The organism is Helicobacter fennelliae, from assembly GCF_900451005.1.
Classification (GTDB): Bacteria; Campylobacterota; Campylobacteria; order Campylobacterales; family Helicobacteraceae; genus Helicobacter_B; species Helicobacter_B fennelliae.
On the sequence record NZ_UGIB01000001.1, the window covers coordinates 1,092,754 to 1,150,424 of the forward strand.

A 57,671-nucleotide genomic window follows, 5' to 3' on the forward strand; every position below is an offset into this window, starting at 1 on the left:
GCAAACTTTATGCTAGCCCCTTGAATCGCAAGTTGCGTATAGCCAAGTGAATGCAAAATATCGCCCACACAAGTAGCAGAATCTAAAAAATATGCGTGAGCAAAGCTATTGCCTTCGATGGGAAGCTTAAGCGGGATAGCACAAAGATATGAAGTCAGCCCTGCTATCGTCCAGCCCGTGCCTACGACTTGAGTTATTCTACCAAAGCTTTGCGTGGAGCTGAAGTTTGTATTTGCCACACCAAGTGTGGAAAGATTTGGGAGAAGCTCACCAAATGGCGCATATAATGTTCGCGCACAAAATGCAGAGATTTTGTGATAAAGCTTTGAAGTGCTTGAGATGATAAGTGTTTGAATGTTTGTGTAATGCGTAGAATCTATGTATTGCATAAGGCGCGCAAATTTTGGGCTTTTGCGTGCTAAAAATCTCCAAAGTGGCGCACCAAAGATCACAATACCTAACAACGCGCTTGGTAACACAACGCTTTTTGCAAAACTTTTAAAAATCGTAGAATGTTCTGAGAATCCTAAACTATACAGGAATCTATCAAATGGGTTTTGTGGATAAGTTTTGAGAATCCAAAGTGTATGAAAAAGCGCAACGATGATAAGAAAAACCTTGAGTTTTGATGAAGCCTGAAAGTGCTTTGAGTACCAATTTATAAGCTTGCGTGATAATGGCGGAAAGCAAAAAAGCACACTTATAACCACGCTTGGAATGATGACATGCCCGATAAAACTAAATACAAAAGTGAGATCAACACCCGCAATAAGAAACTGCAAATGAAACAGAATCTGTGTAAAGGTAACTTCGCCATATAAACAACTCGTCCATGCACTTGCAAAGATCAAAAAAATCGCACTAAAAAATAAAATAAAAAGAAGCGCAGTGCTAAAAATTTTTAGCCAAAGTGTTTTTGTTATGAGTTTTGCCCCTTAATATACCTTAATAATATTTTGCTTTCATATTTTGTTTTTGTGCTTTGCTTTTATTTGTTGCTGTTTTATTCGTTATTATTGGATTCTCCATTGTCTTTCTCTTCACTATCTTTTTCTCCATCTTTGTCCTCTTTGGGGCAGATCACTGCAAAGGCTACTTTTTCGCCCGCGACATTGACGATTTTTACGCCACTTGTATTGCGCGCAGATGCGCGTATGGCTTCAGTATCCACGCGGATCATTTTGCCTGAGCTTGTAAGCACCATTAAATCCATATTCTCATCATTGACATTTACGACACTTACGAGATTTCCGGTTTTTGGTGTGAGTTTCATAACGATTACGCCTTTGCCACCGCGACTTTGTAGTCTGTATTCGCCTGCACTTGTTTGCTTGCCTATACCCTGCTCGCTGATTGTGAGGAGTTTATCAGTGTCATTGCCAATGGTTACTGCTGCGATCACATGATCGCCCTTAGCTTTGAAGCGGATTCCGGTTACCCCGCGACTCACACGCCCAATCTCGCGCACTTCATCGATTCCAAATCGTATGCACATACCTTTGAAAGTCGCGATAAAAAGTTCTTTGATGTCTTGAGTGATGATATTTGCTGTTACAAGCTCATCATCTTCATCAAGATTTATCGCGCGCACGCCTACTGATCGGATATTGCTGTATTCGCTTAGGTTTGTGCGCTTGACGATTCCGTTTTTGGTGAAAAATACAAGTGATTTGTCGCTGTGGAAGTCGGTTGTGGTTATTGTCGCCATGATTTTTTCATCACTTTGAAGGTTAATGAGATTCACCACCGCCTTGCCGATTGCAGTTCTGCCTGCTTCTGGGATTTTATAGACTTTGAGCCAATAGAGTTGCCCGCGGTTTGTGATAAACATAATCGTATCATGCGTATTTGCTACAAAGAAAGATTCTATAAAGTCATCATCATGCGTGTTACCACTGATTTTGCCCTTGCCACCGCGGTTTTGCTTCTCATAAGTCTTGAGTTGCACGCGCTTTACATAGCCTCTATGACTCATTGTTACGACTACTGGCTCATTTGGGATCAAATCCTCAATATCAATCGCATCATAATCCTCTTCTATTTGTGTTTTACGCGGTGAGCTAAATTTCTCTTTGACTTCGAGCAATTCAGTGCGGATAATATCTTTGAGTTTTTCTTCGCTTTTTAAAATACTATTGAGATACTCTATTTCAGCAAGAAGTTGTGCGTATTCTTGCTCGATTTTGTCGCGCTCTAGCCCTGTGAGTCGTTGCAAGCGCATTTCAAGGATTGCTTTTGCTTGTAGCTCGCTAAGATTAAATTTCTCTATAAGTCCTATTTTTGCTTCTTCGCTATCTTTGCTTGCTCTAATGAGTGCTATCACTTCATCGATATGATCAAGCGCGATTTTAAGTCCTTCTAAAATATGCGCGCGCGCTTTTGCTTTTTCAAGCTCAAAAATCGTTCGGCGGATAATGATTGTTTTGCGATGAGAGATAAAGATATTGAGCAATTCAAGGAGATTAAAAATTTTTGGCTCTTTGTTATTAATCGCAAGCAAGATAATACCAAAGGTGCTTTCCATAGCTGTGGATTTGTAAAGATGATTTAGCACAATTTCACTCATTGCATCTTTTTTGAGCTCGATGACAATGCGCATACCTTCTCTATCGGATTCATCGCGCACTTCAGAGATGCCTTCGATTATTTTTTCTTTCGCAAGCTCACTGATTTGTTCGACAAGCTTTGCTTTATTGACTTGGTAGGGCACTTCATCGACGATAATAATATCTTTGGTTTTTGTTTTTTCGATGTGTGTTTTGGCTCGCACACGGATTCTGCCTCGACCTGTCGCATACGCATCGATGATTCCTTGTTTGCCATAAATCACGCCACCTGTGGGAAAATCCGGACCTTTGACAAATTGCATTAATTCATCTAATGGCGCGTTTGGATTGTCAATCACACACAAAAGTGCATCAATAATTTCATCAACGCGATGAGGTGGAATATTTGTTGCCATTCCCACAGCGATTCCACTTGAGCCATTGATAAGGAGATTTGGCAATCGTGTAGGCAAGACATCTGGCTCTTTGAGTGTGTCATCATAATTTGGCACAAAATCAACCGTGTCTTTGTCTATATCCCGCAGAATCTCCTCGCTCGCACTTGTCATTCTTGCTTCAGTGTAGCGCATTGCCGCAGCCGCATCGCCATCGATTGAGCCGAAATTCCCTTGCCCATCGACAAGCTCAAGACGCATTGAAAAATCCTGCGCCATACGCACAAGCGCGTCATACACCGCCGTATCGCCGTGTGGGTGGTATTTACCGATCACATCACCTACGATTTTTGCACTTTTGACATATTTTACTTTTGAGGTGAGGTTGAGCGTGTGCATCGCATACAAAATCCTTCTATGCACAGGCTTTAGCCCGTCTTTTGCATCAGGCAATGCGCGTCCGACAATAACGCTCATTGAATAGTCAAGATAGCTATCTTTGATAGAATCATCTATCCGAACATCAACGATTCCAGCTGTATTATCTAAAAGATTATCCATACTTTTTAGCTCCATGTAAATAATAAAAAATGCATTGTATCTTAGGTTTTCTTAAAAACTAAGCAAAAAATTTTTAAATAATTAATAATTATTCCTATTTTTAATAAAACTCTAAGTTTAAATTCCTTACAATGCTTCCAAAGTTTGTAACAATCAACTGCAACTAAGGAGTTTAAGATGAGTTTTTCAAGTGTATTAGAACACATGAATAAGCACCATATAAAAGAAATAGAGGGCTTGGTGAGAAAATTTGGCGGTGTGTCAAATCCACAAAACGCAAAGCTCAAATCTGTGGATTATGAGGGGCTAGATATTGTGTATGATGGTGGCGATCTTCGTGTTGAATTCCCCAAAAAAGCAAATGATAACACCCTAAGAGATAGTATCATCGAGCTGTGTATGAGCGTGGAGCAAACCTATAATGTGCAAAGTGTCGCCAAAGAGGTCAAAGAGTTTGCAAAAAGCTTTGGTTCAGTGGTTTTAGCAAGCCTTAACATAAAAGGCGAAGTGCTTGCGACTTATGCGCCAGTGATTCACTTTGATGATAAATTTTTCATCTATATTAGTGAAGTGAGTGAGCATTATGAAAGTATCAAAACAAATCCAGAAAATATTGAAATGATGTTTTTAGAAGATGAGAGCAAGGCAAAATCTGTGATTTTACGCAAACGTTTGCGATATAGAGTGCAAGCGCGGTTCGTGGAACGCGATTCGCAAGAATTCAATGCTGTATTTGAGCAATTCATCGCGCAAAGTGGCGGAGGCGGTGGCATAAAAACTATTCGCAATATGACAGATTTTCATATGATTGAGCTTATCACAAAAAAAGGTCGCTTTGTCAAAGGATTTGGTCAGGCTTATGAGCTTATCGATGATAAAGTCATCTATCTAGGAGGTGGCGGCAATCCGCACTCAAAAAATCCGCATTCTAAGTAACACTAAGCATAAACTAACTAATGGAGTAATAGGGTCTGGTTGTGTGGTGGGTCTCCTTTAGTTGTTGTGATTTGTTTAGGTAATCCCTAATTTGCATTATCTTCCTTTAATAATAAAATGATCCCCTCTCTCTCCTTTGGGGACATTTTTATTATTGTAACTTTATCTTAATTTACACTTCTTTATAAATGATAAAATTACGAACGCTAAAATTAAAGAAAAACGCAATGCCCGTAGCAATGATTTTGCTTAGCATTTCATCAAGTTTTAGCCATTCTACGCACATATACAGCACACCCATATCCAAGCATAACCCCAAGAAACTCACAATATAAATCAGCGCACTTTCTTTGAGTAGCGAATGTTTGGAATCTTTGAAAATAAATCGCTTCGCTAAGATGAAATTCCACAATGTCGCCAATACAAAAGCCATAAATCCTGCGAGCATATAAGCAATAGCAAACTTTTCTAAGCACACATAAAACACAGCCCAATTCACAAGTGCTGCGCTACCACCGACAAAAACATACAAAATAAGATTTGAGAAATTTTTATACATATAACCTCTTGTTAAAAGTTTGCATTATAGCAGATTTTACAGAATCTAGATTTTGCTTTTTGTCATTGCGAGCGCAAGCAAAACCTAGAATCTTGTTTGCAGAGTAAATCTCTTATCTGCGCACGCAACACCTGCACACCACATATGCACAATGACAAGCTACAAAGTTTAGATTCCAAATCTGAAATTATTATGTAATTTATAGCTATTTTGTTTTATAATTTGCATTCACAACAACTTAATTTATTAGGAGAAACTATGTTTGAATTACGGAAATTACCTTACAATAAAGACAGCTTTGGCGATTTTTTGAGTGCGAGCACATTTGATTATCACCACGGCAAACACCACCAAACTTATATCAATAACCTTAACAACCTCATCAAAGGCACGCAGTTTGAAAATGCTGAACTATACGACATTATCAAACAATCAAATGGCGGGCTTTTTAATAACGCAGCGCAAGTGTATAATCACGATTTTTATTGGGATTGTATCACGCCAAGCCAAAGTCAAATCAGCCAAGAGCTTCAATCTGCCTTACAAGCGGATTTTGGTGGCGTTGATGGCTTCAAAGAAAAATTCATTCAAGCAGCAACGACACTTTTTGGCTCAGGTTGGTGCTGGCTTGTGTTTAATCCTAGCACTTCTAAGCTTGAGATTATCCAAACAAGCAACGCTCAAACCCCTGTGAGCGAAGATAAGATTCCAGTGCTTGTCGTTGATGTGTGGGAGCATGCCTACTACATAGATCACAAAAACGCACGTCCTGCGTATTTGGAGAAATTCTTTAGTCATATTAATTGGGAATTTGCATCGCAAGCGTATGAGTGGGCGAAAAAAGAAGGTGTGGGATCGGTGAGATTCTACATTAATGGCATTCACAAAAAATAATCCAAAACCAAAACGCGCAGAATCTAGCGCGTCCTAGTCCTTTTGGGCTAGTTGGCTTGACATAGGCTCAAAAGTTGGCTATACAACAAATACAAAAATACAACAAGAATAAGGGACATACCAAAATCTAATAACTAATAATTTAAGAGAATCTAAAATGCATCAAAATATTTAATAATTATCAAAAAATTCGCAAAGAATCGATACGAAAGTCATTTCAAGAAATCGCTCCAAGAAATCAATCAAAGGAGAATCTAAACAACAAAAATCTACAAAATCTATAAAAGGAGAACAAATGAACAACACACAATCATGGAGTTTTAAGATCGCATTATTTGGGATCGCTGCGACAACTATTTTGGGACCGACACTTCTAGCACCATCGCTTCCAAATCTACAAGAGCATTTCAAAGATATAGCCTATATACAGACGCTCTCAAAGCTTATCCTCACGCTTCCTGCGCTTTTTATTATGATTTTTTCACCTATCGCTGGATTTGTCTTAGCCAAGGGCAATAAGCTCAAAATCATCTTTAGCGCGCTTATTGTGTGGAGTCTTGTAGGGGCGAGTGGATATTTTTTGGATAATATTTATTTGCTTTTGCTCTCACGCGCGATTTTGGGGGTTGCCACGGCGTTTATTATGACTGGCATTGGCACGCTTTTGGGAGATTATTACAAAGGCGTTGCGCGAGAAAAAATGCTCGGATTGCAAAATTTCTTTATGGCATTTGGCGGGGCGATTTTTCTTATTATCGGCGGATTACTTGCAAATATCAGTTGGAAATATCCATTTCTTGTCTATCTAAGCGGGATTTTTATCCTTATTTATGCGATATTTAAGCTCTTTGAGCCTCCACACATCGCGCATACTTCTACACATAGCAAACATTTAGCATTTCGTATTGGCAAATTTATTCCTATTTATGGTTTGGCGTTTTTTGCTATGGCAGTTTTTTATATGATTCCCACACAGATTCCATTTTTTATCACCCATATCTTGCAAAAGCCAAATTCTTCCATTGGCGTATCAATGGCGACTGCAAGCGTTGCTACGGCTATTTTTGGGCTTTTTTATAATCGCTTAAGATCATATCTTAGTATCGCGCGCATTTCATCATTTGCCCTTATGCTTATGGGCTGTGGATTCTTGTGTATTGGGGTTTTTCATAGCTATATTATGCTTCTTATCGCTCTTATACTTATCGGGGCTTCGCTTGCGTTTTTCCTCGTTAATAATAGCTCATGGCTTTTTGCACTTGCCAAAGATTATGAGCGACCAAAAGCGTATGGATTTTTGGCAAGTTTTTTGTTTATGGGGCAGTTTAGCTCGCCATTTATCACTCAACCTTTTGTGGAATATTTTGGACTCACGCAGATGTTTGTCCTCTTTGGGTGTGTGATTTTGGGCTTTTGCTTTATCTCACTTTTTTATAACCCAAATATCACATTTAGCTCGCAATCAAGCGATAATCCATAGTCTGCAAACTCTTTGCGTTTATCTTGACAACTTAAGCTAAGTTTCGTTATAATCGCTACTTTTTAAAGTTAAAGTATCGGGGCGTAGCGCAGTCTGGTTAGCGCACTTGGTTTGGGACCAAGGGGTCGAAGGTTCGAATCCTTTCGCCCCGACCATTTTAGACATTTCATTTTGAAACTGCATAGTCTTACTTCATTGTCTGGTGGGTGTAGCTCAGTTGGTTAGAGCATCAGTTTGTGGCACTGAGGGTCGTGGGTTCGAGCCCCATCTCCCACCCCATTTTATGCGTTCGTAGCTCAATTGGATAGAGCATCAGACTTCGGATCTGAGGGTTAGGGGTTCGACTCCCTTCGAGCGTGCCATTAATGATAGTTTTGTTTTGCTATTTGCGCTCATAGCTCAGCTGGATAGAGCAACGGCCTTCTAAGCCGTAGGTCAGAGGTTCGAATCCTCTTGGGCGTGCCACTGATATGCGAATCCTCTATAATAATCTCACCTTTTTGATTTTATTTTTAATCTCATTTAAAATTTCGCTTCATATCCTCACTCCTTGCAGAATCCAAGTCTTGTTTGTCAAAATTTTTTGATAAATATTTTTTGCTTGAATGCTTGCAATATAAAAAGCCTTGATAAGACTTGTGATACACAGCAAAAGAAAAATTTTTTAAAAAAACGACATTGCCAAATAAGCTTAAAAGGGCATTGTAGATTCTAGAATCTACTCCCAAGTCAATGTAAAAGGCGCAACAATAAGCACAAAATCGTTACTCTCCCAAAAAGCCTGCGGAAAAAGATAATACCCCGAGAGTGCAGGCAAAATGAGACGCTGGTATGGAAGCTTCAATGGATAATGAGCCTGTATCAACCCTTCTAAAAAACTTGTGCAATACAATCGTCCCTCACTAGAATCCAACACAAAAGCGCGACCAACAAACCCAAGCGAATCCTGCGCTATCTGTGTGCGCAAAGATTTTGGTGCATTAAGACGTTTGAGTGCAAAGATATTTCCCTGTGCCAAAAAATCCTCCAATGTGCTGATAATCACCTGATTTGCATGGTTTTTGTCATCATCAGTGGTTGCATGGATTATTTGCAATGGCTCAAGCTCTACAATCATACCAACATGCGAGAATAGCGAATGACTCAACTCTGCTATAACCTTACTCTCAAAGTTTAATCCTTTGCGAAAAATAATATCACCTTTTTGTGCGTAAGCGCGAATATCTTGGATCGCGCGAGCAGAAGAGATGGAACGTATAGAATGCGCAGAGGAATATATAGGAGAATGCGTAGCAAGAGATGCAAGAGGCACAAAAAAAGTAGAAGATGTAGAAAAGTAAAAGACGCAAAAGTAGGCGCAAAAGCTACATTAAGCGGAGTGTTTGCAGGACATTTGAGATTTTTATGTGGATTCTGCTCTGCGTGCAGGGTGTTTGCGACATAAGCAGCCACCAACAAACCTAGCCAACCAAAAAGCCAACTAGGCACAAAAAGTTGTTTTAGCACGATAAAGCTATGTTGCAAAATTACTTAACTAAAATCTTCCACTCATCTTTAATCTTAATAAGCGTAGCATGATCTTTTTCTACGGTGCCGTTATTAAACACAATATCCAAATCCACATACGCCTTAGAAGGATCTGTCTCATCTAAAGCGGTTTTAGTCGCTTTGATTTCCTTGATTCCGCCATTATCAGCTGCTTTTTTCTTTGAAGAAGCACTAGCCATTTCAAACTTACCATTCACCATTCGCTTTTCTTCATCACTCAATTTCTCATCTTTGCCAAATGTTATGCCTTTAACACTTTTTTTGTCTCACCAGCATAGAGATTTTTTTGTCATCTCGACTGCTACATCTTCAGGCTTTGTATCGCCACAGCCTGCGAAGCCAAAGATTCCACTAATGGCGATTGCGCAAAGTGTAAGTCTTATTGATTGTTTTGTTTTTATTGTATCCTTTGTTTGATTTATATAAGGTAGCGATTGTAGTAGATTTTTATTCGCATGTCGCACGATATATAAGAAAAGTTGCAAATTTTATCCATATCTTTATATTTCCTAAACTTGCTTTGAATAAATCTTTAGCAAGCTTATAAGATAATGTATGTTTTAGATTCTAGAACGTTTAAGAATCAAGTATGCCAAAATCTAAACTAGCTAGAATCTATACTATCTACACTCGCACTTGTCCATCGCCATGGATTATATATTTGCTCGTGCATAGATCTTGCGCGCCCATAGGACCTCTTGCGTGAAGTTTTTGTGTGCTAATGCCAATCTCCGCACCCAAGCCAAACTCTCCCCCATCACTAAAGCGAGTCGAAGCATTGATATACACCACCGCAGAATCCACTTCGCTTACAAATCTCTCGCCCATTGTGTAGTTTTCTGTGATGATTGCCTCGCTATGCCCAGAGCCATAGGTATTGATATGCGCGATCGCCTCATCTGTGGATTGGACGATTTTGATAGCTAGAATCTTATCGTTAAATTCCCTCCCAAAGTCACCAGCCTCCGCACGCATAATATCAATCACCTCAATTGTTTGCGCACAGCCTTTAAGTAGTACTTCTGCTTCTTGCATCGCTTGATGAAGCAATGGCAAAAATTCTGTGGCAATCTCACGATGAACGAGCACTGCCTCAACCGCATTACATGCGCTTGGACGCGATATTTTGGCATTGAGGCAAATCTCAAGTGCCATTTTTAGATTTGCGCTTTTTTCGACATAAATATGACAAACGCCTTTATTATGCATAATCACAGGGATTTTAGTATGCTGCAAGACAAAATCAATCAACCCTTCTCCTCCGCGCGGAATCACCACATCGATGTATTCTTTTGCTTGAAGCATGGTAATCATTTTTTCTCGTGCAGAATCTGCCAAAAAATACACCACTTCTCTTGGCAATCCAGCCATAGATAGCGCATCTTGGATAATTTCAGCCAAAAAGGCATTTGAATGTATCGCTTCTTTGCCTCCGCGCAATACTACTCCATTTCCAGACTTGATACATAATGCTGCTGCATCTATGGTTACATTTGGGCGCGATTCATAAATCATACCCACAACCCCCAAAGGCACTTTCACTTTTCTAAGTCTCATTCCATTTGCAAGCGTGCTTCCGCTTATCACCTCGCCGATGACTTCATCTTGCAAGGCTATTTGCTCGATAGCTTTTATCATAGAATCTATCTGCTTATCTTCTAGCCTCAAGCGATCGATTAGAGATTGGCTTAAGTGAGATTGCATAGCATTTATGAGGTCTTTTTGATTATGGGCTTTGATCTCTTCTCTGCGTGTATTAAGCAAATGCGCGATATATGTGAGTGCTTCATTTCTCTGTAAGGCTGATTTAGCTAAGTGCTTGGCATTTTGTTTGAGCTTTTGCAAATCTTCTAACATCATCTCTGATTCCATTTTTACCTCCATGTTTTGTTTGCAATTTTTTATTTACATCTATCTATAAAAGCGACACATCATCGATATGCACGATTTCATCGCAAAATTTATACCCCAAAATCTTACTTATTTCACTTGAATCAAAGCCCATGATTTTAAGGATTTCATTTGAGCTGTATCGCACTTTTGCGCGTGCTATTTCTTGGTTTTTTGTATCTACAAGTAGCACGACATCACCCGCTGCAAATCTCCCCTCACAACCTCTAATCCCCTTTGCCAAAAGCGATTTATGCGCCAAAATTGCCTTTTTTGCACCATCATCAATGATTACAGATCCTTTTGGTATCGTAGCATTTTGAAGCCAGAATTTGCGTTTTTTGAGTGGTGCGTGATGTGTAATGTGTGAAAAATAAGTCCCGATTTGCTCTCCTGCAAAAAACCTTTGTATATTTTGCGCTTCGCTCCCTTTGATAATCGCCACATCACAGCCTATGCTTAATGCTTTTTTTGTGGCGTTGAGTTTTGATTTCATTCCGCCTGTGCCGACTTTTGAGACACTTTCTCCAGCCAAAGACATAATTTTTTCATCAATATATTTGACTTCATGAATGAGCATTGCGTTTTTGTCCTCGCTTGGATTTGCCGTATAAAGCCCATTGACATCAGAGAGGATAAGTAGCAAATCCGCATCAACAATCCCTGCTACCATTGCTCCTAAATTATCATTATCCCCAAAAGTTTCGATGTATTTGAGCTCATCGATGACAATTGTATCATTTTCATTGATGATAGCAATCACATTAAGCTCCAAAAGTTTCTTGAGTGCCGATCGCGCATACAAAAATCCTTTGCGATTGGCAAGGTCATTTTTTGTAAGCAGAATCTGAGCGACATTGAGATTGTGCTTACTAAAAGCTTGCTCATAAGTCCAGATGAGTCGCGCTTGTCCTACTGCCGCGCTTGCTTGCTTGCTGATTATATCTTTTGGGCGCGATTTAAAGCCCAAAAGCTTAAACCCAGAAGCAACCGCTCCTGATGAGACGATCACAATATTTGGAATCTGTGCTTTAAGTTTGGCTATCTGTGAAGCAAGCGCGTTTATATGATCGCTATATAGCCCATTTTCACCCGCTAGGATTGAGCTGCCTATTTTGATTACAAGTGTGCGGATTGGCTTAGCAAAAGATCGCGTTTGTGTCATTATCTAAACAATCCTTTGAGGTTGTTAAGTTTTTGCTTTGTTTTCTCATCAAGCTGCTTACCAAGCTCTTTTTGCAGAATCTGCCCTGCTTGATTTTTGAGTAATTCACCAAAATCCACCTCGACATTTGGCGAGGTTGCATTGCCGGTTAATTTCACTTGTATGCGATTGTCTTTTATCGCAGTATTGAGATTGGCATTTATAGTGCTTTTTTCTAAATCAAGCACGATATTTTTGCCATTGAGGCTAAAATCCCCGCTTTTCATATCAAGCACAGAAGTTGTTACAAGCCCCTTTATCTCACTATCAAGCACGATATTATTAAATAATGCTCCTGTCATATCAAATTTTGTGGTTTTTGCGATTGTGTCTGTGAGCTGACTTTTGAGAAATTGCCCATTTGATAATGTGCTTTTGAGATTCCCAGAGCTTTTGGTTGTATTGTATGCAAGATTCCCATTAAGCTTTGCGCTAAAGACTTGCGGATATTGTGCCATTTTGAGTAAAGAGATGAGGTCAAGATCTTTGATGTGTGCTTGCAGAGTATCATCATTTAAAGTCGCATTTACATCGCCACCTAAGCTTTGGGTATGAAAGGTTGCTTTGAGCTTGTCTGCTAGCTCTACTTCGCCATTAGCGACAATCTCCCCAGCAAGCTTGATTCCAGTGAGGAATTGTAGCTTTGATAAATCCGGCAAAATCGCTGTATAAAGCGTGTTTAGATGTGTGGTATTGAGATTGATTTTTGCATTTGAGAGTTGCACTTTGGCTAATGCAGAATCTAGCACAAAATCCAAATCCCCAACGCCTTTATTGATTGTCGCTTCACTTTTACTTGTAAAAGCAGTATTTGGCATATCAAGATTAAAGTTTTGCTTGATTGGGGCATTATTGGTGATACCTTTGAGCGTGGAGACTACTTGCAAGCTTATGCCCTTATCAAAATCCCAAATCGTGCCAGAGGCATTCTCATTTGCGCTGATGTATTGAGGCTGATAGAGCATATAAAGGACATTTTGGACTTTGAGATTCTGAATATCAAAAGCGACTTTTTCCAATGCCAAATTTACAAGCGATACATTATAAGAAGTTTGAGAATCCGCGACATCACTCACACCTTGCACTTGCATAGATTTTTGATCGCCACTCATTGTCCCATTTGTCTTAAACGCCCCACGCACTTTTGTCCCAATAAGCGGTGTAAATGCGCTTAAATCGCTAAGATTGACATTATAAGTGCTATTTGTCTGAAGTGTATTGACATTGCTTTCGCCATTTGAAGTGATTTTGCCGATGTTTGAATCAAACACAAATTGATGTTTTAATAGCATATCATCAAATAAGCCTTGAAGCTGCATTACAAAATTTGTCTTTGGCACATCAATCCCAAAATCTTTTTTGATGAAGCTTTGATTAAACGCGCCGTTTTTAAGTGTAAGCAATGCTTTGCCATCAAAGGATTGGATCTGCTCTTTGCCATTTTGCTTGCTCTCACCCGTGATAAGCGCGCTTAATTCTAAAAGCCCAGAGACATAAGGCTTTTTGCCAATAAGTGCGAGAATCTCATCGATATGAAGATGAGTGATATTTGCCTTGATATGCGTAGGTGCGAGATTTGTTAGCTTGATATTCATCAATGTATCAGATTCTGCTATATCGCTTTGCATAGCGACTTCAAGCTCATCAAAAACCTTGCCTTGGATTGTTGATTGGAGTGTAAATGCGCTACTTCCAAGCTCAAGCCCTGCCATATTGCTAAATACTGACATATCATTGACTTTTGCATCAAGGGCTAAATCAAGATTGAGTGTAAAGATATTGTATGAGCCTTGCAAAGTGATAAGGACTTGCTGCTCTTTGGCGATTTTGATATTGATGTATTTTAAGCCAAACGAAAACTCCTCTAATGTCAGTGCAATAGGCGAATATTTAGTGATTTGAGATTGCAAAATGGGCTTAGCAATCGCATTGCCTATCGGGCTAAAAACAAACACATAAATAAGCAATAACAATCCAAGCACAATACCTAAACACCATAATAAAAATTTCTTCATCAATACTCCTTTGTAGATGATATATCTTGAGATAATGCCTCATACACCCTTAGCATATCCAAATGCTCTTGGTAATTATGCACGCGCAAAATACTTGCGCCATTTTGCAATGCTAATAAATGCAAGCTCAATGTCCCGCTTAGTCGATTGGCGGTATTGTCTTGATGTGTGATAGCACCAATGGTTGATTTATTGCTCGCACCGACTAATAATTCTAATCCAAAATGCTTAAAATGACTCAAATGTTGAATGAGTGATAGATTTTGCGTGATAGATTTTGCAAACCCAAACCCAATATCCAAAATAATCTCACCCGCGCCACAATCGCGCAATTTAGCGATTTTTCTCTCAAAAAACATATCAATCTCACCAAATAAATCGCTATATTCTGTAAGTTGTGCCATATTTTTAGGTGTGCCTTTTGAGTGCATAAGCACCACATCAGCACCAAATGCCCCAATCACTTCAAACATTTTTTCATCTGCTAAGCCACTCACATCATTAACGATACGAAATCCAGAATCTAGCGCAAAATCCGCAGTTTGCGGATTATAAGTATCGATTGAAAAAGTTGTGTGCTTATATAATTGATGATGTTTGATATACGCGCACACTTCAGAGAGTCGCTCTATCTCGACTTTGTAGTCGATTAGCTCACTTCCGGGGCGCGAGCTTGCCGCACCAATATCAATCAATGGTGCTTGCATAGCGATTAGATTCTGGATTTTTGCTATCGCTTCTTGCGGAGAATGCCTAGAATCTGCGTGAAAACTATCAGGCGTGAGATTGATGATTGCCATAAGGCGCGGTTTGTATTGCTTGGCATTAAGATGTGAAGCAAGGGTTTTGGCTAGAGCTTTGAGCCCAAAAGGTTGCATAGCGCATTTGTCAATCACACGCAAAAGTTGAGACTTTGTGGCGATAAGAAGTGCGTTGTAGGATTTTGGCTCGCACAAAATCGCCTCTCTTGGAGTGGCTAAATCCCCACCGACACTTACAAGCTCTTGCTTGAGAATCTGAAGCTGTGTGATTGTTAGGGATTGAAGCAAAAAAGTATAAACCTCACCTTTAGCGTGCATAATTTTTTTGCCCATAGGCTCGCAGTTAATTGTCTCAAGCATAGATGAGAGTAAAGCAGGATTTAATCGTTGTGTATTCATTGCTTGACTCGGATTTTGTTATGCACCATAAGTAATAATGGCAAAAGTGTATGCTGGATTTTGCGATAATTATCAACCTCTACAATCGCCTCATCAAACATATCAAGCTCATCTTCTTCAAGTTTGATATTTAGCTTATGGAGCGCAAATAAAAGCGATTGGACAAGCTCTCTTGCTTTGATTCTGCTATCTTTTGTAGAATTTGTTTTTGTAGAGCTTGCTTTTGCGCTACTATTATCCTTCGCGCTATTTGCTTTTGTGGTGCTATCTTTTGTGTCATTTGCGTTTGTAGAGCTTGTATCTGTGTCATCATTATTGCTACCATCATTGTTGCTTGCCTTGCTGGTGTTGGCTTTGAGAAAATGTGTGATTTTTTCCAAATCAATCTTATACAAATCAAGCTCAAAATCAGCAAGTGTTTTTTCTTTGCGATCTAGCTCGATCATCATACGCGATCTTATTGTCGGCAGGAGGGCGTTTTTGTTTTTGGTGATGATGACAAATTCAATATTATTTGGAGGCTCTTCTAAGACTTTGAGTAGCGCACTTTGTGCGTCCTCGCCAAAGGCTTGCGCGGCGATAATGATTGTTTTTTTGCTCTCTGAAGTGAGATGAGCTTGCCTGATAATCTCTCGTGCATCTTTGATTTTAAGCGGATCATTCTCATTAAATACACGAAAATCACTCGCAGCCAAACCCTGCTTTGTTTTTGCAATCGCTTCAGATATATCATCTGTCAAAATAATCCGCCCTGTGTAATTCATCTGATTTATTCCAAATATTTATTCCAAAACAACTTGCTCTAAAATCACTGCATAAATCGCTTTTTCAAACAAATCAAGCATTTCGATGATCTTGATGTCTAAAAACGGATCATTGCTTCTAAGATAAAAAGAATTTTTGATCCCCTCATCAAAGCTCCACACCAAAGTAAAATCCTGCCCCAAACACAAATGTGCTATATCATTATTAACCTGCCCGATATACCAAAACATATATTTATTATAGGCGATATGAAGCATATTGTAGATGTTTTGGATATTGCTTTTGTGGATCACAAAATCTGGTGGCAGAATCTTATTTAAGCTAAAAATAGGCAATAATGGGCGATTCTGTCCTGATTGAAAAAATTTTGAGAGTGCATAGCTTTCAAACCACGCCCTTTTCTCATCAGTTGCGATGATAAGCGATCCGCCATTAAGGATATGCCGAATCGCATAAATCGCAGTATCTGCCCATGGATTGCGGTTTTCTTCAAGCCAACTTCGATCAAGCGTCCATTTTTTGTAGTCTTGACGAATGGAATCCAAAAGCCATTCTCTAAAATCTAGCGTATTCATTGATCGAGTTTGTATGCACTATGGAGTGCGCGCACCGCAGTTTCTGCAAATTTAGATTCTATAATCATCGAGACTTTAATCTCACTTGTGCTAATCATCATAATATTGATATTTTCTTTGGCAAGTGTTTGGAATGCGACACTCGCAACGCCTGAATGCGATTTCATACCCACGCCAACGATTGAAACCTTTGCGATTTCACAATCATATTCAATCGATCCGACATCTTTTTCAAATGGCTTGAGGATAAGCTTTGTTTGCTCTATTTCAGTTTGTGGAATCGTAAAATCTATATCTGTTTTGCCATCTCGTCCTATGGTTTGGACGATCATATCGACATTGATATTGCCGTTGGCAAGAGTGCTAAAAATCTCTGCTGCGATTCCGGGGCGATCTGATACATCTGCGATGCTGACTCTTGCTTGGTTTTTGTCAAGCGCGATACCACTTACGATTGGTTTTTCCAAAATATTCTCCTCTGTTGTGATTAATGTCCCTTCTTTTTGGGTAAAAGAACTACGTGTAACCAAAGTTACATTCCATTTTTTTGCGAGTTCTACTGATCGATTGAGTAGCACTTTTGCGCCCATTGAGGCAAGCTCAAGCATTTCATCATAGCTGATTTTGTCGATTTTTTTGGCGTTTTTCTCAATCCTTGGATCTGTGGTATAAACGCCATCAACATCTGTATAAATCTCGCACAAATCAGCCTTGAGCGCGCCTGCAAGTGCCACTGCTGAAAGATCGCTCCCACCTCTGCCAAGAGTTGTTACCTCGCCATTTTTATCCACACCTTGAAATCCCGCGACAACGACGATATAGCCGTCTTTGAGAAGCGATTTGATATAGCGCGTATCAATGTCTTCTATCCGCGCTTTTGTATGGATAGAATCCGTGATAATGCCAGCTTTTGCCCCACTAAGTGAAATCGCTTTGTAGCCTTTAGATTCTAGTGCGATAGCTAGAAGTGCCGCACTCACGCGCTCACCAGAGCTTAAGACCATATCGACTTCGCGCGTGTTTGGCAATGGGCTAAAAAACTTCGTGTAGTTAATCAAAGTATCAGTCTGCCCGCTCATCGCTGAGACGACTACAACCATTTCGTTATCACCCTTTGCGTCAATCACGCGATTAGCGACATTATCAATCCTATCGCAATCCCCGACACTTGTCCCGCCGTATTTTTGAACGATCAACATCAGAAATACCCCTCATCTTTAAAATATTGTAAAACCTTCGTGTAGATGTCTTTTTTGAAATAATTTATCCGCCTTAGCACCTCATCATATCTGACAAAATCATAGCGCACAAACTCTTGATGAGGTGTTTTGAGATTGATTTGGGCTTGAGGCTTGAGCTGCACCAAAAAATACAACTGCGTCTGCCCGCAAAATGGATACATTTTTTCAAGCACATGTGGCGGAAAATCATAGCTCAACCATTGCGGGTATTGCGCTAGAATCTCAATCTCATTTGTGCCGATTTCTTCTTCAAGCTCGCGAAACAACGCCTCTGCTGGCTCCTCGCCCTCATCGATACCGCCTTGAGGAAACTGCCAAACCCCGCTCATATCCTCCCGCTCGCCCAAAAAAAACTCACACACATTTGGATAATGCGATGAAAGGATAATGGCTGCGACATTTGGACGATAGGTTTTTGCTTGGTTTTGTGCGTGATTTTGCACTTGATTTTGTGCGACGCGCGCCTGCTTATTTTCTCTTTGGCAAGCATTTTGTGCGTGATTGTTTTGTATCGTGTGAGCCTTTTTCATCATATATCCAAATCCAACTTAAAATAAAAATGCAGATTATAATACAAAAATACTTAAAATACCCAAACTCTTATGGATTCTTTGGCTTATGCTTACATGGCGATAATAAAGCCTTGTAATGATTTGTCATTCTTAAGCGTAAGCGTGGCAATCTATTTTTTTGTCATTGCGAGGAGGTGAAACCGCCGAAGCAATCCAGAAATAATAATAAAAAAGTATGGATTGCCACGAAAATTCTTATAAATTTTTTCACAATGACGAAGTAGTGCGTGATACCCCCTAGAATCTAAATATTTCTTAAAATTTGCTTTTGGATTTGATGGATTTGGTTAGGGCAATATCGCATTTATCGCGCCCAAACGCGAGCGTAGAGACAATATAGAGATAAATATTTGCTATTTTTTATTACAATAGCCATCGTGTTAGATGATTTTAGATTTTAGTCTTAAATTTGTCTTAAAATTTTTGGATTACAATCAAAATAAACAGAGATGCCAGAATGATACCCTTTAGCGACGAAGAATTACTAGAGCCAGTCAAGCATTCCATAGAAAAAGTCCGACCAATGCTTGTGCGTGATAATGGCGATATTACCCTAATCAAAATCCAAGACGCAAAAGTATATGTGCGACTTGAGGGCGCATGCAAAGGGTGCGCTGCCTCTTCTGCTACACTAAAGCTAGGCGTAGAGAGGCAGATTCGGCATGATATACACCCTGAAATTGAAGTTATAGAAATCACACAAAAAGGATAAGCATGATCGCAGAAAAAATCCCCTCATGCCAATCATATAACCCCAAAAAAAGAAGCTATATCAAAAAAGGCTTTGAAGCACTCAGTAGTAGAAAATACACTCTTGCAATGAAGCTTTTTTGCCAAGCACTTGATTTGGATTCTATGGATTTGGAGGCAAAAATCGGCGTTTTGATCGCTGATATTGCGAGTGATTTTCCCAAAAAAGCAGAGGTTTTTACCGAGCTTTATCATATCCTTATATCGCATTCAACGCGAAAAGAAAAGCTTAATGTCCAAAAGCAAATGCTTGATATTTTGCGCTCTTTTGATGAAAACCTCAATCAAATCTCGCAAATCGTAGAAAAAGAAGAGAATCTAGAATCTGAACGATTCAATGGTATCGCGTATAAAGACTTCCACAAAATGTGCGAGGAAAAAAGCTTCAAAGAAGTGTTTGAAAATCTCATCTTTAGCACCAAAATCATCTTTACCGCGCGCGATGATTTTTATCAATTCCTCAAAGATTTGATTGCCAATGGATTTGAGCATATCGCGCTCTCATACATCGAGGATATGCCCCAAATCAGCTACGATCAGTCGATTTTATCGATTATGCAAGATGCGCACAATAAGCAAAAAACGCCTCTAAAGCCCTCAAAACACAAAAGAAACAAACAATGAAACTCAACAAACATTTTGAGTATGAGGGCAAGAGATATGCGTTTTTGAGCGATGATTCGCGTGAGCTAGATTCTGAAACGCTTTTTGTCAAAACCAAAACTAACGCGCAATTTATGCCACAGCACACAGCTTTCATTGACGCGCAGAATCTAAACCATATTTTTACGCGCATTCCCAAAATAATCGGCATAACCGGCACCAATGGCAAAACAACCACAGCGACATTGATATATTTTGCACTGCTTGAAATGGGCTACACAGCCGCACTTTTAGGCACAAGAGGAATGTTTAAAAACAAAGTCCAAATCAAGCCAAAAGGGCTTACAACACCTTGTGTTTTGGAGCTTTATGCGGATATGGATATGGCGAGTGATTGTGAGTTTATCGTTATGGAAGTAAGCTCTCACGCCTTGCATCAAGAGCGGATCGCTGGGCTTAAATTTGTAGCCAAAGTCCTTACAAACATCACAAGCGATCATCTTGACTATCACAAAACCCTAAGCGAATATATCCGAGTCAAAAATTCATTCTTTGTTGATGGGAATCTAAAAATCATCAATGCCGATGAAAGTAACGCGCACTTCAATCCCAAAAACGCCTACACTTATGGCATCACAAAGCCTGCGAATCTCAAAGTGCTTGATTATACATTTAATCCACGCATGAGCGCTAAGATTTGCTTTGATGAGAAGTGTTTTTGGCTAGAATCTAAACTCTATGGCTTGCATAATCTCTACAATCTTTTAGCCGCACTTACCACGCTCAAAGCCATTTTGCCCGATACACCAATTAATCATCTCGCGCAGATTCTCGCACGATTTGAGGGCGTAGAGGGGCGAATGGAGATTATTAGCCAAAATCCACTTATTATTATTGACTTTGCGCACACCAAAGACGGAATGCAACAGATTTTTGAAAGCTTCAAATCAAAGCCCATTGTCGTTGTATTTGGCGCAGGAGGAGATAGAGACAAAAGCAAGCGCAAAGAAATGGGAGCTTGTGCTTATCAATACGCACGCAAAATCTACATCACAAGCGATAATCCGCGAAGTGAAGATCCACAAAGCATTATTGATGATATTTTGGAGGGCATTCCTAATTCTGCGGATAAATCCATTTTCTGTGATATTGATAGAAAAAAAAGCATTCATAATGCTATTACTAATCTTACAAGTGATGAGATTTTGCTTGTGCTTGGCAAAGGCGATGAATGCACGCAAATTTTTAAAGACACGACCATTCACTTTAGCGATAAAGAAGTCATTTTAGATTCTCTTATGCGAATAAAACATCAATAAAATCACAGCACAAAGCAAAAAGGGGAAATATGTTTAAAAAATTCAAAACAGAACTCTATACTTATTACAAAATGTCAATCCTTGCGTTTTTGTCTATCGCGGGGATTATTTTGATGGGACAGAATCAAGTCGCCCAAAATGTGCTCTCTGGACTTGCGATTTTTTTATTAGGTATGCTTTTTTTAGAAGATGGATTCCGCGGGTTTAGCGGTGGATTTCTTGAGCGCGTGCTAAAAAAGCTCTCAAATACGCGAGTCAAAAGCATTTTCTTTGGACTTATCACAACTGCTATTATGCAAAGCTCATCATTAGTTACCATTCTCACGCTCTCATTTCTCTCTGCCTCGCTTGTGAGCTTGGGGCAGGCTTTGGGGATTGTATTTGGCGCAAATATCGGCTCAACGACAAGCGGCTGGATCATCGCTGGAATTGGCGTCAAAATCAATGTCTCCGCACTAGGATTGCCACTTATCACTTTGGGGGTTTTGCTTCTTTTTGCCAAAAACAAAAATCTCAAATCGCTTGGCTATATTTTGGCGGGCATTGGGTTTTTTTTCTTAGGTATTTCATATATCAAAACCGGCTTTGAAGGATATAGCAATGCCTTTAGCCTCAATGCCATTGGATTTAATAAAGCCATTACTTTTGCTATTTTCTTTTTTACCGGAATCCTCATCACTTCAATCGTGCAATCAAGCTTTGCTACGCTTACAATTATTATCCTAGCACTCAACGCCCAAAGCATAAGCTATAATGACGCGCTCGCACTTGTGATAGGCACAAATGTCGGAGGCGTGGTAACAGCACTCATTGCCTCAATCTCATCAAGTGTAGATGGCAAAAGACTTGCTGTTGGCAATACAATTTTTAATTTCATCATCGCGGTGGTGTGTATTATCTTTCTTCCTGTTTTCAAAGAAATTGTCGAATTACTCGCGTCATTATTTGGCTTTGCAGAAGATGATTATGCGATAAAAATCGCGCTTTTTCACACAAGCTACAATATCATCGCAGTTTTGCTTATCTCGCCTTTTATTCCTGTGTTTGAGAAATTTTTGAACTCATTTATTACAAGCTCACAAAATGACTCTGATAAGCCACAATACCTTGATCTCAATCTTATCCCCTATCAAAATACCGCCAAAGAAGCCTTGCAAGAGGAGCTTACGCATTTATTTGATAATACAATCCTCATTCTTAGCACAATCATTGGCTGTGATAAAAAGCAGATTCTAGATTCTACACTTACAAAAGAGCAACTCTCCAAAAACCAAGTCTCCATTAGCGATGAGGATCTTGAAGAGCTTTATACCAAAAAAATCAAAAATATCTTTAATGCAATTATTGATTTTTCAACGCATTTGCGCGCAAGCTATGATGATGTAATATTTGGCGAAGAGATTGGCGAGCTCCAAAAAGCCTCACGCGATTTGGCTGAAGCGACAAAGAATCTTAAAATCATCAAATCAAATCTCATCAACAATACCCACTCAAATAATCCATTCCTCAAAGAGCAATGCTTAAATATTAAATTTTTGCTCGCCCATACAATCTCCCAGCTCAATGCGATGCGAAATCTGCCTGCTGATGAATTTCAGCACGAAATAAAAAAGCTCAAAAAATCACTCAAAACCAAAGATAAACACTCCATTGATGATGTGCAAGAATTACTCAAAGAGTGCAAAATCACTCCAGCAGAGGCGACTTCTATCCTTAATGATATAGCTTTCAGCATAAAATCCCTAAAAGAAATCGCTTCTGCGGCACTCTCTATCTCAAAAAGCCACACCATAGAATCTAAAACAAAATCCACAGAATCCAAAGCGCAACCTCAAGCACAATCTATGCAATCCTCCATAGATTCTACACAAATAGATTCTGCTAATCCTGCTAATCTCGCGCAAAATCAAGCAAATCACGATAGCAAGCAAGATGACAGGCACGATGATAAGCACGATAATACACACAACACAGAATCTACAATAGAATCTACAACAAAGCCGACACAAAAACCAAACCCCAAAGAATCCTAAATCGCAGAATTTAAAAATTGTAGAATCCTTAAGCCAAATTTTTTTATAATCTCGCAATTTTTTTATGGATTCTCTTTTATGAATTCTATTTTCTAAGGATTCTGTTTAAGATTCTTAACACACACCACCATAAAGGATCATTATGAAAGCATTTATTTCTACGCCTATTTATTATGTCAATGATATTCCGCATATCGGGCATGCTTATACGACAATCATCGCTGATATGCTGAAAAAATATAAATGGCTTCATAATCAAGAAGTGTTTTTGCTTACAGGCACAGATGAGCACGGACAAAAAATCGAGCAATCCGCAAAAGCCAAAGGCAAATCACCGCAAGCCTATACTGATGAAATCAGCCAAGTATTTCGCAATCTTTGGGATTATTTTGGCATTGACTATGATTATTTTATCCGCACGACAGATTCTTATCACAAAGACGCGGTGGCTAAGGTTTTTGAGGTGATGTGTGAGAATGGAGATATTTATCTGGGCGAATATGAGGGCGATTATTGCGTGAGTTGTGAGAGCTTTTTTACAAATGTCAAAGATGGTATATGCCCTGATTGTGCTGGAAATAAGCCACTTAGTAAAATCAAAGAAGAGAGCTACTTTTTCGCACTTAGTCGCTATCAAGATCGCCTATTGCAATGGTATGGAGAAAATGAAAACATTATCCTTCCACAGCACAAAAAAAACGAAGTGATCGCATTTATCCAAAGCGGGCTTACTGATCTCTCCATATCGCGCACAAGCTTTGAATGGGGTGTGCCACTTAGACATATCCTTAGCAATGGCAAAAGCGATAAAAAACATATCGCGTATGTATGGCTTGATGCGTTGTTTAATTATTTGAGTGCGCTTGGATTTAATGGCGAAAAAAACAGCACAAATTGGAAAATGGAGTATTGGCAAAACGCCACACATATTGTAGGAAAGGATATTTTACGCTTTCATGCAGTGTATTGGCCTGCGTTTTTGATGAGTCTTAATCTCCCATTACCAAAGCATATTTACGCGCATGGCTGGTGGATGCGCGATGGACAAAAAATGAGTAAAAGTATCGGCAATGTGATTAATCCAAAAGAATTTGCTGATGCCTATGGCATAGAGGCATTGCGGTATTATCTTTTGCGTGAGGCGTCATTTGGGCAAGATGGCGACTTCAGCCAAAAAGGCTTGGTTGAGCGCATTAATAGCGAGCTTGGCAATGAGCTTGGCAATCTGCTTAATCGCTTGCTTGGTATGAGCGAAAAATACACACAACTCACCATAGAATCAAGCGATTTTGAGAGCATTTATCCGCTAGAATCAAAGCATATTAATGAGATTTTTCAATCTATCCACATCAAAATGGATTCTATGCAAATCAATCTCTATATACAAGATATTTGGAAAGCTCTAAGTTTGGGTAATGCAAGTATCACAAAATATGAGCCTTGGAATCTTTATAAGCTTGGCAAAATCAAAGAAATCAACGCGCTTTTGGCACTCAATGCAAATCTCTTGCTTAAAGCTAGCCTTTGTCTCTATCCTATCATGCCTCAAACCGCCAAAAATATAGCACTTGCATTTGGGCAGACTATCTCGCCAAAGCTCTATAATGCACTCATTCAAAATGCGCAATCTCTTTTTGCTTTGTCTTTGCAAAAAATCCCTCCGCTTTTTCCAAAAATAGAAGCACTCCTAATCCCAGAATCTCACACTTTAGAATCCCAAAATAATGTAGATTCTAGCGCACCAAAATCTAAAATAATGGAATCTAAAATAGCAGAATCTGAAGAATCCAAATCCACAGAATCCAAAGCGCACGCAAGCGCGACTACAAATACGACTGCAAACACTCTTGCAAACACTTTTGATGGTATCGCACTTATTGATATAGCGGATTTTAGCAAGATTGACATTCGTGTAGGTGAGATTCTAAGCGCAGAGCCTGTGCCAAAATCTACCAAACTCTTAAAGCTCCAAATTGATCTAGGCGAGAGAGAATCTCGAACTATTCTCTCTGGAATCGCGCAATTTTACACACCACAAGAGCTTTTGCACACACAAGTTTGTGTGATAGCTAATCTCAAGCCCGCAAAAATCATGGGTCAATACAGCTATGGAATGATACTTGCTAGCAAAGATGAATATGGACTATCTCTCCTAAGGATAGACAAAAAACATCAAAATGGGAGCAAAGTAAGCTAGTGAAAATCAAAGAAGCCGTAGAAATTATATGTGGCACATCGATAAATTCTCCAGCGATAGGGTCATTTAGCGGGTTTGCAACAAAGCTTGAAGATGTCAAACGCGGATTTTTATTTTTTGCCAAAAATCCAAATGAAATCAATGCCGCGATAAAAGCCGGTGCGTTTGGTATTGTGTTTGATAGCTTTGTGCAAATGGAAGATGGCGAAATCGCATGGATCAAAGTCGCTTCGATAGAGGATTCAATCATTCGCCTCACGCGATACAAGCTTTTGAGTGAAAACATTCAAGTTTTTTATGTTAATGCCTATCAATACGCAATCGCCCAAAATATCATCACTTCTGATGATACTGCACTCTTTGATGACAATCCCTCTAAACTTTTGGAATTGCTTGAAAAAAAGCACCCAACAAAAATCATCATCAAAAACCAAACTCTGCTTGATTTTGTGCTTGAATACACCCCTTGCGTGATCCTAGAAAAGCTACCATTTGATATAAGCAATCCTTCTTCGTTATTTGAGCCTAAATTCTACTACAAGCTTAATTTATATCAGACTCCATTGCCTGAAGTGTTTTTGCCAGATCTTGGGGCGGTGATTGAGATGTGCGTCAATGCAAATATTGAATTTAATCTTAATAATTTTGAAGTGATTTCCTCTCTCTTGCCACTCTCGCTCAATCAAGAAGCCAAAATCCTACCATTTGGGCAAAGTCCGCATGTGGCTATCCCTACAAATGACAAAGAGATATTTTTGCGATACGCGCTTATCTTTCATAAGCACGCCAAATGGGGCAAGGTGCTGTTTTTGGTCCCAAAGATTCTCCAAGAGCAAAATCTTGATCTCTATGATCTGTATGAAGCGCGCATAGGTAAAAAGCTAGAATCCATACAATATAATGTCGCCAATGAGCTTCCTCATCTTTTGCGAAGCCATGCGTATAATTTTGGGCTTATTTTTGGTATAGGGCTTGAGGGCTTGCAATTTATCCTAAATCAACAAAAGCCAATCCCAGATCCGACACTTTTTTAGGGGTTATTTTGAAGATTTTGCAATCTAAAAACATTGCTCCATTATGGCAACAAATCACACAAATGGATACTTTTATCAAAAAAGGCGCAGGGCAGTTTATCTATGACAAAGGTATCCACATCTCACTTCCCAAAAACCAAACACCAGAGACACAACACAAAATCTATACCCTAGCCACACAGCTTAAATCATGGCGAAAAGGACCTTTTTATATCGATGAGCTTTATATTGATAGCGAATGGCAGAGCTTTATCAAATGGGATTTTTTAAGTCCATTTCTAAACCTAGAAAACGCCAATATCGCCGATGTGGGGTGCAATAATGGATTTTATATGTTTGCTATACATACACAATCGCCAAAAAGTATCACAGGATTTGATCCAAGTGCCTTATGCTATTGTCAATTCCACTTCATCAATCACTTCTTAGATTTGCCTTTGCGTTATGAGCTTTTGGGCGTGCAAGATCTAGAATCTAAAGCATTCAAAGAAGCATTTGATGTGATTTTTTGCTTAGGGGTGCTCTATCATCGCACTGATGTATTTGCCACACTCAAATCACTTGCAAGCGCGCTTAGACGGAATGGAATCTTGATTTTGGATACACTTATTTTTGAATCAGATCTTGAGATTGCGCTTTGCCCCACGCAAACTTATGCTAAAATGCGTAATGTTTATTTGATCCCATCGATTAAAGCTATTGAGGGCTGGTTTGAGCGATGTGGGTTTTGTGATGTAAAGCTATTAGGCATTATCCCGACTACAACAAACGAGCAAAGAAAAACACCATGGATAGATTCTCTAAGCCTTGAGTCGTTTTTGGATTCTAGTGGCAAAACAATCGAGGGCTATCCACCGCCAAAAAGAGCGTATTTCAAAGTAAGGAGAAAATAATGGACGAAGAAGAAGGTTTCATTAGACATTCTGCTGATGATAGAGTCGTTGGCTTAAAGATCAATTCAAATTATTGTGGCGATATTGCGTCCTTGCAAAAAGATAAAGCCGAGATTATCCTCACAACGCACGAGGATATGGAGGTAGATTCTGGTATCACACATACTGGATTTATCCATTCAGCAGCGAGTTTTGCGGCACTTTGTGCGATCAATAAAAAACACTCAATCATCATCGGCGCAGATGTCAAATACCTAGCTCCCATTGAGACAAACCAAAAAGTCATCTTCAAAGCAAAAACCTTGCAAAACGATATGCGTAAATGCGAGATCAAAGTTGAGGGCTTTATTTTGGATATAAAAATTTTTGATGGCTTGTTTTATATTGTTGTGTTTGACAAAAAGCTTTTCAAACTCAAACTCAAAGAAGGCAAGGAAATATAAATGACAATCGTGCTTGTTGTCGATAGTTTTGCTGACAAAAGCAATGGCACTTCAATGACTGCTGCGAGATTCTATGAAGCACTCAAAGCGCGCGGGCATACTGTGCGCGTGGTCGCGCCTTATGTCAAGGGTAGTGATTTTTTTGCGCTCAAAGAGCGATATATTCCGCTTGTTACAGAGATTTCTCACAAGCAGCATATGATTTTTGGAAAGCCTGATAAAAATGTGCTAAGAGAGGCATTTAGCGGAGCAGACATCGTGCATTTGTATTTGCCATTTCAGCTTGAGCAAGTCGCACTCAAAGTCGCAAAAGAGATGAAAATCCCCTATCTTGCCGCATTTCACCTTCAGCCTGAACATATCACTTATAATATCTCTTTGCAGAATCTAGCCTTTCTTAATCGCTTTATTTTTTGGCTTTTTAAAGTGCGCTTTTATCATCAAGTCTTTCATATCCACTGCCCTTCAGCCCTTATCAAAAACGAGCTAGAAAAGGCGAAATTTAAGGGCGAAAAATTTGTGATTTCTAATGGATTTGATCCGCGATTTAAGCCCGCTTCTACACCGCCAAAAGATGATGGATTTATCCATATTACTATGGTTGGACGTTATTCCAAAGAAAAGCGACAAGACCTCATCATTAAAGCAATCGCCAAAAACCCCTACAAAGACAAAATCAAACTCCACCTAAAAGGCATAGGACCGCTAGAATCTAGCCTCAAAAGACAAGCTAAAATCTTGCCAAATGAAGTGGATTTTGGGTTTGTAACGCCTGATGAGCTACTCAAAGTCTTGCACGCCACGCATATCTATATCCACGCTGCTGATGTCGAGGGCGAGGCGATCGCTTGCCTAGAGGCGATAAGCTGTGGCATTGTACCAATCATTTCGGATTCTAAAATCTCTGCGACAAATCAGTTCGCACTTGATGCTCGCTCGCTTTTTAAAGCCGGCGATAGTGATGATTTGAGTGAGAAAATCAGCTATTGGATAGAGCATGGAGATGAGCGAGCAAAATCCTCAAGCCTCTATGCCAAATCCGCACAAAACTACACCCTAGAATCCACAATCACCAAAACCGAGCAGATGTATAAACAAGTCGTTGAATTTTTCAGAGGGGTTTATGCAGAGGCATAATCAAGAATGATTACTAACCTAAAAGATTCTAGATTTTTATTTTCATCAGAATCTAAATCCTCTCTTTTTGCAGATTGTTTTGTTTGGCTTGTCTTGTGTTATTTGACAACGCACGCAAAGTGCGACTCATTTGGTTTTATCTTGTGCCAAAGCTTTCAAAACTACAAAAATAAGCTAAAAATAGAGAATTTCTTGCGCCCTTTTGTGTTGGCATAGAATTTAGAATCTAAAAGTGGATTTTTATGGATTGCCACGCAAGGATAAACCTTGCTCGCAATTGAGGGGGCAGGTTTGTCATTGCGAGACTTCCGCTAGGAAGTCGTGGCAATCTATAAAAAGAATCCACTTATTTGTGGTAGATTCTTTAGTGATTTTGTGCTTATTATTGCGCCTTTTACATTGACTCGGGAGTAGATTCTAGAATCTGCAATGCCCTTTTAAGCTTATGTGGCGGAAGATAGACATTTTCTTGCTGTGGGTGCATGGAAATATCACGCGTTTGCCCTACGATATAGTGATAATCGCATTGTCTTGCAAGAAGTGTGAATTGTGGATTGCAGTCATGATAATATTGAGAAAATATCTCAAGCACCTTGATGCCTTTTTTGGCAAACAACGCGTTATTAAGCCCAGAGCCATGCATACTTGCGATAATCTTTGCGGAAGCAAAAAACTGCATTTGCTCTTTGAGACTTAGAGCATCAGGCAAAATAATCTCATATCCAAAGCTCTCAAAAATCTCCTCTACTTCATGGAGGTTTTCTATATTGCGATTAGAAGCAGCTGGGCGCGTGAGGAAAAGCTTTTTTTCTGCAGGGATTTGCGCGAGATTTGGGAATAGGCTCTCATACATATCATAGATATACAGAGGCAAGATAAATGAACGGAAGTGCATATATTGGCGGTATTCGATGATCTCATAATCAGATATTGGTGTATGGATAATGAGTTCTTTGGCGTGGAGGAGTTGCTTTGAGCTTGTGGGGATAATGCGCTCTTTTGGGATCTTAAGAAGCTCATACATTTGCGCTTGAAATGGGGTATTAAGCGGAAGGACATAAAAATCAGGTGTGATATTAGCAAGCTTAAGCTGGTAGAATCCACCCATAACATCGCGAATAAAGTGTCCATATCCATCTTCAGTGCATCGATGCAATATTGCGATAGAGCACTCTTTTTGCTTGCAAAATAGCGCATCTTTGTAGAATTTGAGCCATTTTTTGAGACGACTTAAACGAAAGTTTAAAGCGGCTAATTTGCCTCGATATAAATCTTTGCTTTGAGTGGTAGGATCTAGTGGATGACGAAAAGATGAGTAAGAAATCAACGCTTTTTTGCTCTTTGTCCATACGCTTTCATCATTTGTATAAGCATAGGCATGAGGCAAGGTTCTGACTTTGCACTCTAGCGTCTCGTGGGTATATGGACGAAAAAAATAATGAATATTTCCGAAAATATCAGCGAAATTTGGATTTTTGCCTAACATTTTGGTATCTGCATAAGGCTGATTTGTGGTTGCGTTTTCTGTAGTTGTATTGTTTTGAATCTTATGTTCTAGAACTTTGTTTTCTAGAATCTTATTTCCTTGCCCCCCCCCCCTTAATGGCATTATTAGCGACATTATCAAGCTTTTTTATACCAGAGGCTTTGACAAGCACAGATTCTTGTGGATAGACCAAAAACTCTTGTGTGATTTCTCCATCTTGCTTTGCTTGCGCGTATGTGGTTGTTTGAAACATCTGTGTCCTTTGGGCTTTGAATTTGTCTTAAGACAAAGCTACTATCTTAATATACTTAAACTTGAATATCACTTAAGTTGTTTGGATTTTGCTTGAGTTTGGAATATTGAATTTACCAGAATCTAGTTGTAGAGCAAATCTAGATTCTCTTTTGCTTCGTTGCTTTGTGTCTTGCAATGACAAACACGTCCCCTCAATTGCGAGCAAAATTTTCAAATTTTGCGTGGCAATCTATAAAATCCACTTTTAGATTCTATGCAAACACAAAAAGAGCATTAAGAAATTCTAGATTTTAAGATGAGTTTGCAAGGGTTTGCAAGGGTTTGCAAGGGTTTGCAAGGGTTTGCAAGGGTTTGATAGATTGTGAAGTTTTGAGCGAGGAAATAGAACTTATAGTTCATTGACGAAGCGAAAAACAAACTCGCAGCTCAAATCGCTTAAAAGTTAGAGTTTAGATTCTATGTAAATTAGAATCTAAACTCTAGGATTTTTGCGTAAGTGTAAAACCTTTACTACTATATTTTATCAAAATCTCGCCGCCATTATCGAGCTTGCCTTCAATGATAAGATCGCTAAGTTTTGTTTTTATCTCGCTATCGATGAGCTTTTTTATCTCTCTTGCGCCAAGCGCGCTTTCAAAGCAATGTGAGGCGATTTGATTGAGCGCACGAGAATTTAGCGTGAGCTTGATTTTTCGTTTGGCTAGATCAGCATTGAGATCGTTTATAATTTTTTTGGCGATGAGTTTGAATTCGTTTTTGCCTAATGGATTGAATTGAATAATACTATCAAGTCGCCCTCGAAACTCCGGACTAAAGATGTCTTTGAGCGCATTATCTCTACGCAATGACTCATCTTTGGCAAAGCCTATGGTGCTACTTTCTTTGCTTCCGACATTTGAAGTGAGAATGAGGATTACATTATTAAATCGTGCGACATTTCCCATATTGTCAGTTAAAGTCGCATTATCCATAACCTGCAATAAAATATTATAAATATCGCTATGGGCTTTTTCTATCTCATCAAGCACAAGCACGCAATGCGGATTTTTGCGGATTTTATCAACTAAGATTCCGCCATTTTCATAGCCTACATAGCCCGCAGGTGCGCCTATGAGAGTGGCTACGCTGTGAGGTTGGGAGTATTCGCTCATATCAAACCGCACAAAGCTCATACCAAGACTATTTGCAAGCTCTTTGGCAAGCTCTGTTTTGCCCACACCACTAGGACCGCTAAACAAAAAGCTTCCGATTGGGTGGTGCAATTCTTTGAGGTTGGTTTTGGCGATTTTTATGGCTTTGACGACTTTTGAGATCGCTTCATCTTGTGCGAAAATCCGCGATTTAAGTTTGGATTCTAGGCTTTTGAGTAAAGCCCTCTCATCAGAATTGACTTGAGATTTTGGAATATGATAGATTCTAGCAACAATGTGCTCTATATAGTCTTTTGTGATGATGTTTTGCTCTTTTGATGATGTGTTGTTTTGGGGTGATTTGAGTGCGAAATTTGCCCCGACTTCGTCCATAAGATCGATTGCTTTATCTGGCAAAAATTTATCATTAATATAGCGATTTGCCAAATCGAGACAAGTCTCAATCGCCAAATCATCATACACGACATTATGATACTTTTCATACAAGGGTTTGAGGGCTTTTAGGATATGCAAGCAAGTCTCTAGGCTTGGTTCTTTGATGTTAATCGTGCTAAATCTTCTTTGCAGGGCTTTGTCTTTGTCAAAAGTGGCTTTGTATTCGCTAAATGTGCTCGCGCCGATACATCTTATCGATCCATTTGCAAGTGCTGGTTTGAGGAGGTTTGAGGCGTCCATACTGCTTCCTGAAGTCGCGCCCGCTCCGACTAAAGTGTGAATCTCATCGATAAAAATTATAGATTCTTCAATCTCTTCGATTTCTTTGAGGATTGTTTTGAGTCGTTTTTCAAAGTCGCCACGATACTTGCTTCCGGCGATGAGTGCGCCAAGATCAAGCGCATAGATTTTGGCATTTTGAAGCTTTGGCGGGACTTTTTGCTGCGTGATTGCAAGTGCTAATCCTTCGACAATCGCGGTTTTGCCAACGCCAGGCTCTCCTAGCAAGATAGGGTTGTTTTTTTTGCGCCGACACAAAATCTCACATACCCGCTCAATCTCGCTATCTCGCCCGATGAGCGGATCGATTTTTCCTTCTTTTGCAAGTGCGGTGAGATCTTTGGAAAATTGCGCTAATAAGCCACCTTTTGGGGCTGTTTTTTGGGTTTGTTTTGTTTCGCTTGGAATGTTTTGTAAAATATCAAGTTTGGCGATAGTTGAGGCTTTGAGGAGTTTGGCAAGGTAGCTTTCTTTCTCCTCAAGTGCAAACACCAAAAAATCCCAAAATTCGATGTTTTTCGCCCCTGAAGAGTCAGCATGATGAATCATGAGTGAAAATACCCTATCAAGTGCTAGGGTTTGCTTTGGAAGCGAGATTTCACTATTTGTCGGAATATATTTGATGATGTATTGTTTTGTGAGATGTTCGAGCTGCGCGATATTTGCACCACAATTTTCTAAAAACTCCTTTGCCATCGGGTGCTCAAGTAGGCTTAAGAAAATGTGCTCGATTGTTAGATATTCATGTCTGTATTCTCTTGCAATCTCGACAGAGCGGTTGATGATACTTGTGAATGTTTGGCTAATCATTTTATATCGCTTATTTTTGATTTAGTTTTTTAATTTTTCATTTTTAATGAGATTCTCATTCGATAGATTCTGAATACACTTTAAGCGGAAATTGTGCTTTTTGCGCGGCGTTAATGGTTTCTTGGATTTTTATCTCGGCTATGTCATAGGGGTAGATTCCGCAAGTCCCTCGTCCTGTTTTATGCACATCAAGGGTGATTTTCACCGCTTCATTGTGGCTTTTTGCAAAGATAGTCTGCAAAATCTCAATCACAAAATCCATTGTAGTGTAATTATCATTCAAAAGCACGACACGCGCCATTTTTGGAGTTTGAAGGAGGAGATCGGATTGAATATCAAATTCTTGCTGAGTGCTAGAATGAGGCATATTATTCTCCTTAAAACTAAAAGTGAATCCAAATTGTAACCAAAAAATCTAAAAATTTGTCTATTTTGGATTCCACACAAAGAAATCTTTATGTGGATTATATGGATTAGGGTGGTTATTTATTGCATTTTTGTGGTGCGAAATTCAAGAAAAAAAGCACCAACTGCGCTATACAAAGAAGTTTCATCGTCCATTCGCTTGCCTTATGCATCATTGTAAATTTTTGGCTTGCTATGGCTTCTGCACCCATGGCTTGAGCGTCTAAAATATAGGCTGTGAAGTAAAAATGAAAAACAAGAGCAAGTATGAAAATGATACACGAAAGAATGATTTTTGAATACTTCATCTTTGGGGTGCTTTTGGCAAGCACCTCATATATCGCATTTAGCAAAGTGATAGCGACCAAAACCCAGCCAAATTTATAAAAAATTACGCCCATGATAAGTCCGCTTTGAAATATATCAAGACTCACAGCCTCGCTCGGATAAAAAATAGCCTTTGCCACGACAATGCCTAAAAATAACTCAATGCCAATGATCCCGCCAAGTAACAGCAGATGAATCGCTCTAAATGCACGCATAATGCATCCTTTATTTTGAGATTAAGTATTATATTCTTTTTTGGCTTAAATGCGATTGCAATTAAAATAATTTTTGAGAAATAAAGATAGAATCTAGAATCTGTGTTGTCGTCGTGAGCGACTAAGAAGGGTGCGGTAATCCAGAATCTGGAAATAAAAAAGTGGATTCTTAAGATTGCCACACTTAGCTTCTGCCTCGCTCGCAATGACAAGCCTACTCCATCATTGCGAGGACGATAGGACGAAGCAATCTAGTCAAAATAGATTGCCACAGCCCTAAAGGGCTTCGCAATGACAAAAAAAAATGATAGATTCTAGTAGAATCTATGCAAACACAAGTGAGCGTGTAAAAAATCCTCTATTTTTAGCAGATTTTAGGGTTGTGTAGAAATTTTAGACAAGCAAAAACACAAAAAAGCGTAACATTAAGCGTTCATTGTAGGTTTGCAGGCTAAAAATTTCAAACTCCCTGAAATGTGGTAAAAAGAGAGGATTTAGATTCTCTATAAATTAGATTTTAGAATCTAGCTTCTCACTTTTTCTGTCCTCATCGTGTATAAAAACGCGATAAATCCAAGCAAAGCAACAATGCTTAAAGGCAAAACCAAAGACATATAACGCGTCTCATTTACTGGGGTAAATAACGCTATAAAGAGTGCGCTAAAAAAGCTTGCAAAACTCACGCTAAAAGTAAATACAAGCAAGGCATTACGAAAGCGCTTCAAACAGAGCAAAATACTAGAAATAAGCAATAAAATAGTCCCCATGCTTACGCCATAGATATGATTAAATCGCGGAAGATTTGCATAAAGCGCAGAATAGATTCTCTCTTGTAATGGCGAGAGTGTAATATTTTTTTCGTTTTCTGGAAAGTCCTGCACTATTTGTGCATGCCAAGGATGAGAGCCTTTATCTTGGAGACCTTGAGCATTAAATATCCAGCCTGGATTTTGTATCCACATCGCTTTGATAAATCGCAATTCATGGTGGAGGAAGTTTTTGGGATATTTAAGGATTGCTTGAATCCACATTGTGTGGAGTCCTTTGAGGCGCTCATGCTTAAACACACGTTCATTTTCATTCCACCAAGGCACATTGAGCACATCGGCGCTGGTTGGATATTTTTGGTAGGCATTTTTGACATCTTCAAAGGTTTTGTTTGGCATATACCATTCAGGCTTAAAGCAACTCTCATTATTTGCGCTCACGCAAGCCCCAGCTATTTGGTGCAAAAATGTGGGATTTGTAGGATAGGCTACTCCGTGTGAGAGGAGCTTAGGGATAATGATTACAATGCTTAAAGCAAGTATCGCGCTCGCACAAAGAAGGGCGATATACTTTTTGACAAAGGCTTTATGGCTTAAATCTCGTCCTTGCAGATAGATATAGCAAATCACAAAAAACGCCGGAAATACACTAAAAATCGCATTATGTCGCCACAAAAGTGCAAAAAACATAATGATAAAAACACATATCCATAATGCTGTTGTAAGGGCTTTTGAGCGGAGATTGACAAGTAAGAGAAACAAAATCATACTATACATACAAAATAACATCATAGGTAGCGAAAAGCTATGGTATTGCACGAAATTTTGAAAATATATATTGCCAATACCACTTATCAAAATAAGTGCGATCGCAAGTATCGGGGCTTTGAATCGTAGATAAAACCCTGCCATAAGGAAAAATATCCCACAATAAAAAGGAATGAGATTAAACAAAAATAGATAATACAAATGCTTGCCAAAAATAATATAGAGAAATTGCAAAACATAAGAGATAAATACAGGATGCCAATTTGATTTGATAAGAGCGATGGAATAATAAGTGTCTCCGATGATGTGATACCCCGGAAATCCAAGCCAAAAAGTAAATCCACACACAAAAGCGCACAGCAAAAATGCGCCAATAAGAAAGTATATATCCTTTTTCTCTAGCGGGGGGGGGCGCTAGTTACAAGCTTCTGAGGCAGATTCTGCCTAAAGTTTTGACTTAATTTAAATAACTGCAATCCAGCAAACCATAAGAAAATAATCACAACAAAATACAAGCACATTGTCCAAAAAAAGCTTATAAGAAAATGTGTCTTATAGCTAAGTGTGCCTAATATTATAGGGGTTTGGGTTGTGTTATTTTGGATTGTATCATCGGGTGTGTGCTTGGCTTTATTATCTTGGATTCTGTTATCTTGGATTTGTTGCGGTGAGGTGAAATGCAATATCCTTCCATCAAGATAAATATCGCGAAAATGCGCAGAATCTAGATTCTGATTCCACGAAATATTTACAATCTCTATGTTTGAAAAATTATTTTGGAAGCGAAAAAGATTGTCAGAAAAAATCAATTTAGCTTGATAAGAAAAGCTTATATTTGGGCTTTTATTAGATTGTTTTGTGGCTTTAGATTCTGCTTTAGAATCTATTTGCAAAAGCTGAATGTGAGCTTGTGATATGCGAGTTTTGGAGATTTGATTGAGGCTAAGAAACGCGATACAAAAACAGATAAACACAATGCCTAGAATAAATAAGAATTTTTTGGTAGGCGATGATTTTGTAGAAGGTGATTTTTTGGGTGATTTGGTAAGAGATGATTTTGATTGTGTGATAGATTCCATAAGGCTCCTTTTTTGGTTTTTGTCGTTATATTTTGGCTTATTTTGAGCTAAGTGGTAGTATCGCAAAATCGTTTGAGTATGTCAGTATAGCTTTCAATCCTCCTATCTCGCAAAAAGGGCCAGATTCTGCGCACTTCCTCGCTACGAGCCAAATCAATCTCACAAAGCATATTTGTTTCAGTTGTATTGGTATTGGCTAGAAACTCACCCTGTGCGCCACACACAAAGCTATGTCCCCAAAAATCTATACCTTCGCCAACCCCGCTTAAATCCGCCTCAAATCCGACACGATTGAGTGCTATTACAGGAATGCCATTGGCTATGCTGTGTGATCTTTGGATAGTTATCCATGCTTGAAGCTGACGTTGTTTTTCATCATCACTATCGCTAGGAGTCCAGCCGATTGCTGTCGGATAGATGAGAATCTGCGCGCCTTTGAGAGCCATAATCCTTGCGGCTTCAGGAAACCACTGATCCCAGCAGATAAGCACGCCAAGCTTGCCTACACTTGTTTGGATCGGCTCAAATCCCAAATCTCCGGGCGTAAAGTAAAATTTCTCATAAAAGCTCGGATCATCGGGTATATGCATTTTGCGGTAGATTCCAGCGATCTCGCCATTTGTCTCAAACACCACTGCTGTATTATGATATAGCCCAAAAGATCGCTTCTCAAAAAGTGAAGAGACAATCACAACACCATATCGCTTAGCTAGTTGCGAAAAAAATACTATATCATCATGATATGTATCGCCATAATCAAAAAACTTTGTGTTTTCACTCTGGCAGAAGTATTCGCGTGAATGCAATTCTTGCAAAACAATGAGTTGCGCGCTTTTATTGTGTGCTATGGTTTGTATTTGTGTAGCGATATATTCTAGCGTGCGCTCTCTATCGCCTTTGAAGCTGTGTTGCAAGGCAGCGATTTTTAGCATATTTATTCCTCATATTCAGAATCTGGATTTTCGTAGTCATCATCATCATATCCATTGAAATCCACATCATCATCTTCATCATCAAAATCCTCTTCCCAATCTTCCATTTCAGAATCTAGCTCATCATCGCTAAGTCGTATTTCTTTTACCATATCCATTTTTACCATTAGTTATTCTCCTTTCAAAATATCTTGGATTACTTCGCTTGCAATTTGTAATCCAAAGCTTGCTGTTACAGCACTAAAACTTCCTAACCCTTCACATTTTGGAGGTTCTGGGCTAAAAACCACCTTAAAGTTTTGGTTGAATTTTTGTTTTTTGAGATTATCGCGCAGTTTTCTTGCAAACCGATCACCATAACTTTTCCAAATGCTACTGACGCGAATATCAAGCGGGTTTAGCTTTTTGGCACTGCCTGTGGAGCAGATAAATCTCCCAAATGGCATATCTTTGCATTGCATTGCAAGCAGTACTTTAGCTGGAATATCATCAATCGCATCAATCACATAATCAAACGCACGCAAATCTAGATTCTCAAGCAGATTCTCATCAACTTGAGCAAACATACCTTTGATTCCGGGATATAGCTTTTGCAATACTTCTATTTTTTTCTCGCCGACTTGCTGTGAGCCGATTTGGCGATTTTGATTGCTTTCATCAAATATATCTTTATCGACAATCACAATCTCTCCAATCCCTGTCCTATACAAGCAATCTAGCGCAAATCCCCCAACGCCTCCAACGCCAAAAATAATCACTTTTTTCTTTTGGATTTGGCTAAATTTATCTCCAAAAAGAAGTTTTGTCCGCGCAAATCGTTCGCTCATTCTTGCCTCGCCTTTGTTTTTGCGGTATTGTAGCATACTAATTGTAAGGTTTTACTCATTTATGCACCTCATTGAGGAATTGTTTTGTCGCGCTTGAGTGCTGCGGTATGAGGAAATGCTTCATCAAAAATTTCATCTTGACTTGAGTATGTAAAGCTTGAGATAATGCGATGAGATGTATCATACAGGGTGCCACTTATCATTTTGCCGTTTTTGTAATAATGCTCAAATTCTAAGGATTGATTTGGGTAGAATCCTTTTTGGATCGTGATTTCTTGATCTTCAAGCCAAATGATTTCATTTTCAAGCAAATTATTATTGTAGCTTTGGATCATGCTTTTTTGCGCGTTTTCTTGGCTTTTTGTGCGTAGGCTACCATCATCATTGTAAATCCAAACAATGCTTGTATCTTGTGATCTTTGTAGCTTTGAGGAAATGTTTTCTTGTTTGTTGTAATAGATTGCGCTTAATTCATCGCCAAATATAAAACTAGATTCTAGTGTGCCATTTGGACGATAAATATTCATTGTGCGATTGCTGGAGGGGGCGTTTGCAGTGGTATTTTTGGCAGTGGGGTTTTGGGTATGGGCGTTTTGGGGCGTATTTGTGTAAGAAATAGCAATCGTGCCATTTTGATATATCCATACATCATTAGATTGTTTGTGGATTGCATTGTCAAAATCAAGAGGCTTGATGGAATAATACACTCCTTGTTTGCCTTGCTTGTCTGTTTTATCGTAGTTTTCGTATGGTTGTGCGATTAAGCCTTGTTTATAAAATCCTTTATAAGCGATATTTTGGCTTGGGTATTCATAGACGATTTCTACTCCTTCTAAGAATCCATTTCTGTAAAATCGCTCGATTTTTGGTTTTTCATCTTCATTGTAAGTTATGGATTTGCCCTCCAAAGAGCCATTGTGATAAAGCTGATTATAGGCTTGTTTGCTGTTTGTGAAGCCATTAAGGTTGATTCCATAGCCAAAGGATTTGCCATTTTTTACACCATTACTAAAATAACTTTGTGAGACAAGCTTTCCTGCTTTGTCAAACTCGATCATCTCGCCCTCTCTTTTGCCATTTTTGTAATGTTTTATAGATGTGAGGATACTATTTGTGTAGATTTTGGTAGGTCCGTTTTGCTTGCCTTGCGAAAACGACTCTTCAATCGTAATTGCGTTTTTGTATGTTTTCATCACGCCATGAATTTGTCCATTAATATATGGGACTTCTTTTATGATTTGGTTATCTTTATAGGCTTTGCTTATGCCATGAAGCACGCCATTTACAAACGAAAGACTCGCCATTAGCGCGCCCATAGAATCATATATTTCAACGATGACATATTCATTTTGGCTTTTGGTTTGTGTTTTGATGTGTATATCATTATCGATGAGGTATTCATTGTGGATTAATTGATCATAATCAATAGCAAAAGAGACAGGCTGGAGCCGCTCGGAATTTGGCTTTGTATTTGGCTCTATATTTGGCTGGGATTGGGTTTGCAAAGTTTGTAAAGCGGGAAAAGTAGGATTTGCAGAATCTAGGCTAGATTCTATGTTAGATTCTGGTGTAGATTCTAGTTTGGGATTTGGTGTAGGTTTTGCGCTAGATTCTAGCCTAGAATCTAGCGCAGAATGCAATGTAGAATCTAAAGCAGAATCTATATCTATATTGGAATTTAAGTTAGATTCTGCTGTGTGCTTGGTGTTTTGTGGATTTTGTTGCATGTGGGCTGTGGGGCTGTTTTGGGTGTTTGGCTGGGTGGTGAGCGTGCCAAATGCTTCAAGTGATGAGGCTTGCTTTTGGGTTGTTTGGGTGGAGGTGTTGTTAGGAGTGTGGATTTGGGATTGTTTTGTATTGGCTTTATTTTGGGGTTTTGGAGCTTCAGCAGGGGTGGTGATAATGTTTTTATGGGGGTTTGAAGTGGAAGTAGCTTTAGTGGTTGGCTGTTTGGTGGATTGTATGTTTGGCTTTTTGGCGAGTTGTTTGTGTTTAGTGGTTTGCTTATTTGGTTGTTTGGGATTTGGGGCTGATGTTTTTGAGATTTGAGATGAGTTGTCATTTGGTTTTGTGCTTTTTAAGTTTGTCTCAGAGAGTGTTTTTGGCTGAAAGCAACCGCTACTTAGACACAAAATACAGAGAATTGATACATAATACTTCACATAATATTTCTTCATTGTTAAACTCCAAAATTACCACATTGCTTGGCTTGTATAGTATCAATTTATGTATAAAAATAAACAAAATCTAATAACTAAATGTTTGAGTTTTTGGCTTTAGATTCTCTAATAAAAATAGAAAGTAATTAATTTAGATTGATTTTGTTATACTTTAAGCAACCTTTAAGTCATACCTGTGTAACATTCTTGCTCTTAAAAATTGCATTAAAAGAGGTATCTTTCATTTTTGGATTCTGAATTAATCTTTTTTTATGATGTTCTTTTACTTAATTTTATCCATTCCTAATTCCTAATGTAAAGATGAAAGAATGATTGATGAAATTCGGTAATGATCTTTGAAATCTAAGCAAGAAGATTTAAGTGTAAATACTTTTATAGTTTTAACAACTTAAATCTCTTTGAATCATTTATACTATACAACACAACTCGACTATAACTTTGGTCTTAATCTTTAGAGTTTAAGAATAAAGGAAATAGTTTTGTGATTTGACAAAGAGATTAGGACAAATAATCCGAAACAAATAGAATCTCGCTTGTGATTCTTAGGAATTAAAAGTGGATTCTAAAATTTTAGAATCTTAAAGTTTTGTCATTATTAATGAGTAAAACATTTGAGATTCTAAATTCTTAAGGATTTGGAGGAAATTTGCAGAATCTGTAAATTGAAACAAATCTTTTAGATTCAATTTCAAAGGATTTTGAGAAGGATTTTTGGGTTTTCAAGAAAAAGGCGCAGGGAGTTACCTTAGTCGGTAATAACTAAGCCTTTTTCGCAGAATCCCAAAAATCAGCTCAGAAGCCAAAGAAATTTTTACGGAGAGTTTGCAGTCATTATTTTATTTTGGCTCAACCTCCCGTAATTTTTACGGAGAGTTTGATCCTGGCTCAGAGTGAACGCTGGCGGCGTGCCTAATACATGCAAGTCGAACGATGAAGTCTCTAGCTTGCTAGAGATGGATTAGTGGCGCACGGGTGAGTAATGCATAGATAACATGCCCTTTAGTCTAGGATAGCCACTGGAAACGGTGATTAATACTGGATACTTCTTACGAGAGAAAGGGACTCTTAATAGAGAATTCAAGCTTTTGAGTGCTTTTACGGGAGCTTGAAATTTTTAAACTACGATGAACTTTAATGTTCTATCTTGTTTAAAAATTTCTGCGCAACCCACAAAATCATCTCAAAATCTTAGAATTCTAGAATCTCCAAAACACAGAATCTAAATTTCAAGATTCTGTAAAAGATTAGGATTTTAGAATCTAGAGCAAGAATTGGGATTGTGCGTAAGATTTGCAAGTTTTCAAGAAAAAGGTGCAGGGAGTTACCTAAGCGGTAATGACCAAGCCTTTTTCGCAGAATCTTGCAAAGATTGCGTGCAAGTCAAATTCTAAAGCATGAATTTTTTATTAAGAGTCTCCGCTAAAGGATTGGTCTATGTCCTATCAGCTTGTTGGTGAGGTAATGGCTCACCAAGGCTATGACGGGTATCCGGCCTGAGAGGGTGAACGGACACACTGGAACTGAGACACGGTCCAGACTCCTACGGGAGGCAGCAGTAGGGAATATTGCTCAATGGGGGAAACCCTGAAGCAGCAACGCCGCGTGGAGGATGAAGGTTTTAGGATTGTAAACTCCTTTTGTTAGAGAAGATTATGACGGTATCTAACGAATAAGCACCGGCTAACTCCGTGCCAGCAGCCGCGGTAATACGGAGGGTGCAAGCGTTACTCGGAATCACTGGGCGTAAAGAGTGCGCAGGCGGGATAGCAAGTCAGATGTGAAATGCTATGGCTTAACCATAGAACTGCATTTGAAACTGCTATTCTAGAGTGTGGGAGAGGTAGGTGGAATTCTTGGTGTAGGGGTAAAATCCGTAGAGATCAAGAGGAATACTCATTGCGAAGGCGACCTACTGGAACATTACTGACGCTCATGCACGAAAGCGTGGGGAGCAAACAGGATTAGATACCCTGGTAGTCCACGCCCTAAACGATGAATGCTAGTTGTTGCCCTGCTCGTCAGGGCAGTAATGCAGCTAACGCATTAAGCATTCCGCCTGGGGAGTACGGTCGCAAGATTAAAACTCAAAGGAATAGACGGGGACCCGCACAAGCGGTGGAGCATGTGGTTTAATTCGAAGCTACGCGAAGAACCTTACCTAGGCTTGACATTGATAGAATCTGCTAGAGATAGCGGAGTGCTGGCTTGCCAGAGCTTGAAAACAGGTGCTGCACGGCTGTCGTCAGCTCGTGTCGTGAGATGTTGGGTTAAGTCCCGCAACGAGCGCAACCCTCGTCCTTAGTTGTTAGCAGTTCGGCTGAGCACTCTAAGGAGACTGCCTTCGCAAGGAGGAGGAAGGTGAGGACGACGTCAAGTCATCATGGCCCTTACGCCTAGGGCTACACACGTGCTACAATGGGGTGCACAAAGAGAAGCAATATCGCGAGATGGAGCAAATCTCCAAAACGCCTCTCAGTTCGGATTGTAGTCTGCAACTCGACTACATAAAGCTGGAATCGCTAGTAATCGCAAATCAGCAATGTTGCGGTGAATACGTTCCCGGGTCTTGTACTCACCGCCCGTCACACCATGGGAGTTGTATTCGCCCTAAGCCGGAATGCTAAATTGGCTACCGTCCACGGCGGATGCAGCGACTGGGGTGAAGTCGTAACAAGGTAACCGTAGGTGAACCTGCGGTTGGATCACCTCCTTTCTAGAGAAATGGTATGCCCTATTTGTTTAGACATACCTAAACCTTTGGCTATGAAGTATGCAACATTTAAAGATTCTTGCTTAGTTTTCAGAGATTATCATCGCTTAGCATCAATTATAAAAAGGGGCTTATAGCTCAGGTGGTTAGAGCGCACCCCTGATAAGGGTGAGGTCGGAGGTTCAAGTCCTCCTAAGCCCACCATAAGGGGAATTAGCTCAGCTGGGAGAGCGCCTGCTTTGCACGCAGGAGGTCAGCGGTTCGATCCCGCTATTCTCCACCACATTTTTATTTGAGATTTGGATTTGAGTTTTAGAGATATAGAAGGATTGCAGGGTATTGTAGAGTATTTTATGATTGCTTTGAATATTAAAATTTATGAAAAACATAAATAAAAGCCATCAAAGAATTTAAAGAATCAAGCAATTCAAAAAATCACAAAAACATCAAATCAAAAAATAAAAAATAAAAAAAGGAAGCACAAAAGATAAAAAAACAAATTAAAGAAAAACAAATCCAAGGAAAGAGATAAAATATCTAATATAAAATGCATAAAGAATGTATCAAACAAGAAATCAAAAATAAATGCAATACATTGAAATACTAAAGCAAAGAAAAAAGTTTAATAAGAGTCTTTAGAACTAAAAGATTTATAAAGATTCTTATTAGACTTTTGTCTAAGTGTTATTTAACATTATATTGTCAATAGCCTAAATGATTATAGACTACAATACTCACCTTATTGTTTGTAACACATTCAATAAGGCAGTGATCTTTAGAATACATAGTTTTATCAATCTGAAAAGCTTGAAACTAAGAGCAAAAGCTTAGTTTCTTACAATAAGCTTTCAAGGGCAAATGGTGGATGCCTTGGGTGATAGAGGCGATGAAGGACGTACTAGACTGCGATAAGCTATGGGGAGCTGTCAAGAAGCTTTGATCCATAGATTTCCGAATGGGGCAACCCAATGCGTAGCAATACGCATTACCATAATAGGAGCGAACCTAGCGAAGTGAAACATCTCAGTAGCTAGAGGAAAAGAAATCGTAATGAGATTCTCTTAGTAGCGGCGAGCGAACGGGGAAGAGGGCAAACCGAATGCTTGCATTCGGGGTTGAGGACTGCAATATCCACTTAGAAATTCTAGCAGAAGGATTTGGAAAATTCCGCTATAAAGGGTGATAGCCCCGTATGCGAAAGGATTTTTATAGGTAGCAGTATCCAGAGTAGGTCAGGACACGTGAAATCCGGACTGAAGCAGGGGAGACCACTCTCCAACCCTAAATACTCCTATCACACCGATAGCGAACAAGTACCGTGAGGGAAAGGTGAAAAGAACCGCAGTGAGCGGAGTGAAATAGAACCTGAAACCATTTGCCTACAATCATTCAGAGCCCTATGATTTATCAGGGTGATGGACTGCCTTTTGCATAATGATCCTGCGAGTTGTGGTATCTGGCAAGGTTAAGCAAACGCGAAGCCGTAGCGAAAGCGAGTCTGAAAGGGCGCAGGCTCCTCTTTTATAGTTATTTTGGATTCTTTTATCGTAAAGATAGAATCTTAAAGTCTTAAGAAACTTAAGAGAGTGTAGAAGGATTCTAAATTTTTAGAATCTAACACGCACACAAGAAATTCTAGGATTGTGCGTAAGATTTGTGGGTTGCGCAGAAAAAATCGATGCGTAGCATACTCCTTGTATGTAAGCAAGATTTTTTCAAGCTCCCGTAAAGATTGCGTGCAAGCCGAATTTCTAGCCAATAGTAACTATAAATGAGGAGCCTAAAGTCAGATGCTGCAGACCCGAAGCGAAGTGATCTATCCATGGCCAAGTTGAAAGTGGGGTAACACCCACCGGAGGACTGAACTCGTGCCCATTGAAACGGGCTGGGATGAGCTGTGGATAGGGGTGAAAGGCCAAACAAACTTCGTGATAGCTGGTTCTCTTCGAAATATATTTAGGTATAGCCTCAAGTGATAGCAATAGGGGGTAGAGCTCTGATTGGGCTAGGGCTGCTCACCGCGGTACCAACCCCTGTCAAACTGCGAATACCTATTGCCCTATCTTGGGAGTCAGGCGGTGGGTGATAAAATCAATCGTCAAGAGGGAAACAACCCAGACTACCAACTAAGGTCCCAAAGTTCTATTCTAAGTGGAAAATGATGTGAAGTTACTCAGACAACCAGGAGGTTGGCTTAGAAGCAGCCATCCTTTAAAGAAAGCGTAACAGCTCACTGGTCTAGTGATTTTGCGCAGAAAATATAACGGGGCTAAGATAGACACCGAAGTTGTAGATTATGCTGATGCATAGTGGTAGAAGAGCGTTCTATATGCGCTGAAGGTATATCGGCAAGAAGTGCTGGAGCGTATAGAAGTGAGCATGCAGGAATGAGTAGCGATAAAAGTGGTGAGAATCCACTTCGCCGAAAGTCTAAGGTTTCCTACGCGATGCTCGTCATCGTAGGGTTAGTCGGGTCCTAAGCCAAGTCCGAAAGGGGTAGGCGATGGGAAATAGGTTAATATTCCTATACCAACCATTGTGCGCGATGGGGGGACGCATAGGGCTAAGCGATGTTAGCGGATGGAAGTGCTAACTTAAGAGTGTAAATTGAGGGATAGGCAAATCCGCCCTTGTATTTGAAACTCCAATAGCTTCTTGCGGTCTTCGGACCAAGGGGAGTATCGCTGATGCCGTCGTGCCAAGAAAAGCCTCTAAGTTTAACAATGGTTGCCCGTACCGCAAACCGACACAGGTAGATGAGATGAGTATTCTAAGGCGCGTGAAAGAACTCTGGTTAAGGAACTCTGCAAACTAGCACCGTAAGTTCGCGATAAGGTGTGCCTACGCAAGTAGGTCTCAGCAAAGAGTCCCTCCCGACTGTTTACCAAAAACACAGCACTTTGCAAACTCGTAAGAGGAAGTATAAGGTGTGACGCCTGCCCGGTGCTCGAAGGTTAAGAGGATTCGTTAGAGGCAACTCAAAGCGTTGAATTGAAGCCCGAGTAAACGGCGGCCGTAACTATAACGGTCCTAAGGTAGCGAAATTCCTTGTCGGTTAAATACCGACCTGCATGAATGGCGTAACGAGATGGGAGCTGTCTCAACCAGGGATTCAGTGAAATTGTAGTGGAGGTGAAAATTCCTCCTACCCGCGGCAAGACGGAAAGACCCCGTGGACCTTTACTACAGCTTGGCACTGCCGATGGGAATATTATGCGCAGGATAGGTGGGAGGCTTTGAAATCTTCACTCCGGTGGAGATGGAGCCACCCTTGAGATACCACCCTTAATGTTTCTGTCTGCTAACTGGCTAGAGTTATCCTCTAGCAGGACAATGTCTGGTGGGTAGTTTGACTGGGGCGGTCGCCTCCTAAAAAGTAACGGAGGCTTGCAAAGGTTGGCTCATTGCGGTTGGAAATCGCAAGTAGAGTGTAATGGCATAAGCCAGCCTGACTGTAAGACAAACAAGTCGAGCAGAGACGAAAGTCGGTCATAGTGATCCGGTGATTCTGTGTGGAAGGGTCATCGCTCAAAGGATAAAAGGTACCCCGGGGATAACAGGCTGATCTCCCCCAAGAGCTCACATCGACGGGGAGGTTTGGCACCTCGATGTCGGCTCATCGCATCCTGGGGCTGGAGCAGGTCCCAAGGGTATGGCTGTTCGCCATTTAAAGCGGTACGCGAGCTGGGTTCAGAACGTCGTGAGACAGTTCGGTCACTATCTGCCGTGGGCGTAGGAGAGTTGAGGAGAGCTGTCCCTAGTACGAGAGGACCGGGATGGACATGCCACTGGTGTATCAGTTGTCCTGCCAAGGGCATCGCTGGGTAGCTACGCATGGATGTGATAACCGCTGAAAGCATCTAAGCGGGAAGCCAACTCCAAGATGAACTCTCCCTGAAGGTCGCAGCAAGACTAGCTGCTTGATAGGGTAGATGTGTAAGCATAGTAATGTGTTTAGCTGACTACTACTAATAGACCGCTTGGCTTATTGTTTATCATAAGATAAATAAACATGTATCTAAAGATACACTGCCTTATTGAGTGTGTTCTCTATACTTATAGGTTATTGACAAATAAAATTCACCTTTGGAAAATGGAAATAAGGGCAAATAGATTCAAAGTAGATTCTTAGATTTTAGATTCTATGAGTTTTAGATTTATAGAATCTCAAAAGCAAATTGTAGATTCTAGAATCTTAGATTAGAGCTTACAAGAATCTAGTGCTTAGAGCTTTAAGAGATTCTTCTGTAGTCAAAGAGTCGTTTTAACTTTTTAAGGTTTGAGAGTCAAAGATGTAAGAGATTCTAAAATCTTGAAGCTTTAAAGTTTTTGCTTGTAGAGAGTCTTAGATTCTGTGTAGATTCTATGGAAGCCATACAATCTAGCTATAAACTCTAAAAAGCATTGCAAAAGTTTTAACAGACTTTTTAGAGTTAAAGCTTTTATAAAAAGCCTAATCAAAGAGATAAGAGTTTAAAACTTTAGGTATAAAGAGCAATCCTTAGAATCTCATTCTTATGAATCCAATCTTTTAGAGAAGCTTTAGGCTTTTAAATCTAGCTTTCATCTTAGGCTTGAAGCTTTTAGATTCTCAAAGCTATCTTGTAAGCTTTATTTGTCTTTATTTCCCTTTTCCTTGTGTCTATAGAGAGGAGGCAACACCTAGCTCCATTCCGAACCTAGCAGTTAAGCTCCTCTTCGCCGATGATACTGCACTTTGCAAGTGTGGGAATGTAGGTCGATGCAGGGATAGGGAGATTCTTCTTTTTACTTATTTTTTACTTCGTTATATAGAATCTTGCTGTTTGCTTTTGGTTGTTTGATTGAATTTGTTTGGTTTTATGGATTTAAGATAGTGTTGATTGATTTGCTACAAAGATTTGGATTTTTAGTTTCGTATTGATTGTTCTGTTTGTTAGATTCCTTGAGAATACTTGGTTTGAGATTGTGATTAGTTACTTTGGATTTTTCATCTTTATATTTTTTTTGTTAGATAAAATGGGTTAAAATGAGATTGTGATTTGAGATTGATTTTTTTTTTTTTTTGAGAAAGGAAATAAATGTCTCGCCCTACGACAAAGTTGCAATTACAAGAAGCTTCACAGACAAATTTTGAAAAGCTCTTTGCAATTATTGAATCTATCCCGCTTGATGCCCAAAATACTCATTTTGCCTACAATGAACGCGACGAGACACTTAAAGATGTGCTTATCCATTTATATGAATGGCAGAATTTACTACTTACTTTTGTGCGGACAAATCTCAATAAAACTAGTGATTTTATCCCTTTTTTGCCGCCACCCTACAACTTCAAAACTTATCCAAAAATGAATTGGGCAATTAAAGAAAAACACCACGCCACTTCACTAGAACACGCAAAAAGTTTGCTTTATCAAAGCCATACAGAAGTAATGGAGCTTATCGCCACTTTACCGCTTAAAACACTTTTTGTGAAAAAGCATTATAAGTGGTGTGGCAACACAAGTCTTGGTAGCTATTGTGTGAGCAGCACTTCAAGTCATTATGACTGGGCAATAAAGTGTATTAAAAAGTATGTTAGGGCTTTAAAGTAGATTCTATAATTCTGTAAGATGTGCTATGAATTTGTGGAATAAAGGTGTGTTAAACACTCCAGCTCTTCAGCAGAAAAGCCCACTTGTAGCCTTGCTTTGTGATTGAGTATCTTTGGCACGGAGTGGAATTGCTTAAAATTTTGAAGTATTGCTAGAAAGTCCTCTGGGCTTGTTTTGGTATTGGCATATCTCCACCAAAAATCCCCTTTTCTTACATGCTCTATCTCATCGTGCAGGATAACCTCAAGCGTTTGTAGAATCTGCGGAATACTCTCGTGTTCAAAACGCTCAATCTTAGCTACCACAAAAGGATTTGCATCAAGTCCATTTGCTTCTAAGCCACGATGAAGCAATGCCATTCTATCTCTAAAATCCTGCGTAGCACTCTGTGCGTCAAAAAGCTGGGAATGCACAGCAAAATCTCCATATTCATAGCCTAAACTATGAAGTGAATCTAGCAAAAGTCTAAAGTGATTTGCCTCTTGCAATGCCACAATAAGCCAATCACGATAATATTGCAGGGGCAAATGTCTAAAGCGATACATCGCATCAAGGGCTAAATCAATCGCACTATATTCAATATGCACGATAGAATGCAATACTTTAGCAAGGGATTGCACGCTTTTGATATGCTTTGGGCGGCGGATTTTTGTAGGGTGGGTGATAGTGCAAAATCGTTGATATGATGGGTTTTGAAGTGGGCGAATAGGGGAGTGAAAGTCGGTAAAAAAATGCTGTATCTCCTGCGTTTGGAAGCTAGATTCTAAATAATAAGAATCTAGTGTGTTTGAAGGCAGATTCTCACTTTCTAATAGCTCTTGTGCCATTTGCTCTATATTGGCAATAAGCTTTAGCTTATTTTCAAGTTTTTATGCTACAATCAGCGATTCAAAATACTTAAAAAGGTAGAAATGATGAAAAAAGGAATCCACCCAGAATATGTCCCTTGCAAAGTAACTTGCGTTACAAGCGGAAAAGAAATCGAAGTCTTAAGCACAAAAAAAGAGCTACGAATCGACATCTCAAGCTTTTGTCATCCTTTTTATACAGGAAGCGACAAAATCGCTGATACAACAGGGCGCGTTGAGCGATTCCGCCAAAAATACAATATGAAATAATCGTGCTTATCCTTGTTCCGACACCCATTGGCAATCTTTTTGACATTACTTTTAGGGGGTTGGAAGCCTTAGCGTTAGCAGATATTATTATCTGCGAAGACACGCGTATGGCTAAAAAGCTTTTATCGCTTTTGCAAGAGAGATTTTGTATTCAGAGGATTTTTGATACTCCCCAAAAAAGCTCATCGCAAGAGAATCTATCACGAAATCCATCACAGAATCTATCGAGCAAAATTTTATCACTCAATCCCGCAAACAAGCAGTTTTTTTCTTTTCATTCGCACAATCAAGACGAATTTATCGCCAAGCTTGATCCTTGTATATTTGATAAAAATGTCATTTATCTTAGTGATGCTGGTATGCCAAGCATTTGCGATCCCGGCGCACTTTTGGTGCAATACGCACAAGCACATAATATAGCTTATGAGGTTTTGCCGGGGTGCTGTGCTTTTGTGCTTGGCTTTGCTTTTAGCGGGGTAGAATCTCAAGATTTTGTATTTGGCGGGTTTTTGCCACATAAGCAAAACAATCGTCAAAAAAAGCTCCTTGAATTGTTGCGCTATGGGCTTCCTGTGATCGTGTATGAGAGTCCTCATCGGATTTTGGATTCTCTCAAAGATATGGTGCAAGTCTGCAATGATGCCTCTATCTTTGCGATTAAAGAAATAACAAAACTTCATCAAAGCTTTGTGATAGGATCACCCCAAGATGTGCTCTCAAAGCTTCAAAAAAGCAATATCCAAGGAGAATGGGTGATTGTGATTTGTGCCACGCCAAAGCGACAACTTTGTTTGTGCTATGATGAGATTCTAGCCCTGCCTTTGCCACCCAAGCTCAAATCCAAACTTCTTGCGCAAATAAGCGACAAAGAGGCAAAGCAAATTTATAAGGAGCTCATAGCGCAATGATTATTTATGGCAAGCAAGTTGTGTTGTATGCAATCAAACATTGTTCAGAAAAAATCCAGCAAATCTATCTTGCTAAAGAATGGGATAAGCACACTTTTAGGCAATGCGCAAACCTCAATAAACCTATCATTAGGCTTGATCCAAAAAAAGCGCAAGCCCTCGCTAAAGGTGGCAATCATCAAGGGATTTTGGCAGAGATTGCACCGATTTTGCCTTGTAGGTTTGATGAGTTAAAGCAATATAGCAGAATCCTTGTTTTGTGTGGGATTAGCGATGTTGGAAATTTGGGGGCTATTTTTAGAAGTGCGTATTGTTTGGGAGTTGAGGGGATTATTATCACTCAGATTCAGAATCCAAAACTAGAATCTATCGCGCGCACTTCATCAGGAGCGATTTTTTCACTTCCATTTTGTATCATTAATAATCCGCTTGATGTGCTTAATGAGCTCAAACTCGCAGGATTTGAATGCTATGGCGCGGATATGAGAGGCGAGAATATCGCACATTTGAAGCCCGCGCAAAAATGGAGTTTGTTTTTGGGCAATGAAAGTGAGGGATTAATGACTAAAATTTCTAAAAAAGTTGATAAAATACTATCCATCAAAATGCGTAATGGTTTTGATTCCTTAAATGTAAGTGTTGCAGCGGGGATAGTGATGGCATATTTGGATTCTAATACATAAAGGCAAAATATGGAAGAAAATTTAGAAAAACTCAGAGAAATCGGAATAAAGCAAATAGCAAAAGACACAAGAATTTCTATTTCTCGTGTAGAAAATATTTTAAATAAAAAATTTGATAGCATTCAGCGCGTGCATTTGGTGGGCTTTTTGCAGATTCTGGAGCGACAATACAAAATGGATCTCTCAGGACTGCTTGAAGAATTTGACCAATACCAAAAGCAAAATAGCAAAGAGAGCAATAAAGACAAAGTCGAAGTCAAAGATCTATCGCTTGATACGCAAAAATCTCGATACGATGCAATCGATGATCAAAAAAAGCAAGTCGCTTCTAAGCAAAAATTTTATATCACCATTGTGGTTGTGGTGATTGTCGTGCTACTTTATCTTATTTACCAGAATCTTATTGGCAAAAAAGCAGAGCAAGAGGGCGAAGTGCAAACAACTCAAGTGATCGCTGATGAGAATCAAAATGAAGCACAAAATGAGACAAACACAGAAGATGATAGCACGGCATCAAGTGAGCCAGAAATCATCGAATCAGACACTCAATCAAGTAAGGATTCAAGCAGAGAATCAAGCAGGGCAGAATCTAAAGCCTCTCAAACATCACAAGCAAATCAAACAAATAGTGAATCTCAAGGCAATGAGCTAGTCGTAACGACAAATATGCAATTGTGGCTTGATATTGTTGATCTTGATACCAAAAAACGCAAATACCAAGGCGTAACTTCTGATACTTATACGATTAAGTCAGAAAATCATCGGCTTCTTTTGGCATTTGGGCATAGTAATTTTGCTTTGAGTATTGATGGGCAAAATTTTGACTTTGATAAAGGAAATTTTCCGCTTTATTTTATCTATGAGCCAGATAATGGACTCAAAAAAATCGACAACGCGACATATAAGAGATTAGCAGAACAGGCTCGATAATGAAAAAAATTGTGCTTTGGTGCTTTGCTTTGGTGCTTTGCTTTGGGGATTTATTAGATGATAAAATCCATGAGCTTATAGGGGCAGATTCGTATTCTATCAATAAAGCTTTTGTTGATATGATTTTCAAAAATCGCCAGCAGTTTTATCTCAATGGTGAGATTAATATTCCGCTTGTGATTAAAGAGCTTAAAAATAACGGACTTATTGTTCTTAAATTTCCTTCGCCCCTTGATTTAAATATCTCTTTCATCTCTCAAACATCTCCTATTTTGCTTGTTTATACGATTAATAATGTCCTCTCTTCAATGGGATATTCATATTATATCGTTACGCGCTCTAGCTTTGTAGATGGCATATCAAATGTGCAGTTTTCTTTGGTTACTGAGCATAGCATCGATCCTGCGATACTCATTGGCGAGCTTCAAAAAAGAGGCTTTAGGCTTATAGATATTAAGCGCAAAAATATCAATGATTGGGAGTATTTAGTAGAATCTCAGAATCCACAGCTTTTTAATGCAAAGCAAATCACATTAGGCAATGCATTGAGCCTGCGAGAAGTGAGTGGCGAGTATTGGATAAGCATTCCACAATCAGGTAATCTCCAGCTCAATGCAAACCCAAAATGGACGCCCAGAATCGTGTGCTATGATAAAGATTTGCAGATTGTTAATCTCATCATCAAAAATACACCCACAGCAGAAGTGAATCTCACTCTTGATGATAGAGTTCGGTTTGTGATGATTACAGATGCGCTCAATCCAAATATCATAAAAGACAAGCTTGAAGTGATGCTACTTAATTTTTAAATAAAGGCGGAGTGAAAAATGTTTGATGAGATTGAATTTGATAAGATAAAACGACTTCCAAAGTATGTCTTTGCGGCTATTAATGAAATAAAACTTCAAATGCGTCAAAATGGCGAAGATGTGATTGATTTTTCTATGGGGAATCCAGATGGTGCGACCCCGCAGCATATTGTCGATAAACTCTCTCAAGCAGCCCAAAAGCCCAAAAATCACGGCTATTCAGTGAGTCGCGGAATCTATAAATTACGATTGGCGATTTGTGAGTGGTATAAAAACAAATACAATGTCAGCCTCAATCCAGAATCTGAAGTGTGCGTAACAATGGGAAGCAAAGAAGGATATGTGCATCTTATCCAAGCTATCACAAATCCGGGCGATAATGCGGTGGTACCAGATCCAGCATATCCTATTCATTATTATGCTTTTATTTTGAGTGGGGCAAATGTCGCGCGTTTTGCGATCAAATGGAATGACAAAATGGAGCTTGATTATGAGGCATTTTTTAAGAGTTTGCAGCAGGTTTTGACAGAATCCATTCCTAAGCCAAAATTTGTTATTGTTAATTTTCCGCACAATCCAACGACTGTTATCGTCTACAAAGACTTTTATGAGCGATTGGTGCAAATGGCAAAAAAAGAGAGATTTTATATCATTAGTGATATTGCTTATGCTGATTTGACTTTTGGGGATTATAAGACGCCTTCGATCATGGAAGTAGAGGGCGCAAAAGATGTCGCAGTCGAGACTTATACATTGAGTAAATCCTACAATATGGCTGGCTGGAGGATAGGATTTGTCGTTGGCAATCAAAAAATGATTGCTGCATTGCAAAAAATCAAAAGTTGGCTTGATTATGGAATCTACACGCCTATGCAAGTCGCAGCGACAATCGCGCTTAAAGGCGATCAACAATGCGTAAAAGACATCGCAAACACATACGAAGAGCGAATGCAAGTGCTTATTGAGAGCTTTGGTAATGCAGGCTGGGATATAACGCCTTCAAAAGCAAGTATGTTTGTGTGGGCTAGGATTCCTAAATGTGCGTGCCATTTAGGCAGTATGGAGTTTTCAAAAAAGCTTCTTCAAGAAGCCAAAATAGCGGTAAGTCCGGGTGTGGGCTTTGGACAAATGGGCGATGAATATGTGAGGATTGCATTGATTGAAAACAAAAAAAGAATCCGCCAAGCAGCAAAAAACTTAAAAGCTTTTTTGAAGCAATTTTAAACTTTTTTCATAAGTTTTTTATGGTATGATACGATAAACTTTAATCCAAAAAGAGAATACAATGTCGAATTTATCACAAGTTGATCAAGTTACCAATCTGCATAAAAATAATGAGCTTCAGCTATTGTGTTTCCGCCTTGAAAAAGGTAAAGATCTTTATGCTGTGAATGTATTTAAAATCCGAGAAGTAGTCAAATATCGTGGCGTGATTACGATTGTAAGCCATGAAAAAAGCTCTTTGGTGGAGGGATTGATTACGATTCGGGAATTAACGATTCCTTTGATTGATATGCGTAAATGGTTTTTTTATGATGAGGCTGATAAAAGCAAAGATCTTACCCCCTACAAAATCCAACAAGATGGCGATGATGATATTGTAATGATTTGTGAATTTTCTCGCTGGACTATTGGGGTGCGGGTGTATGAAGCAGACAGAATCCTAAGCAAAAAATGGACAGAAATCGAGCAAAGCTCTGGCACAATTGGCAATACCGCAAATGGAAAGCTTGTAAGCAGGACGCGGTATTTTGACGGGAAGCTTGTGCAGGTTGTGGACATTGAAAAAATGCTTGTTGATGTGTTTCCGTGGATTGAGCGAGAAAAAGAAAATGATCTTGAAAAAGTCGGGCAGATTCGGACTTCAAAAATCGTCTTGCTCGCAGATGACAGCCCAAGCGTGCTTAAAACAATGCAGATTATACTCAATCGTATCGGAGTTGAGCATTATGACTTTACAAATGGTAAAAAACTGCTTGATTATATTTTTGCCCCGACAACTGACATCAAGTCAGTGGGAATGATTATCACAGACCTTGAAATGCCGGAAGCAAGCGGATTTGAGGTAATCAAGCAAGTCAAAGGCAATAAAAAAACAGCGCATATTCCTATCGTTGTCAATTCATCAATGAGCGGAAGTAGCAACGAAGAAATGGCAATGTCTCTTCACGCAGATGGTTTTATCTCAAAATCTAACCCACTTGATATTGAGCGCATGCTAAAAGAACTTATGCTTAAATAATATGCGCTACTTTTCTATTCCGACCCCAAGCTATGTTTTGGAGCCACAAAAGCTAGAATCTAATCTTAAGATTCTGCATCATATCCACACACAAACAGGTGCTAAGATTCTGCTCGCATTGAAAGGTTATGCGTTTTGGCGCCGTTTTGATCTAGTGCAACAATACCTCAATGGCACCACCGCAAGCGGAATCAATGAAGCAAGGCTTGGATTTGAAGAGGTTGGCGGAAGAGAGAGCGATAAAGAGATTTGTGTGTTTTCTCCAGCCTACAAAGCAGATGAGATCACAGCACTTCTACCCATTGCCACGCATATTATTTTTAATTCATTCAATCAATGGCAGACATTTAAATCCGCTATTGATACCAAAAATAAACAACTCTTATCGCTTGGGCTTAGCCCTATTTCTGTTGGTTTGCGGGTTAATCCTATGTATAGCGAAGTTACGCCAGAGATTTATAATCCATGCGCGAAGGCAAGTCGGCTTGGAATCATTCCAGAGGAATTCCATAAATATGCTAAGATGTATGGACTTGAGGGTATTGGTGGGCTTCATTTTCATACGCATTGCGAGCAAAACGCTGATGCCTTAAAGCGCACACTCACTCATATCGAAAACCATTTTGGAGTATATATTCCGCAACTAAAATGGCTAAATCTTGGTGGCGGACATCACATTACGCGTCAAGATTATGATGTGGATTTGCTTATCCAAATCATTCAAAACATCAAGCAAAAATATAATGACATAGAGGTGTTTTTGGAGCCGGGCGAGGCTGTGGGGTGGCAGTGTGGATTTTTGATTGGTGAGGTGCTTGATATTGTGTATAATCAAAAACATATCGCTATCCTTGATGTCAGCGCGAGCGCGCATATGCCGGATTGTCTTGAAATGCCTTATCGACCAAATATTTTTAAAGTTTCTCTTGATGAAAATAATAACGAAGTGTGTGAGCAGGATTTGGGCGAGCAGGGCAAATACCATTATCGCTTAGGTGGCGCAACTTGTTTGGCAGGAGATGTGATTGGTGATTTTAGCTTTGATACGCCGCTTTGTGTGGGAGATAGGGTAGTGTTTTTGGATATGTTACATTATACGATAGTCAAAAATACCACTTTTAATGGCGTGCCATTGCCTTCGCTTGGGGTGATTGAAAATGATGAATTTGTATTGCTAAAATCTTTTGATTATTCTGCGTATAAAGAGCGAAATTAGCCAAAATCAAGGCTAGTAAAAAAGTAGAATCTAGCAAATCCAAACAACACAACAAAAAAGCAGAATCTAAATAAAGGGGTAAAAATGAAAACATACACTATTGGTATTGTCGGTGCGACTGGCGCGGTTGGCGAGGAGATAATAAAAATCCTAGAAGAAGAGCGTTTCCCTGCTAAGAAGATTGTCCCTCTTGCGAGCGCAAATAGCGTTGGCAGAAGTATCGAAGCGTTTGGCAAGGAGATTCCGGTATTAGAGACTACGCATAGTGTGTTTAAGGAGCAGGGCATTGATATTGCGTTTTTTTCCGCAGGGGGCAGTGTCAGCAAGGAGTTTGCGCCAAGTGCGGCAGAATCTGGAGCTTTGGTGATTGATAACACAAGCCATTTTAGAATGGAGAAAGATATTCCGCTTGTCGTCCCTGAAGTCAATGCTGATGACATCAAAGCATGGAAAAAAAGGGGCATTATCGCTAATCCAAATTGCTCGACCATACAAATGGTGCAGGTGCTAGCACCATTGCATGAAGCGTTTGAGATTAAGCGCGTTGATGTAAGCACATATCAAGCTGCAAGCGGTGCGGGCAAAAGAGGTATGGAAGAGCTTGTGATGCAAATGCAGAAGTTTTTTGCATTTGAGCTCAATGAGTGCGAGCCGCAAGTGTTTGCGCATCGTTTGGCACTGAATGTGATTCCTCATATTGATGTGTTTCTTGATAATGACTACACAAAAGAAGAGATGAAAATGATTAATGAGACGCATAAGATTATGCATACGGATTTTGCGCTAAGTGCTACTTGCGTGCGCGTACCTGTTTTG

General features: G+C 39.5%; 49 protein-coding genes, 6 tRNA genes and 3 rRNA genes (2 of these 58 only partly in view). 32 read left to right on the plus strand and 26 right to left on the minus strand.

The genetic code is table 11. The features are described 5' to 3' along the window. Positions 1-851, minus strand: the 5' portion of a protein-coding gene (locus DY109_RS05380) for an alkaline phosphatase family protein (RefSeq protein ID WP_023946125.1). Its footprint begins 430 nt before the window's first position; only the first 851 of its 1,281 coding nucleotides appear in the window; its start codon is at positions 849-851; its stop codon lies off the left edge, out of view. A gap of 152 nt (positions 852-1,003) precedes the next feature. Then, entirely contained in the window at positions 1,004-3,502 is a 2,499-nt protein-coding gene (gene gyrA / locus DY109_RS05385; protein ID WP_115737812.1) for a DNA gyrase subunit A, read from the minus strand. 177 nt (positions 3,503-3,679) lie between these two features. On the opposite strand from gyrA, the gene DY109_RS05390 reads away from it, so the two are divergent. Then, entirely contained in the window at positions 3,680-4,438 is a 759-nt protein-coding gene (locus tag DY109_RS05390) for a HugZ family heme oxygenase (RefSeq protein WP_023946121.1), read from the plus strand. A gap of 172 nt (positions 4,439-4,610) precedes the next feature. Here DY109_RS05390 and DY109_RS05395 read toward each other — a convergent pair whose 3' ends face one another. Further along, positions 4,611-4,997, minus strand: coding sequence for a GtrA family protein (locus tag DY109_RS05395; RefSeq protein WP_023946119.1), 387 nt, complete (start codon positions 4,995-4,997; stop codon positions 4,611-4,613). Positions 4,998-5,255: 258 nt separating this feature from the next. Here DY109_RS05395 and DY109_RS05400 point away from each other — a divergent pair, with 258 nt between their 5' ends. The 6 genes from DY109_RS05400 to DY109_RS05425 all read left to right on the plus strand — a co-directional run bounded on the left by DY109_RS05400 (position 5,256) and on the right by DY109_RS05425 (position 7,836). After that, on the plus strand, positions 5,256-5,891 hold the full coding sequence (locus DY109_RS05400; protein ID WP_023946115.1) for a superoxide dismutase: 636 nt from the start codon (positions 5,256-5,258) through the stop codon (positions 5,889-5,891). 295 nt (positions 5,892-6,186) lie between these two features. After that, on the plus strand, positions 6,187-7,371 hold the full coding sequence (locus tag DY109_RS05405; protein ID WP_023946112.1) for an MFS transporter: 1,185 nt from the start codon (positions 6,187-6,189) through the stop codon (positions 7,369-7,371). 77 nt (positions 7,372-7,448) lie between these two features. After that, a tRNA-Pro gene (locus DY109_RS05410) sits at positions 7,449-7,526 on the plus strand. 47 nt (positions 7,527-7,573) lie between these two features. Further along, positions 7,574-7,650: transfer RNA gene (locus DY109_RS05415), tRNA-His, on the plus strand. A 6-nt stretch (positions 7,651-7,656) separates the two neighbouring features. Next, positions 7,657-7,733: transfer RNA gene (locus DY109_RS05420), tRNA-Arg, on the plus strand. Between the two features lie 26 nt (positions 7,734-7,759). Continuing rightward, positions 7,760-7,836, plus strand: a tRNA-Arg gene (locus DY109_RS05425). 253 nt (positions 7,837-8,089) lie between these two features. On the opposite strand, the gene DY109_RS05435 is transcribed toward DY109_RS05425, so the two are convergent. Beyond that, positions 8,090-8,683 carry a YiiX/YebB-like N1pC/P60 family cysteine hydrolase gene (locus tag DY109_RS05435; protein ID WP_081714840.1) on the minus strand — a complete coding sequence of 198 codons (594 nt, stop codon included), beginning with the start codon at positions 8,681-8,683 and terminating at the stop codon, positions 8,090-8,092. Between DY109_RS05435 and DY109_RS11455 the strand changes: the two genes are divergently transcribed. Next, on the plus strand, positions 8,657-8,815 hold the full coding sequence (locus tag DY109_RS11455) for a hypothetical protein (RefSeq protein WP_162471398.1): 159 nt from the start codon (positions 8,657-8,659) through the stop codon (positions 8,813-8,815). The two genes, DY109_RS05435 and DY109_RS11455, sit on opposite strands and share 27 nt — an antisense overlap. Positions 8,816-8,897: 82 nt before the next feature. Here DY109_RS11455 and DY109_RS05440 read toward each other — a convergent pair whose 3' ends face one another. The 10 genes from DY109_RS05440 to DY109_RS05485 all read right to left on the minus strand — a co-directional run bounded on the left by DY109_RS05440 (position 8,898) and on the right by DY109_RS05485 (position 18,299). Further along, a complete protein-coding gene (locus DY109_RS05440) occupies positions 8,898-9,140 on the minus strand; it encodes a DUF4878 domain-containing protein (protein WP_023946105.1) in 243 nt (80 codons plus the stop codon). 45 nt (positions 9,141-9,185) lie between these two features. After that, positions 9,186-9,404 carry a hypothetical protein gene (locus DY109_RS05445; RefSeq protein ID WP_023946103.1) on the minus strand — a complete coding sequence of 73 codons (219 nt, stop codon included), beginning with the start codon at positions 9,402-9,404 and terminating at the stop codon, positions 9,186-9,188. Positions 9,405-9,543: 139 nt separating this feature from the next. Continuing rightward, positions 9,544-10,791, minus strand: coding sequence for a glutamate-5-semialdehyde dehydrogenase (locus DY109_RS05450; protein WP_023946101.1), 1,248 nt, complete (start codon positions 10,789-10,791; stop codon positions 9,544-9,546). Positions 10,792-10,834: 43 nt separating this feature from the next. Next, positions 10,835-11,974: a glutamate 5-kinase gene (proB, locus tag DY109_RS05455; protein WP_023946100.1), complete on the minus strand. Its 1,140-nt coding sequence runs from the start codon at positions 11,972-11,974 to the stop codon at positions 10,835-10,837. Continuing rightward, entirely contained in the window at positions 11,974-14,028 is a 2,055-nt protein-coding gene (locus DY109_RS05460; RefSeq protein WP_023946098.1) for a hypothetical protein, read from the minus strand. The genes proB and DY109_RS05460 overlap by 1 nt, the downstream gene beginning before the upstream one ends. Continuing rightward, positions 14,028-15,188: a dihydropteroate synthase gene (gene folP, locus DY109_RS05465; RefSeq protein ID WP_023946096.1), complete on the minus strand. Its 1,161-nt coding sequence runs from the start codon at positions 15,186-15,188 to the stop codon at positions 14,028-14,030. The genes DY109_RS05460 and folP overlap by 1 nt, the downstream gene beginning before the upstream one ends. Then, positions 15,185-15,952: a DNA polymerase III subunit delta' gene (locus DY109_RS05470; protein ID WP_023946094.1), complete on the minus strand. Its 768-nt coding sequence runs from the start codon at positions 15,950-15,952 to the stop codon at positions 15,185-15,187. The genes folP and DY109_RS05470 overlap by 4 nt, the downstream gene beginning before the upstream one ends. Positions 15,953-15,970: 18 nt before the next feature. Next, positions 15,971-16,528, minus strand: coding sequence for a HobA family DNA replication regulator (locus tag DY109_RS05475; RefSeq protein WP_023946092.1), 558 nt, complete (start codon positions 16,526-16,528; stop codon positions 15,971-15,973). Next, positions 16,525-17,727 carry an aspartate kinase gene (locus DY109_RS05480; RefSeq protein WP_023946090.1) on the minus strand — a complete coding sequence of 401 codons (1,203 nt, stop codon included), beginning with the start codon at positions 17,725-17,727 and terminating at the stop codon, positions 16,525-16,527. Before DY109_RS05480 ends, DY109_RS05475 begins: the two co-directional genes overlap by 4 nt. Continuing rightward, positions 17,727-18,299, minus strand: a complete 573-nt coding sequence (locus DY109_RS05485) for an RNA pyrophosphohydrolase (RefSeq protein WP_023946089.1) — start codon at positions 18,297-18,299, stop codon at positions 17,727-17,729. Before DY109_RS05485 ends, DY109_RS05480 begins: the two co-directional genes overlap by 1 nt. Positions 18,300-18,798: 499 nt before the next feature. Between DY109_RS05485 and DY109_RS05490 the strand changes: the two genes are divergently transcribed. The 9 genes from DY109_RS05490 (at position 18,799) to DY109_RS05530 (ending at position 28,750) form a co-directional block, all read left to right on the plus strand. Then, entirely contained in the window at positions 18,799-19,053 is a 255-nt protein-coding gene (locus tag DY109_RS05490; protein ID WP_023946085.1) for a NifU family protein, read from the plus strand. Positions 19,054-19,055: 2 nt separating this feature from the next. After that, positions 19,056-19,715 carry a hypothetical protein gene (locus tag DY109_RS05495; RefSeq protein ID WP_023946083.1) on the plus strand — a complete coding sequence of 220 codons (660 nt, stop codon included), beginning with the start codon at positions 19,056-19,058 and terminating at the stop codon, positions 19,713-19,715. Next, positions 19,712-21,013 (plus strand): UDP-N-acetylmuramoyl-L-alanyl-D-glutamate--2,6-diaminopimelate ligase, encoded by a 1,302-nt coding sequence (locus tag DY109_RS05500; protein WP_023946081.1) that lies wholly within the window; start codon positions 19,712-19,714, stop codon positions 21,011-21,013. Before DY109_RS05495 ends, DY109_RS05500 begins: the two co-directional genes overlap by 4 nt. Before the next feature lie 29 nt (positions 21,014-21,042). Continuing rightward, positions 21,043-23,046, plus strand: a complete 2,004-nt coding sequence (locus tag DY109_RS05505) for a Na/Pi cotransporter family protein (RefSeq protein WP_023946079.1) — start codon at positions 21,043-21,045, stop codon at positions 23,044-23,046. Positions 23,047-23,188: 142 nt separating this feature from the next. Continuing rightward, entirely contained in the window at positions 23,189-25,243 is a 2,055-nt protein-coding gene (metG, locus tag DY109_RS05510) for a methionine--tRNA ligase (protein ID WP_023946077.1), read from the plus strand. Then, on the plus strand, positions 25,243-26,277 hold the full coding sequence (locus tag DY109_RS05515; protein WP_023946076.1) for a hypothetical protein: 1,035 nt from the start codon (positions 25,243-25,245) through the stop codon (positions 26,275-26,277). Before metG ends, DY109_RS05515 begins: the two co-directional genes overlap by 1 nt. Positions 26,278-26,285: 8 nt before the next feature. Further along, complete coding sequence (gene cmoB, locus DY109_RS05520) at positions 26,286-27,170, plus strand: tRNA 5-methoxyuridine(34)/uridine 5-oxyacetic acid(34) synthase CmoB (protein ID WP_023946074.1); 885 nt, start codon at positions 26,286-26,288, stop codon at positions 27,168-27,170. Next, complete coding sequence (locus DY109_RS05525; RefSeq protein WP_023946072.1) at positions 27,170-27,613, plus strand: hot dog fold protein HP0420; 444 nt, start codon at positions 27,170-27,172, stop codon at positions 27,611-27,613. The genes cmoB and DY109_RS05525 overlap by 1 nt, the downstream gene beginning before the upstream one ends. Continuing rightward, positions 27,614-28,750: a glycosyltransferase gene (locus DY109_RS05530; RefSeq protein WP_023946070.1), complete on the plus strand. Its 1,137-nt coding sequence runs from the start codon at positions 27,614-27,616 to the stop codon at positions 28,748-28,750. It abuts the gene before it with no gap. Between the two features lie 394 nt (positions 28,751-29,144). Here the strand turns inward: DY109_RS05530 and DY109_RS05540 are convergent, their stop codons facing one another. The 11 genes from DY109_RS05540 to DY109_RS05580 form a co-directional block, all read right to left on the minus strand. Continuing rightward, complete coding sequence (locus tag DY109_RS05540) at positions 29,145-30,371, minus strand: glycosyltransferase family 61 protein (protein WP_244916656.1); 1,227 nt, start codon at positions 30,369-30,371, stop codon at positions 29,145-29,147. After that, positions 30,328-30,489: a hypothetical protein gene (locus DY109_RS12015; protein ID WP_244916657.1), complete on the minus strand. Its 162-nt coding sequence runs from the start codon at positions 30,487-30,489 to the stop codon at positions 30,328-30,330. The genes DY109_RS05540 and DY109_RS12015 overlap by 44 nt, the downstream gene beginning before the upstream one ends. 481 nt (positions 30,490-30,970) lie before the next feature. Further along, positions 30,971-33,166, minus strand: coding sequence for an AAA family ATPase (locus DY109_RS05545; RefSeq protein WP_023946057.1), 2,196 nt, complete (start codon positions 33,164-33,166; stop codon positions 30,971-30,973). Between the two features lie 55 nt (positions 33,167-33,221). Continuing rightward, positions 33,222-33,533 (minus strand): ATP-dependent Clp protease adaptor ClpS, encoded by a 312-nt coding sequence (locus DY109_RS05550; protein ID WP_023946055.1) that lies wholly within the window; start codon positions 33,531-33,533, stop codon positions 33,222-33,224. 115 nt (positions 33,534-33,648) lie between these two features. Continuing rightward, positions 33,649-34,113, minus strand: coding sequence for a DUF4149 domain-containing protein (locus tag DY109_RS05555; protein WP_023946053.1), 465 nt, complete (start codon positions 34,111-34,113; stop codon positions 33,649-33,651). A gap of 524 nt (positions 34,114-34,637) precedes the next feature. Beyond that, positions 34,638-36,011, minus strand: coding sequence for a hypothetical protein (locus tag DY109_RS05560; protein ID WP_115737814.1), 1,374 nt, complete (start codon positions 36,009-36,011; stop codon positions 34,638-34,640). Positions 36,012-36,046: 35 nt separating this feature from the next. Beyond that, positions 36,047-36,727, minus strand: coding sequence for a hypothetical protein (locus DY109_RS05565; protein WP_115737815.1), 681 nt, complete (start codon positions 36,725-36,727; stop codon positions 36,047-36,049). A gap of 47 nt (positions 36,728-36,774) precedes the next feature. Then, positions 36,775-37,659, minus strand: a complete 885-nt coding sequence (locus DY109_RS05570; RefSeq protein ID WP_023946049.1) for a carbon-nitrogen hydrolase — start codon at positions 37,657-37,659, stop codon at positions 36,775-36,777. 2 nt (positions 37,660-37,661) lie between these two features. Continuing rightward, complete coding sequence (locus DY109_RS11460) at positions 37,662-37,826, minus strand: hypothetical protein (RefSeq protein ID WP_023946047.1); 165 nt, start codon at positions 37,824-37,826, stop codon at positions 37,662-37,664. 3 nt (positions 37,827-37,829) lie between these two features. Next, entirely contained in the window at positions 37,830-38,486 is a 657-nt protein-coding gene (locus DY109_RS05575) for a ThiF family adenylyltransferase (RefSeq protein ID WP_034549025.1), read from the minus strand. Positions 38,487-38,554: 68 nt separating this feature from the next. Further along, entirely contained in the window at positions 38,555-40,663 is a 2,109-nt protein-coding gene (locus tag DY109_RS05580; RefSeq protein WP_115737817.1) for a hypothetical protein, read from the minus strand. Between the two features lie 865 nt (positions 40,664-41,528). Between DY109_RS05580 and DY109_RS05585 the strand changes: the two genes are divergently transcribed. The 6 genes from DY109_RS05585 (at position 41,529) to DY109_RS05610 (ending at position 48,949) form a co-directional block, all read left to right on the plus strand. Next, positions 41,529-43,379 (plus strand): 16S ribosomal RNA (locus DY109_RS05585). Positions 43,380-43,503: 124 nt separating this feature from the next. Continuing rightward, positions 43,504-43,580, plus strand: a tRNA-Ile gene (locus DY109_RS05590). Positions 43,581-43,583: 3 nt separating this feature from the next. After that, positions 43,584-43,659: transfer RNA gene (locus DY109_RS05595), tRNA-Ala, on the plus strand. Positions 43,660-44,214: 555 nt separating this feature from the next. Continuing rightward, positions 44,215-47,369, plus strand: a 23S ribosomal RNA gene (locus DY109_RS05600). 641 nt (positions 47,370-48,010) lie between these two features. Then, positions 48,011-48,126, plus strand: a 5S ribosomal RNA gene (gene rrf / locus DY109_RS05605). The 16S, 23S and 5S rRNA genes sit together here with 2 tRNA genes alongside, the layout of an rRNA operon. Positions 48,127-48,436: 310 nt before the next feature. After that, a complete protein-coding gene (locus tag DY109_RS05610) occupies positions 48,437-48,949 on the plus strand; it encodes a ClbS/DfsB family four-helix bundle protein (protein ID WP_002956215.1) in 513 nt (170 codons plus the stop codon). 23 nt (positions 48,950-48,972) lie between these two features. Here the strand turns inward: DY109_RS05610 and DY109_RS05615 are convergent, their stop codons facing one another. Next, positions 48,973-49,776, minus strand: coding sequence for a ferritin-like domain-containing protein (locus DY109_RS05615; RefSeq protein WP_023945910.1), 804 nt, complete (start codon positions 49,774-49,776; stop codon positions 48,973-48,975). 87 nt (positions 49,777-49,863) lie between these two features. Here DY109_RS05615 and rpmE point away from each other — a divergent pair, with 87 nt between their 5' ends. The 9 genes from rpmE to DY109_RS05660 all read left to right on the plus strand — a co-directional run. Further along, positions 49,864-50,067, plus strand: a complete 204-nt coding sequence (gene rpmE / locus DY109_RS05620) for a 50S ribosomal protein L31 (protein WP_023945911.1) — start codon at positions 49,864-49,866, stop codon at positions 50,065-50,067. Positions 50,068-50,069: 2 nt separating this feature from the next. Next, positions 50,070-50,975 (plus strand): 16S rRNA (cytidine(1402)-2'-O)-methyltransferase, encoded by a 906-nt coding sequence (gene rsmI / locus DY109_RS05625; RefSeq protein ID WP_115737818.1) that lies wholly within the window; start codon positions 50,070-50,072, stop codon positions 50,973-50,975. After that, on the plus strand, positions 50,972-51,658 hold the full coding sequence (gene rlmB, locus DY109_RS05630; RefSeq protein WP_023945913.1) for a 23S rRNA (guanosine(2251)-2'-O)-methyltransferase RlmB: 687 nt from the start codon (positions 50,972-50,974) through the stop codon (positions 51,656-51,658). The genes rsmI and rlmB overlap by 4 nt, the downstream gene beginning before the upstream one ends. Before the next feature lie 9 nt (positions 51,659-51,667). Beyond that, entirely contained in the window at positions 51,668-52,588 is a 921-nt protein-coding gene (locus tag DY109_RS05635) for a hypothetical protein (RefSeq protein ID WP_023945914.1), read from the plus strand. After that, positions 52,588-53,397 carry a hypothetical protein gene (locus DY109_RS05640; protein WP_023945915.1) on the plus strand — a complete coding sequence of 270 codons (810 nt, stop codon included), beginning with the start codon at positions 52,588-52,590 and terminating at the stop codon, positions 53,395-53,397. Before DY109_RS05635 ends, DY109_RS05640 begins: the two co-directional genes overlap by 1 nt. 18 nt (positions 53,398-53,415) lie before the next feature. After that, positions 53,416-54,621 (plus strand): LL-diaminopimelate aminotransferase, encoded by a 1,206-nt coding sequence (locus tag DY109_RS05645; RefSeq protein WP_023945916.1) that lies wholly within the window; start codon positions 53,416-53,418, stop codon positions 54,619-54,621. Between the two features lie 61 nt (positions 54,622-54,682). After that, positions 54,683-55,639, plus strand: a complete 957-nt coding sequence (locus tag DY109_RS05650; protein ID WP_023945917.1) for a chemotaxis protein — start codon at positions 54,683-54,685, stop codon at positions 55,637-55,639. 1 nt (position 55,640) lies between these two features. After that, positions 55,641-56,855, plus strand: a complete 1,215-nt coding sequence (nspC, locus tag DY109_RS05655; RefSeq protein WP_023945918.1) for a carboxynorspermidine decarboxylase — start codon at positions 55,641-55,643, stop codon at positions 56,853-56,855. Positions 56,856-56,939: 84 nt separating this feature from the next. After that, on the plus strand, positions 56,940-57,671 hold the 5' portion of the coding sequence (locus DY109_RS05660) for an aspartate-semialdehyde dehydrogenase (protein WP_023945919.1). It continues 294 nt past the right edge of the window; 732 of the gene's 1,026 nt are visible here — the first part of the coding sequence; it begins with the start codon at positions 56,940-56,942; its stop codon lies off the right edge, out of view.

What these genes read in the sequence shown, in the direction of transcription:
- gyrA (WP_115737812.1), bottom strand. Translation starts at nt 3,502, where the DNA reads ATGGATAATCTTTTAGATAATACAGCTGGAATCGTTGATGTTCGGATA.
- DY109_RS05390 (WP_023946121.1), top strand. Translation starts at nt 3,680, where the DNA reads ATGAGTTTTTCAAGTGTATTAGAACACATGAATAAGCACCATATAAAA.
- DY109_RS05395 (WP_023946119.1), bottom strand. Translation starts at nt 4,997, where the DNA reads ATGTATAAAAATTTCTCAAATCTTATTTTGTATGTTTTTGTCGGTGGT.
- DY109_RS05400 (WP_023946115.1), top strand. Translation starts at nt 5,256, where the DNA reads ATGTTTGAATTACGGAAATTACCTTACAATAAAGACAGCTTTGGCGAT.
- DY109_RS05405 (WP_023946112.1), top strand. Translation starts at nt 6,187, where the DNA reads ATGAACAACACACAATCATGGAGTTTTAAGATCGCATTATTTGGGATC.
- DY109_RS11455 (WP_162471398.1), top strand. Translation starts at nt 8,657, where the DNA reads ATGCGTAGCAAGAGATGCAAGAGGCACAAAAAAAGTAGAAGATGTAGA.
- DY109_RS05450 (WP_023946101.1), bottom strand. Translation starts at nt 10,791, where the DNA reads ATGGAATCAGAGATGATGTTAGAAGATTTGCAAAAGCTCAAACAAAAT.
- proB (WP_023946100.1), bottom strand. Translation starts at nt 11,974, where the DNA reads ATGACACAAACGCGATCTTTTGCTAAGCCAATCCGCACACTTGTAATC.
- DY109_RS05460 (WP_023946098.1), bottom strand. Translation starts at nt 14,028, where the DNA reads ATGAAGAAATTTTTATTATGGTGTTTAGGTATTGTGCTTGGATTGTTA.
- folP (WP_023946096.1), bottom strand. Translation starts at nt 15,188, where the DNA reads ATGAATACACAACGATTAAATCCTGCTTTACTCTCATCTATGCTTGAG.
- DY109_RS05470 (WP_023946094.1), bottom strand. Translation starts at nt 15,952, where the DNA reads ATGAATTACACAGGGCGGATTATTTTGACAGATGATATATCTGAAGCG.
- DY109_RS05475 (WP_023946092.1), bottom strand. Translation starts at nt 16,528, where the DNA reads ATGAATACGCTAGATTTTAGAGAATGGCTTTTGGATTCCATTCGTCAA.
- DY109_RS05480 (WP_023946090.1), bottom strand. Translation starts at nt 17,727, where the DNA reads ATGTTGATCGTTCAAAAATACGGCGGGACAAGTGTCGGGGATTGCGAT.
- DY109_RS05485 (WP_023946089.1), bottom strand. Translation starts at nt 18,299, where the DNA reads ATGAAAAAGGCTCACACGATACAAAACAATCACGCACAAAATGCTTGC.
- DY109_RS05490 (WP_023946085.1), top strand. Translation starts at nt 18,799, where the DNA reads ATGATACCCTTTAGCGACGAAGAATTACTAGAGCCAGTCAAGCATTCC.
- DY109_RS05495 (WP_023946083.1), top strand. Translation starts at nt 19,056, where the DNA reads ATGATCGCAGAAAAAATCCCCTCATGCCAATCATATAACCCCAAAAAA.
- DY109_RS05500 (WP_023946081.1), top strand. Translation starts at nt 19,712, where the DNA reads ATGAAACTCAACAAACATTTTGAGTATGAGGGCAAGAGATATGCGTTT.
- DY109_RS05505 (WP_023946079.1), top strand. Translation starts at nt 21,043, where the DNA reads ATGTTTAAAAAATTCAAAACAGAACTCTATACTTATTACAAAATGTCA.
- metG (WP_023946077.1), top strand. Translation starts at nt 23,189, where the DNA reads ATGAAAGCATTTATTTCTACGCCTATTTATTATGTCAATGATATTCCG.
- DY109_RS05525 (WP_023946072.1), top strand. Translation starts at nt 27,170, where the DNA reads ATGGACGAAGAAGAAGGTTTCATTAGACATTCTGCTGATGATAGAGTC.
- DY109_RS05530 (WP_023946070.1), top strand. Translation starts at nt 27,614, where the DNA reads ATGACAATCGTGCTTGTTGTCGATAGTTTTGCTGACAAAAGCAATGGC.
- DY109_RS05540 (WP_244916656.1), bottom strand. Translation starts at nt 30,371, where the DNA reads ATGTCGCTAATAATGCCATTAAGGGGGGGGGGGCAAGGAAATAAGATT.
- DY109_RS12015 (WP_244916657.1), bottom strand. Translation starts at nt 30,489, where the DNA reads ATGTTTCAAACAACCACATACGCGCAAGCAAAGCAAGATGGAGAAATC.
- DY109_RS05545 (WP_023946057.1), bottom strand. Translation starts at nt 33,166, where the DNA reads ATGATTAGCCAAACATTCACAAGTATCATCAACCGCTCTGTCGAGATT.
- DY109_RS05550 (WP_023946055.1), bottom strand. Translation starts at nt 33,533, where the DNA reads ATGCCTCATTCTAGCACTCAGCAAGAATTTGATATTCAATCCGATCTC.
- DY109_RS05555 (WP_023946053.1), bottom strand. Translation starts at nt 34,113, where the DNA reads ATGCGTGCATTTAGAGCGATTCATCTGCTGTTACTTGGCGGGATCATT.
- DY109_RS05565 (WP_115737815.1), bottom strand. Translation starts at nt 36,727, where the DNA reads ATGGAATCTATCACACAATCAAAATCATCTCTTACCAAATCACCCAAA.
- DY109_RS05570 (WP_023946049.1), bottom strand. Translation starts at nt 37,659, where the DNA reads ATGCTAAAAATCGCTGCCTTGCAACACAGCTTCAAAGGCGATAGAGAG.
- DY109_RS11460 (WP_023946047.1), bottom strand. Translation starts at nt 37,826, where the DNA reads ATGGTAAAAATGGATATGGTAAAAGAAATACGACTTAGCGATGATGAG.
- DY109_RS05575 (WP_034549025.1), bottom strand. Translation starts at nt 38,486, where the DNA reads ATGAGCGAACGATTTGCGCGGACAAAACTTCTTTTTGGAGATAAATTT.
- DY109_RS05580 (WP_115737817.1), bottom strand. Translation starts at nt 40,663, where the DNA reads ATGAAGAAATATTATGTGAAGTATTATGTATCAATTCTCTGTATTTTG.
- DY109_RS05610 (WP_002956215.1), top strand. Translation starts at nt 48,437, where the DNA reads ATGTCTCGCCCTACGACAAAGTTGCAATTACAAGAAGCTTCACAGACA.
- DY109_RS05615 (WP_023945910.1), bottom strand. Translation starts at nt 49,776, where the DNA reads ATGGCACAAGAGCTATTAGAAAGTGAGAATCTGCCTTCAAACACACTA.
- rpmE (WP_023945911.1), top strand. Translation starts at nt 49,864, where the DNA reads ATGAAAAAAGGAATCCACCCAGAATATGTCCCTTGCAAAGTAACTTGC.
- rlmB (WP_023945913.1), top strand. Translation starts at nt 50,972, where the DNA reads ATGATTATTTATGGCAAGCAAGTTGTGTTGTATGCAATCAAACATTGT.
- DY109_RS05635 (WP_023945914.1), top strand. Translation starts at nt 51,668, where the DNA reads ATGGAAGAAAATTTAGAAAAACTCAGAGAAATCGGAATAAAGCAAATA.
- DY109_RS05640 (WP_023945915.1), top strand. Translation starts at nt 52,588, where the DNA reads ATGAAAAAAATTGTGCTTTGGTGCTTTGCTTTGGTGCTTTGCTTTGGG.
- DY109_RS05645 (WP_023945916.1), top strand. Translation starts at nt 53,416, where the DNA reads ATGTTTGATGAGATTGAATTTGATAAGATAAAACGACTTCCAAAGTAT.
- DY109_RS05650 (WP_023945917.1), top strand. Translation starts at nt 54,683, where the DNA reads ATGTCGAATTTATCACAAGTTGATCAAGTTACCAATCTGCATAAAAAT.
- nspC (WP_023945918.1), top strand. Translation starts at nt 55,641, where the DNA reads ATGCGCTACTTTTCTATTCCGACCCCAAGCTATGTTTTGGAGCCACAA.